Here is a 57,671-nt window from a genome sequence, read left to right as displayed (position 1 = left end):
TACAATAACATGGTGTGTTTTTCCATCAACATACTTCCCATGTGTCTCTGTTGCTTTTGTCCATAGATAGCTTGTGTATGCATCTGTAATTACTATGACCAATGAGCCTTCTCTGGTCTCATCAACTGTTTTTTGCACAAATTTTTTATTAACACATTCATGTGTCATGGTATTAAAACCAACATTGTACTTGTGAAGATACTGCTGCACGACAGAATCATACATACTCAATGAATCCAGGTTTCTTTCAGAGCATGAAGACCAGGATGTTGCAAAGATGATTTTGTAGTCAAAGACTTTCTCAAGACCCTGTGCCTCAGGGGATAATTCACTCATCCCAGCAAAGAAAACTGAAAATATCATTATAGTGGTTACAGCACTACCGAGTATCTTTTTCTTGTATGTATTTTGATTCATTTCTGATCATTCTATTATAGTATACTTTTAGTATACTTATTCATATATACATTTAGTATACTCAAAAATTATTTTGTGCGTGAAAGACGTTGAATTTGTGACCAAGGTCTCAAACATGGGTGACAAGAAGATCATAATTATTCCAAAACATTATCATGAATTACTGAAGAAACGTAATCTTGTAGACACTGAAATCAATGTTATTTTAGAAAATCTTAGTTAGCTTGCAAAAATATCATTGATAATACTGAAATTTTAGTTTGAAATCTTAATTTGTAGGGTACCCGACAAATTCCCTTTTTTTGTCCATTAGTAGTTAATGGATATCATATGCCCTATAATCTCCTTACAACCATTCCTTAGGTCATGTGATATTCATTGTTGTTCATTTCATGTGGAGGCGATATACGATCTCTAAACATTTTGAATGTAATGACTCATCTCCAAAAATATATGAAATAGAATTTGATACGGGTTCTTTGCAAAAAAATGACACTTGGCATTTATGTGAATCCTGTAGTCAAAAACCTGAATTTTTAAAATTTAGACTAAGCATAACCAAAAAAGATCCTAAAAAATAGTTTCAAACCATTAAATTTTATCATCATGAATGACACACTACAATCAAAACATAATGCAGGCACAAGCGATGAATTGTAACTGTTTCAATTTATGTAATGTGCTTTTTCTAGTAAATTCACAAATATTTTGTCACTGTTTTCACGATGCGCACATTATCTTAGGGTTTTTCGTGAAAAACGTGAAAAAGTGAAATTTGCATAGAACACCTAACAAAATTCACGCTTTTTTCACGGTTTTCACTGTTTTTTCACACAATTGACACGCCTAACAGTGAAATTACGTGTGGAAATTCACAATTACTCTTTGTTGTTGGATATTTTCATCAAATGAAAAATCTCTATGAGGGAATTATTCAAATTCCACTGGCCATCTAGGTTTAAAATCTTCTTCAAGTTCAGTTACACTTTGGATTCTATCAACTCTAAACCCCCGTATTGCCTTTTTAGCAATATCATATGCAAAAAACAATAAAGTACCACCTTTACCTCTAGCTCTAAAACTATAAGGCTCCACAACCCTTGGTTCAATTGAACCATCTTCTTCTCTTGCTTCTAACCACAAAAGTTTAGTTTTTTTGCCAGCTTCTTGAATAATTCTTATAGAATCCTCATGAAATAATAAAGCTCGAACATATGCTTTGACATTAATCGGAATTCCACCTTTTTTAATTGTTAATTTTAATCCTTCAACTAAATCTAACAACCCATCTTCATAAGAATTAGTGAAATTAGCTGATTTTAAATCTAAAATTATTGAAGGGACACTGCATTTTTCTTTTAACACAGGTAAGATAGACACAGAATGTCCATCTAGTTTTTTCATCAAACCAGACGAAAGTTCTTTTTTGACCCAATCGGAATTTATTGAGTTATTTGAAAGAATAATAATCAAATCAGTCATTTCGCTTAATGCTGAATCAATTTTTTCAACAATGGAATCACCAACTTTGATCTCCCATTGGGCAAAGAACATTGGAAAATGGTATTTTTTAAGATCAGATGCAAGTCTTGCTGCAAATTCTTTATCTGTTGATGAATAACTGAGAAACCCATATCTTTTTGGAGAATCTACAAGAATATCAGACATCAGCTTTCTTATCCTTTTTGAAAGTTGTCAACCACAAATTATTTTCTCGAGAAATCAAGCTCTCTACACGTTCTACAAATAAAGATTTTTTATCGTTTGACGAGGCATACTCACCAACGTCTCCATTATACAAATGAATTTCTTTTTTCAGAGTTTCACAAATATTTCTATAATTTATCCAATTTTCATGATATTTGAAAGTTCGAAGTACGCCTGTAAATACCGCAACAATTACAGCAGTAAATACGGATATCCATTTAAGATATCCATATTCAGTTAATCCAAAATCAATTGCAATTAAAACAGGAGTTAGCGCAGAGAGAATAATAAGAGTCCATTGCATGGAGCGATAAATTTTTTGGTTTTTTTGTGAATTTGTATCATACCATAAAATTTCTTTTTTATATCGCTCTTCCACAAATTTATTAAATTTTTCATCTTCCATTTTTTCACATCATCTTGCAGCTCTTCTGATTGCTTTAATAATATCATCATGAACCCAATTAACTATTTCCGCATTATTTTCTCGTAATACGGAAGGAATTCCATCCGAAGAGCTACTATGCAATCGAACACCTACAAGTCCTTTTCCCTTTCGAGCACTAGCTCTAAGCTCCCAATTAACCCAAGGACTTCTATACGTATTATATCCCAACAAGCAAACAGTAACTGAAACCAAATCTAATTTGTATCTAATTTGTTGTTGAATATAGGATTCATTTTCACTGTTGTAAGGATCTTTAATGGAGAAATCATAAAATTCAAGATCACTATTGCTATTCCTGGCTTGACCTCTGAATAAATTTACTAATTGAATATCTTCCTCTACAAAACTTAGAAAAACACGTCTGGCCATTAAAAGAACTCACAGTATTTTGATGAAGGTGTTAAAGACATTTCTATTAACCAGCTGCTTTTTCAATGGCGTTAATTACGTCATCAATTTTCCAATTTACTATAGTACCTCCTTGTTGGATTAAAGATGGAGGGGAAATATCATTTTGAGAACTATGCAATCGAACACCTACAAGTCCTTTTTCTTTTGCAGAACTAGCAATAATTTCCCAATCGACCCAGTCACTTTTGTGAGTAGAATGACCAATCAAACAAACAGTCACAGATACATTATCTAATTTACTGCGAATTTGTTGTTTAATATAATCTGCATTAGTACTATTGTAAGGTTCCTTAACAGAGTAATCATCAAACTCTAAATCATTATTTGCATTTTTTGCTTGTCCTCGAAATAGATTTACCAAATCAAGATCTTCCTCTACAAAACTTAAGAATACATGTCTAGCCATATTTTGGATTAATTTACCAAATAATAAATCTGATCACGTTTATGAGGTTCTTATTAAATATTAAATTATGAATTTGTTTCAGAAATATATTTCAATATATTGTGGATTCAAGAATATGTGTTAAATGAAGAAGTCACTAAGGATTTTTTTAGGAATTATCACAATTACTGTTTTTGTAGTTATTGCAATATTTTGGCTTCAATATGGTCCAAATTACATTAAAGAAAACTATGATCCCAATAATCCAATTCAACAATTTATGGGAATTTTGTTCTTAACATCTGCAGGAATTTTTTTCAGAAAACTAAAGGATATTCCAAAATATAAACAACAAGCAAATCTGTGGGAATGGTTTATGATTTTGTTAGTGCCTACGCCGTTAGCATTTTTAGCGGTAATTCATTCTGAAATTTCACTTTATTGGGGAATGTTTGCATTTCTATTAGCATCTACGTTTTGGATCTCAATTGGAGTATACAATGGAACTCATTATGAAGAAAAATGGAATAAAGATTACAAATTTGCATTAGTTACAGGAATCTACATGTTAGTTTCAATTGGGGTTATGATTCACATATTATTTTCGATAATCCCACCAGAAAAGTTATTGCCATAATTCTGATTAAACATGTATGAAAAGAGAGTTAACAGAAACACAACATACTATCAAAGAAGCAGAATATTTTCTAAACAAAATCAAAGAATTAGAAAGGTATGGAGACGATGATGAATTTGATTATAACTTTCATGCATTTCTTCATTCATGGGTAAGTATTTTTGATGTGATTTTAGAAGATTATCAAAGAGCATTTGGATTAAAAATTTCAATAATAGATAATCTTAGTATAGAAACATTTAGAGAAAAAACAAATGGTGACAATAGATCTTTAGAATTTATTAGCGAATATGATAAGCAGATGATTGAATTTTTTGGACATCAAAATCATAAGAAAATATTAGAATTATTGATGTCACCTATGCGTTTTGATGAGTATATTGTTTTTCTTTTGAATCAAAAAGATTGGAATAACCTTGAATATGGATTTCATGATTGTTATATTGCACTTTACAATGTAATTCAAGATATTTTAAGATGGGATTTAGACTATCACCAATTAATATTATCTCCAGTGATTTTACAGAGACAAAAATTTGGATTTGATTTAAAATTCATACAAAATATTCTATCAGAAAATAACTTTGAAGGAGGAAGTATGTATTTAGAAGAAATTTTTGAACAAAGTTTTCTACAACAACAAGTTATCGTAAAACAACAAAAGAGATATGTTGGAACAAAATCAATTGAAGAACTTTCAGAAGTTGTAAAAAATATTAGAATAAAAACTCCCATCTATACAATTGCAGGTTTAATGAAAAAGAAGAGAAATTCAAGAACACATAGAAAAGGTAAGGAATCAATGATGACCATACAACATTTTGAGGGAGAAGAACTTACAGATAAATCTCGAAATCTAAGCTTTCTAAGAGAAAATTATGTTAACGAAGCACAGGGAATGATTTTTGGGCACTTTAATACGCCAATTGGCACCATCGACACCTGCGAACAGATGTTAGAAAAAGCAAAAAAATTTGTTAATGACTTTTCACAGGAATTTCCTCCAGATAAGTGCTAAAGCTAAGTTTTTGAATCAATCCACACTTGATTGAAAAAATTTACCAATTTTTGAAGCACATCGGGATTAGACAGTAAAATTCCTGCATTATATTGACCAATCATGCTGTCTTGATTAAGATCAGCTGAGGAAACAAGAGCTTCTAAATTATCTCTAATAATCACTCTAGAATGAACATAATCATTTGTTCTATGATCTTTACCAAGCATTTTACGAATATAGTCAAATGCTTCTTTACCAGATTTTGAAAAACTATTTCTTTCTCTAGTGATGATTTGAATTTTTACTGTATCATTTGATCTTGCAAGAATGTCTTGTATCAAAAACATGTCAATATGAGGTGTAATTATTTTTAATTCATTTTGAGAAGCAGAGATGAAGCGTTTGACATCTTCTAACAAAGAGTTATCATTTGTAGGAATTGTAGTTACAACATCTAAAGATTGAATTTGTTCATCCCATTCTTCCCAAATAACTAATTGAATTTTTTTACCAGCAAGTTTTGAAAATCTATTATCTAAAATAGCATACAAAACATTTCCATGCTCCATTGATACTTCAAAAGTACCTTCAGATATTGCACTTCCAGAGGAATAAATGAAGTTAGGAGGGTTGCCTAAGGTTCCTGAACCATCACTAAATAATGATGGATGATTTTCTCGATAAGATTCTGCAAATTCTACTAATTGAATATCCGTAACCAAATGGCATTTTATTGTGTGTTTAGAATTATTTTCTTGTAAAACTTTGAAATTGCCTACCAATTTATGATCGATTTTACCAGCATGTAAAATTTCCAATCTCCACATTGCAACAGGATCTTTTTGGAAGAATCCAGTCAATGAAAAAGTTTTATCAACAATTTTTGTTTTCTTATGACGATACTGCAATATTGATGTCAATTATTTCTTATTGAAAAATTTAGCTGTAAGGAAATTATAGATCGATTTATCTATAATTCATATATTATGAATACATCATATGAATAAAACAGTCTACGTTCTAGGTGCAGGATTCTCAAGAGATGCAGGATGTCCCACAGTATCAGAATTTATCTCAAAAAACTCAATTTCACGCATAAAAAAGACCCTAAATTCGGACGAAAAAAGAAAGCTAGAGTCACTTCAAAGTTATTGGAATTATAGAATCCAAGAAGGATATTGTGAATCAAATATTGAAAGTATCTTTAATCATGTGTCTGCAGCAAAATACCTTTTCATGGAATCAATGACTGAGTCAGATGCGGGAAATTATGATGCAGAAAAAATCTATAATGATTTGCAGTGGTACATACTCAAAACTTTAAAAGAATCTACAAAAAAGAAAATTCCAAAAGAATATCAAAAATTTGTAAAAGAAATGTTACAACCGGAAGATGTCATCATTAGTTTCAATTATGATCTGATATTAGAAAAAGTCTTACTTGATTTAAAAATTCAAATTGACTATGGAATATCTGATCCACAAAAAAATGATAGATTAATTTTAAAGTTGCATGGTTCAGCTAACTGGGTTTATTGTAATAATTGTGGTCATTCATATCCCACAGAAGATTATAGTGGTTTGGAAGCATTATCAGAAAAAATCAAATGTCATTATTGTAAAAAATCAACTCTAAAACCAATACTAATTCCACCAACTCTTTACAAAGATTATCAAGATCAAAAATTAGGAGGAATGATTCAAGAATTGTGGGCAAGGGCAAATGAAGAATTGTATAATGCAGACAAAATCATATTCATAGGATTTTCAATGGCCCAAACTGATGCATATGCACAAGAGTTATTCAAGCTGTCATCAAATATGAATCCAGAACTTGAAACATATTTTGTTGTGAATAATTCTGTTTCTTCAAAATTAAAAAATAATTATCGTAATGCTTTGGTAAATAGACAAATAAAATTTGTAAATTTATCAACAGTTGATTTCATAAAACAATGCAAACAATTCAAATGCAGATAAAATCATTTCATGTCTTGGTTTTTCTTTCTGGATTCAATTAAGGAATCCAGATTCTCTGCATAATCTTCAATGTTTAGTTCTTCAACAGAAGCAGAGTCACTTAGGAAGGATTGAAGATCATTGTGGATTTTCTTGGAGTAAGGTTGCTCAATTAATGACAGAATCTGTCCCAAAAGCATGTAGTTCAGAGCTGTTGAATATGTAGCATCAAAACCCTGATCAATCAACATAGACCAAGTTTTACGCACATACACATCAAAAATTGGGTGTATTGCAACGGTTTTCTTTACTATTGTCATGGTATTCTAGTATGCTAAGCATACTATATAACTATTCTTACTAAGTTCAAAATTGCTTTGAAATTTTTCAGGTCACAAAAACAAGTGAGTAAAGCATTCTATTTCGATCAAGGTAAATGTCGAGATTTGAACTGAAATGAAAATTCGCCATGAGAATACAATAAAAAATTCAAAAAAATAAAAAATAAAAAATTAGTGAACATTTGAATTATGATTAAGATAAGATAAAGCACAGTAATTATTGTGGAGAAAATTAACCAATCTTTAGCCAAATTAGAAAAAAATTTTTTGCAATAATTTTTTTATAGTTTGTTGTAGTAACTACAACATGGAAAGTTTGTTAGTTGCAGGGATCATAGGTGGCTCAACAATTCTTAGTCCGATTATTTTAGACATGTATAAAGAATACAAAAAAAATAATTATTTGTGTCATTGTATGTGACACTTTTTAATTAGTTTGTGCTTAAAGTGATTAATGAAATCAAATTATAGAAAATTAACTGCACGATGCGATGGACGTGAAATATCACTTCCAAAAGAATATGTTGATTTTATTGGCATGCATGCAGAAGGCAAAGAGATGAAGAATCGTTTTGGTAAAAAGTCTGTTGTTGCGGTGTGGCTAAATGAATATAATGAGATGGTTTTGGCAAATCAAGAGATAATTCCGTTAGAACGTACTAACGGTATTGTATCACTAGATAATTCCATTACTGTGAGAAGTGGAACGTATGGCTTTGTTGTACCTTGGATAATTTCTCAACAATACCCGATGATGGGAATGCATCCAAAAGGTTTCGAAGTCAATAAATTTGAAGATAATCGATTAATTTTAACACCTGTAGAGTAACTATTTCTCAAAAATCTTAGGATCAATGTGAATCTCTGGCATTTTAAAATATCTTGAAAATTCTGTTGCTACTTTAACTCCCTTTTTGAATTGTTTTTCAATCAGTTTGTCTGAGGGATGTTCATTGATGCGAACATGTTCCGATGTAAAATGAACAATTTTGTTCCGTCCACTTTGAAATGCCAATAGGTCTTTTTTCTCAACAGTGCTAAGAAACCCCACATTCCAAAGAATCTCTGCATATGTGGGTAGTCCTAAGGATTTTCTTGGAATTTGGTGCTTTTTCTCAGAGTTTATCAGATATCTGATCCAGAACTTGTGTAATTGATATTCTAAAACCTGTGCCAAGCCGACATATGCCTCTGCTCTGATTCCTTTTTTGAAGTAATTTTCCGCTTTTTTGATTTCTTTAGGATATATCGCATTGTATTTTTTTGCATTTTCATTAAATTTTTCAAGTAATTTGATTGCCTTTTTAGTATCATTCATCAGGAAGAATATTCATCTTGAAATCTTAAGCATTACGACAAACCGTCGGATTCTAACCACAAATCGGGGGCGTTCTATTTCTATTGATTATCAATAAACTCCTTTGTACTTAGAGATTTTAACCAATCAGAAATTCTCCATTAGGGAATTAAAGTAAACATCTGCGACAATATTTTCTAAAGTATTCTTAGCCAATATACACAAAACAGAAATTCTTTCTTCAGAACTTATCTCTTCATCTCCTTTTCTGATCACAAATTTGCGCATGTGAGATTTTCATATTGTGAATCCATACTTGGATCAAAACTACATTGTAAAACAAAGAAATCATTAATCAATCTATGTGACTAAAGTCAGATATGAAAAGAATTTTTTTATCTGTTTCCTGGCTTGGATATGCTGCTCATTCCTATCGATGCTGCATAAATCATTACCAGTGTAATTGGAGTTAATTCCGTAAATAAAGATGCAGATCCAGCAGCTAATAATATGGATGTAATTGTTGCAATTAAAAGAGTTCTTGCAAATTTACCTGGATCAAATTTTACTGATGTTGGCAAAACTGATTTGACACCTTTTTGCATGTCTGATTGTGTCTTTGCATCTGGATGTACAATACTGTTGAGTATTTCTTCATTTTCTTTTGTTTTCATCAAATTTTTTGCTATGCCCAAACCGGCTGAAGTTAACCCTCCAAGTACGCCTATTCCTACAATAATCCAATCTGATGGGTTTGCATGAAATTCAAGATTTCCAGGCAGACCAGGGGTTGTTGAATTTTGAGCAAAAACTTGTGGTATTACTGAGATTATCAGAATTGAGAATATTAACACTATTTTATTATGCATATGTTCTTATCTTACTCTTTGTTAATAAGTAATCTCAGTTGAATGAGTTTGTCATTCATTGATTTTCAGTCTTAGTTGAATTTAGATGCTGTTTTTTATAGACTTGCTATCTTACCAGCTATCAATTTTTACTCAAATAATATTTGACATTTGCGTAGCTATTCTACACATTGGGTATTAACAAAAATTGCAAAACACTAACTGTTGCATAAAATTATACTTCTTAGTTTGTTTGTAATTGTTTTACTACCTGTTCCAAGCTCTGCTAATTCTTATGAGGCTAATGAGATAATAGAATTTGAGAATTGGGCTGATGAAAATAATATTGCATTAGTTGGTGTGAACAAAAATTCATATGATTTGTACTATGACGGATTTAATCCAAAAACAGACTTTGTAAACTGGAAAGAAATTCCAAATGTGCTAATTGTAGCTGATGCATTATACTTGATTCCCGAAGATGTAATGCAGGTCATGGATGGAAAGACCATCTATCTTAGTACAGAACATGGCAGAAGTTATGCTGTACTAGGATCTTTTCCGGAATATGGAATTTTAGAAGGATTAAATCGCGGAATAATTTTGGAACAAAATTTCAATTCGCACACTGTAATTCATGAACTTGGACACATTGTTGATTATCATGGAATTCAAGGAATGTATGATGATGAACATAATCTCTTTGAAAGTTCGCTAGATGACAGAAATTTTATCTTTCGCGGAATGACAAATTCATCAGAATCCCAAACTCCTAATGGATACATTAGTTTATACTCTACTGTTAATGACGCTGAAAACTTTGCTGAAAATTTTGCTTATTATGTAATTTATCCAAATGAATTTCGTGATAGACTTGAGACAGATCCACTGCTAATTGATGAATACGAGTTTATGCGTGATATGATATTTTCAAGTTTTGAATATAATTGATGTAATAATTCCAGTTTATTTTGTAATTAAATAAAATTACACTCAAATCAATTGAAAATGATCATATTTAATTATGAACTTCATTACATAATCCAAAGGGCATGGGAAGTTTCAATAAATTTATTTTATTTGTCGCAATGTTTTCTCTCTTTACATCTGCGGCAGTATCTGTAATACAACCGGCAGATGTATTTGCAGATTCAAATGATAATAATGATGATGAAAATTGGGAGAACCAAAAAACAAAGAAACGAAATGTTGTTTCTGGACAAGGTCCGCCACCTGACAAGTTAGGAAAAAAAGGAATGCTCTACATTGACAGGGCAAGTGAAGATTTAGATCTGTATGAGAAAACTGGAAAAAATGAATGGACATTACTTATTTCGTTAAATAATCCTGGTGGAGCTCAAGGGCCACCAGGACCTCCAGGTCCATCAGGACCAGGTGGTGAAACCGGCCCCGCAGGTCCACAGGGTCCACCAGGAAATGATGGATTGCCAGGAGCTACAGGTCCACAGGGTCCACCAGGAAATGATGGATTGCCAGGAGCTACAGGTCCGCAAGGTGACGTAGGTCCAATCGGATTAACAGGCCCACAAGGATTAACCGGCCCCGCAGGTCCGCAGGGTCCACCAGGAAATGATGGATTGCCAGGAGCTACAGGTCCGCAAGGTGACATAGGTCCAATCGGATTAACAGGCCCACAAGGATTAACCGGCCCCGCAGGCCCACCAGGTCCAGTCGGTCCACCAGGAAATGATGGATTGCCAGGAGCTACAGGTCCGCAAGGTGGCATAGGTCCAATCGGATTAACAGGCCCACAAGGATTAACCGGCCCCGCAGGCCCACCAGGTCCAGTCGGTCCACCAGGTCCTCTAACTGTTCGTTATGCAACTTGTGACATTAATACAGACGGTGTAGTTGATAATGTAGAAATTTTTCTTTGGTATAGGATACACAGTATAACTTCATCGTATGTTGACTTTGTAGTTCCTACTAGTTTTGCATCTGATGTGGAAGGCCTTGCTACGTCAAGTAATTTCAATGGTGTAATAGATACAAATGATGAAGTTGCCTCACTAAACTTTGTTATTGGTCTTCAAAATGTTCCAATTTGTGAAATAGTGTAGAAATGTTATATTCTTTCTCTAACTTCTATGAGAAACTATTATGAATCATCTTAATGGGTGGGACACAGTATATGCGGTATCAATTAATGAAACAAATGAAGCACTATCTAAAGCATTGACCAATACTACTTTTGACCTTCCCTCTTCGGATCTAAAACTATCTGGCACATTTGGTGCATGGAGTATTGTTACTGGTGGGGCAAGCACTCTTTTACATTTAGAAACACAAGTAACAAAAGGAACTTTTAATCTTCCTGGAGTTGCAGACAACGTAGACCTGTCAGGTGTATCTTTTGTCTTTGAGATTTCATTACAATTGCTCCCATCAAAAACTAATCCGACTCAACATGATTTGTCATTTAATGCACAAACAATTTCAAGTGTCACTTCTACTACTACAACTCCACTTGTAACACCTGTTCTTACCATTGATCCGCAAAACAAACTGAGTGAGAGTATCAAGCGTTCATTAGTACCTTTAATGGCAGTAGCAATAAACAATCAAGCAGCATCAGTTGGATATGTTTTTGCCAATATCAATTTAGTCAAACCTGGAACAGGTAGTTGGCTCACACCAGTACAGGCAGACTATGCTTATTTGGAATTACAAAGCACTCCTCAGCAAGGTTATCTTTGTATTCTAGCTGTAACTGACAATCGAGACATTAGTGCATACAAAAGAATAGTAGATCCAAGTATAATTTCTGGACAAAACAACGCAGGGTTTTTTATCTCACAAGAATTGTTTTTGAAAAATGTCATCATGCCACAGCTTCCTGCTGATTTCAAGGCTTCCTCTGCCAAGTTTCAACTAGTAGGAGATACAATCCAATTAGATAACTGTGAATTTTCTTTACCCGATGTGACTATTCCTGTTCTTTTGATACCTACAACATATCACCCAAAATGTTTAGCTGTGTCAATTACAACTAAAGCAAATACTCGTACTGATCACCTTTCTGTTTATTGTTTCATGTATGGAGAAATTTTTAATGACGGAGGGATTAAAGCAATGATTGAAATTGACTTAGAATACAAAACTGTATTTGATCCTAACGCACAAACAATATCATTTTCCATTAATTCAACTCCCAAAACTAGTAATACTGTAGAATATCCTGGTGACGCTACAGGAAAAGCTATAATGCAAGGTACAGTAGATACTGTAGTTAAATCAATTCTTAGTTGGATTAAATTATCATTGGCTGTTGATATTTGCAAGTTTAATATTGTTAATATGCATCCAATAGATGTTCATTGGTCAGGTATAGGAAATATTACAATAACTGATGCGGGATTAAATGATTATTTTTTCATGAGTGGTCAAATTAAAACTTTAATGGATCAAAATGATGTTAAATTAAAAAACAGTCTATCTCAAATTATGTCAGAAATATCTAATATTCGACCAACTTTAGGGCATTATGGTACTGGCATTGAATGTAAAACTGATCATGATTCTATTATCTTAATACAGCTACTAACCCGTGCTGATTCAATAATAAAACAAATTGATGATTTGGAAAAAAGTGCTAATTTACCATCTTCGACTATTGATGATAAAAAAACACTTGCTAAGATTCATTCTACTTTACCCTTTTCTTGATTGTTCTGTTTTATTGTGAAAGAATTAAACCTCTTATGAAAATACATATTTGTAGAATTTTAACACGTTGATAATTATTGCAAATTCATTGATCGCAAATTTCTTCTAAATGTTGTAGTGTAATTATTATACTAAAAATAATCTAAAATGCTGTTTTAGTTATATTGTGTTATTCTTTGTTATGTTTTTTTTAGTTACGATCATCGTAACATAGTCTTTATCATATGTTGTCTTGATATGAACATGAGTGAAAATGAATCTACTAACTCACCAGATTACGGAAAATTAGATTTAATTTTAGAGTATCGTGACTTGATGGACAAAGGAGATGAAAAACTTGTAACAAATCTTCTGGCTCAAACAACGACCGATACTCTGGGCTGGGATACCACATATGTAATTAAAGCAAATGATGCTAATCGTGTGCTTACAAAATATCATGTGTGGGATACCATGAATCCTTTCTCTGCAACTTTGGGCCCTGGTTTTTCTATTTCCAATGGTACCTTTGGACCTTGGCAGATTACAAGTGGCGGTGCAGGCCAAGATCTTCACATGTCAGTAGAAGTTCCGAGTGCTACTTTTAATAAACAAAATACTGTAGTTCCAATTTCAAATATGACCTGTATTATTGAAGTTAAACTAAACTTTCTTCCACAACCATCTAGTACTACAAGCAGTGGCACATTGAATAACCTAAAGGTCAAACTGACATCTGATTCTACAACTGATCCTGTTGTTTCAGTTACTGAATTACGATTTTCTGGAACCGCTCCGAGCGCCGTAGATAGAGCTTTGATTCAAGGAACTATGGCCCAATGGTTTAATGACAATTTAGATAAGTTTACTCATGTTTTTGCATCTGTTAATCTTGGTGAAAGAGCAGATAAGGCAAGTTTTCAATGGTTAAAACCCACTGATGTTGGTTATGCGTATTTTGAATCAGCTGGTATTGGATATTTTGGTGTCTTGAATCAAGTTTTAAACCATTCAGCGTCTGGCTTATCCTATGAGCTCGGCCCAGGCTCTATTCCCTCTGGTGCAAAGGCTGGATTTAATATCTCACAAACATTATTTCTTGAGCAGCTTGTTTTACCTGGGATGAAATTTGGATTTGATGGAACAACGGACAGTGATTTTACCATGGCAGCACTAAACACACAGATTACAAACGTAAATGAGATTACTATGAAACCTGTCGTATCTAACGGTTCTACATATCATCCAAAAATAAAACCTGGAGATCTAACACTTGATATTCAGGGTTCTGCCATTCATATTAGAGCTGTCGCAGAAACTTTGGTTTCACCGGGAATCTGGGCAATAACTGAATCTGAAACTTGGCAAGAAATAGTCTTGGGAACAAAGCCTGATGGCTCACAAACGCTGACATATAATTTAATCAATTCAACATCTAAACATCATGTGAAAAAGGCTGATTGGGTTAAAGCAATTGAAATTACCGCAATGGTTCTTAGCGCATGTGCCGAGATAGGAGCTGCCATTTTGAAAAAAATTGCAGGAGAAATTACAAAAATGGTAGTTGCTGCTATCATTGTCGGCATTCTTCTTGGAGTTGGTTCTGCAGTAGCATCAATGATTGCCACAATTGTTGCAGATCCACTTGGAGCAAATACTCCCGGAATTGATCTTGTAGTAAGTAATGCAACAGATCCTATAACATGGGATGCTGCAGGCTCTGATTTTACCTTGACACATGTACTTTTGAACGGTGCATTTCAGCTTGGCGGGGATCCCGGCATTAATGCATGAATTATCTTCATGGATGGGATACTGTATATGCAGTGTCAATTAACAAGACAAATCAACAACTTGCCTCTTCATTTACCAATACCACTTTTGACCTTCCCTCTTCGGATCTAAAACTATCTGGAACATTTGGTGCATGGAGTATAGTTACTGGTGGGGCAAGTACTCTCTTACATTTGGAAACACAAGTAACAAAAGGAACTTTTAATCTTCCTGGAGTTGCAGACAACGTAGACCTGTCAGGTGTATCTTTTGTCTTTGAGATTTCATTACAACTACTCCCATCAAAAACTAATCCAATCCAACATGATTTGTCATTTAATGTGAAAAAAATTTCAAGTGTCACTTCTACTACTACAACTCCCCTTGTAACGCCTGTTTCAACTATTGATCCAAAAAACAAACTAACCCAAGCTGTAAAAAGAGTATTGCCACCATTAATGGCAGTAGCAATCAACAACCAAGCTGCAACAATTGGATATGTTTTTGCCAATATCAATTTAGTCAAACCTGGAACAGGTAGTTGGCTCACACCAGTACAGGCAGACTATGCTTATCTGGAATTGCAAAGCACTCCTCCGCGAGGTTATCTTTGTATTCTAACTGTAACTGATGATAGAGACATTAGTGCATACAAACGAATAGTAGATCCCAGTATAATTTCTGGACAAAACAACGCAGGGTTTTTTATCTCACAAGAATTATTTTTAAAAAATATTGTCATGCCAAGTCTTCCTGGCGCTTTTCATACTGGTAATTCGTTTACTCTTGGAAGTGACAATGTAATTAGAATGGCTGGAGTCTTTGCCTTACCTGATGTGAATGGTGGACTTGCCACATATCATCCAAAATGTACATCAATTTCAGTATCAATTCAGCAAAATCAAATTGTTACAACAGTAAATGGTACATGTGATCTTTATTGGGGTCTTTGTATGAATTTTACCATTATTGCTAATTACCCTTCTGCATTTAATCCAACGACTCAATCAATTTCATTTACTACAAAATCATCTCCTAATGCCAAGTATACCTATCCGTGCGGGACACCCTTTATTGCTTGGAAACATCTTCTAGATCTAATTTGTTCTACTATTTTGCTTTATGTAGCAGGCAACCTAAATGAATTGAATGCTTCTTCTTCTTTAATGAATCCTAGAAATATCCATTGGAGTGGAATGCAAAAAATTACAATTACTAACGCTGGATTAAACAATCTTTTTTTTATGGAAGGAGAATTTGATAATGTAAAAAATCAAAAATTAACTAAAATGACATCAACATACAAAAAAAATCTTAATTCTGTTTTTCATATAGTATTGCCTTATGCTCTAGCAAAGAAAAAAATTCCACATAAAACAAGTGTTGGTTTAAACGAAAATATTTCGTCGATATTTTTACAACAAAAAGAAATTAACAAATTAAGAAATTTTACTGATTTACAGATCATAGATTTTACCGAAACTGTGACTGAACTAAAAAAGATGCGTAGATGGATTAAGCTACATACAAAGTAACTCTTGTCAAAACACATGACACTTTCATATTTTTAATTTTTCACTGCTCAGCGGCTTGCAACTACAGCTATAATGCCTGCCGATCATGTGTTATCTGAAATTCATATGTAGAAACCTAATTTGATGTACAAATTATGCCTAACCCCAGTTGAGTGTCAATGTGATCTGACAAATCGCCCCCAGATTTTAAATTAGTTTTTTTAAAATTGCGACAATATTTTCTTAAGTATTTAGTATCAATCTTGATTAAATTTACTTCTCTTCTTCTTGATACCAAAAAATGACCACCATTTCTTTTTTGAATTTGTATTGTTTGGATTTTCAGACATGTGATTAATGAGTTAAAATTTATTTTAATCAAATCGGTAGATCTGTGATTTGTACTGGTAGATTGTAAAAACTAAATTTACAAATCAAATCTATTATTTTAGAATAGTATTGGGTGAGAAACCAAGTTATCTTGCTTATTCATTCAAGTTTCTCACCCATGGACGTTAGACTGATTTTGATATACACATAGTGATTAAAACAAAATTGATACATTTGAAGATAGTACTAGTATAAATTAAAAACAAAAAATTATTTTTTAGAGCTAAAAAAATTAAAAAATAAACTTGTTGAAGACTATAGCTTACTTTTCATTCCAAGTTTGACCTTGTACTAAAAAATAAAATTGGTACATTTGAAAAATGAACCAGATCAATAATTAACAATTTTTTTCACTCTTTCTCATATGACATCAAAAATAATGTTGCTGACAATCATGGCAGTGGTTGTTAGTACTGGAAGCCATAGTGCATTTGCAGATCATCCAACAGCAGAAGTATCTATTGCACCTGGTTCAAATGTTCCAGGATGTGAAGATACTGATGCGTGTCTAGTATCTTCTCAAATAACAGTTAATGTTGGAGGAGAAGTTATTTGGACAAATGATGGAACATCAAATACCACCATTACTAGTGGAACTCCAAGTGATGGTCCTGATGGAGAGTTTGATTCTGGAATGCTTGCATCTGGAGCCAACTTCTCACACAAATTTGAAGAAGCAGGAGAGTTTCATTACTTTTCAATGATACATCCTTGGATTCAAGGAGTAGTGATTGTTCAAGATTCTGAAGATGATCATGGTGATGATCATGGTGATGACGAGATGGTACACATGGAAGGAGATGCATCGGGAACTGGAATGCTGTCTGATGGAACAATGGTAAAAATTTGGACATCTGTTCCTACCGTAGGTGAAATGATGGAAATTTCTGTTGTTTTTGAAGACTCAGAACATGTGAATCATGACATCATGGTAACCCAAAATGGCAAAGAAGTTTTGCATGACGAAGGAGCCCATCATCATAAAGGAGCAGGCATGCATACGACAGCACCACTTGATTCTGATGATCCTGTAGATATCACAATTACTTTCCAAGGTTATGGTATTGATGAATTATCAGGTCCAATTGGTGAAGAAGTGGTATTCACAAATGTCGTTCCAGAATTTGGTACAATTGCAATGATGATACTAGCTGTTGCAATTATCAGTATAATAGCAGTTACTGCAAAATCCAGAGTCGTTCCAAGATTTTAGGAATTCCTCTTCTCTTTTTTATTTTAATCCCAAAAATAATTCAAGCCTTAACAGATTCAATAAAAAAAGAAAAGAAGATAGGATTTAACCTATTTTCTAAATGATTTGATATTTCCTAATTCACTTCTAAGATCTTTGAGTTCTTCTCTTAGCTCAGTTACTCTTTCAGAATCACCATCTTCAATTGCTTGTCTTAATTCTTGCAATTTTTCTACAAATGTTGCTCTTGCAGCATCGACATCTGCATCTCCAGATGATTCAGAGAATCTGTCTTCAAGTCTATCAATTTTGTCAGAAATCTTGTTTGCTTTTTTCTCTGCAAAATCTACTTCTTTGGTAATTGTAGCAGTGTTTGTTGCGTCTCCTGCATCAATTACATGAATTGTTATGGTTGCAACTGTAGATTCTGAATCTTTTTCAACTGATTTTAGAATCCATGCTACAAATTTGTCATCATTTTCGTTTACTGCAACTCCAATGTGACCTCCCATAACATCTAATCCAGAAGCAGCTTCACTTAGAGAAACTGAAACTTGATCTTTGAGGGTTTGTTTGTCTGCATCTTCAGTTACTTGAATTGAGCCTGTAAATCCCTCAATTTCTACAACTTTGTGCATTTTCTTGTGTTTCTGTCCCATGCCTTTGTCGTACATTCCTTCACTGTACTCTGCCATTGCAAGTGGGGATGCAAATGAGAACATCAGTGCAAAGACTGCTGCAAATGCAGGAATCAGACATGCTGTTTTTCTGTTCATTGAACAATGAATCCCATTTTGAATAAAAGGAATTACTAACCAAAGTGACGTAACAATGTTACTTCATCCTTAAATCTAAAAATCAAAGATCTTTTGTATGGTACAGCTGTGCAAAGGAATTTGTGAGCAGATTAAAACATCCTCCATGCCTAATAATTTACGATATATACATGGCCAAAAAAGATGTGGACTTTGTAATTGCTATTTTGTCACAGAAGATTATTTCTGCCCTTGTTGTAAAACTAAACTTCGTTCAAAACCTAGGAACAAAACAATATGGAATCAAATGTGAAAATTTATCATGGAATACTTGAATAGTGATAAGGAATGGGAAGGGAATATCGTGACAGAATCTACATTAGGAAGGATGTGTTATTGAAACTTTTTGAGTTTGGGGAAATGAATCAAAGTAGACTGATGAGTATTTGTGGTCTGAACAATGTAAAACATAAGGGAATTTTAGATGATATGGTAAAAAAAGAAATGATTGAAAGAAATGAGGAACCTTGGGGCAACAAGACAATAATCAAATACAAGATTTCTCAAAAAGGAAGAGACATCTTCAAAGCTGTTTTAGAACCATATGAGGAACTATTTCCAAGGGAGGAAAAAAATGACTGATTCAAAAGACAATCATGAAAATATTTTTGAAATTCTTGATGGCATGATGTCTCAGCTCAACTCGACAAAAAAGATGTTCATGGTGATGATTCTATCTGTATTGATATTGCCTCCTTTGGCCATGCTAGTTGTAGTCCAAGTATTTGATCCTCCATATGAGGAAAGACAACTAGAGAAAGAACAGTTACGTGCTGAGATGGGGTTGCCTCCAAAAGAGCCTCTGGAAGGAGAGAATGCAGAGCTGGAAAGGGAGTTCAAAGAAAGACTCAAAGAAAAAAAGCCTATGCTCAAGCCTCCACAACTAATAATCACAGTCATCTCCCTGGTCTGGTTGGGAATTGGCATTCGTCAGTGGTTTGTGCTCTCAAAATGGGACAAGAAATACAAACAATTCAAATCAAAACAAGCCAAAATTGACAAGGAACTTGAAGACGAATCAGATGAAGATGACAAAAACTAATTTTTTCTTCTAAGAAATTCATGTCTTTGCAATAATGGTTCAAGCCTATAAGGAATTGAATATTTGGACAGAATGTTTTAAGTAAAATCTGTGTGTGAAAAGTTTGTGAAAAAACTTTACGTTGCATTTTTTGGAATAATCTTACTTTCACAGAGTCATTCAATGTCTTATGGCCAATGGAGTGATTACAACAAACATGATCCTGGCGTTTCTCAAAATGTAATGCCTGACTGGTTCAAAACTAATGCAAAATGGTGGAAAGATGGACTTATTTCAGATTCAGACATGGTTAATGCCCTTGAATCCTTGATGGTTCAGAATGTAATTCCTATGGAAAGATTTGTAAAAACTTCGCCAGGGCTAGAGCATCAAGCAGGTACCCAAAAAGGAGCAACATTTGAAATTCCTAGTTATCAAAAAGATGTTTTTGGTTTTTGGGGAGATGGAATAATTTCTGATTCTGAAATTTTAAATTCTATAGGACATTTAATGAGTGAGGGAATAATAAATTCTCAGAAAATTCAAGAAAAAAGACAATCTATCCAAGAAAAACAAAATGAATACAAACTCAGAGTATATCGTGATTCTCTATCACAATTACCTCCTCAAGAACAAACAGCATTCATAGATTACTTGGATGCCTTAGTTAAGGAACAGAATCCTGCTCTTTCTTTGAAAGAAATTTCTGATTTAGATAGAGCTATAGTGGCATTGAAAACTTTTGGCCATTTCAATGCTTTGAAAAATCATGATGGAGCCATGTTTACATCAAAAACACTCCTGCCAAATCAGCTAGCACATCTGCAAGGCGGCTGTGGAACAGCTAGTATCCAATTCGGTTCTCCGCCACCAAATCCATTCGTTGATCCTAGCTATGAACCATCTAAACGTGAGTTATCTGATTTGGAACTTAGACATCTACAAGGCGGCTGTGGAACTAATAGTATCCAGTTCGGTGAAAGGTTCTTTGATGCATTTGAACTTGTTCAGCCTGGATTAAAAAGATCAATGGACTCAACAAGTGACCAAAAATCTTTGGAACTTTATCAATTACGATTGGCATTAGATGATGCTAACTTTGAAGTCGTAAAGGCAGGACAGAAAATTGAGGACCTAGAAAAATCTAACAAAACTTCTTCTGAAGATTTGAGAAAAGCAAATGCTGATTTTTTTAAAGCGCAGGAAAAAGCTTCAAAAGCTAAATTAGCATATGACAATTTACGGGCAGAAATTGCAATAGAAAGCGAAAATGAGCATTCTCTAAACAGATCATTAAGTACCCGAGATTTGAGTCCATCAGAACTGAAAACCATGTATTCTGCAAATGCATGGTACCAAATTTCTGCTAAATGGCTACAATCTGCCTTGAACGGTGAAGTTTCCTTAATTGATGATTCTAGAAAAAAGGCATGGGATGATTACTCTAAAACTAAAGACAAAAACTTGATGAACAAAGCTACACTGTTAGAAAATTCCTATAGTGAATCTACGCAAAATGCACTAGATGTAGTAGATATTTTGAATGGAATCTCATCATTTGAGAAGGAACTATTAGAATATGGTAAAAAACAAGGAATCTCAAAATATGACTTTGAAAAAGAAACTAAAAAACAACAAGAGGAACTCAATGAGATAAAATCTTCAAAGACAACACAGCAAATTGATGATGCCGCAGATAACGCAAAGAAAGCCAAGAAAAAAGGTGACATAAAGATTGCAGAGATAGATAGTGCTGTACAGGAATCTGATTTTTCTAATCCAGTTATTTTCAAAAGTTTTGGTCTTTTAAATGATGAAATTGAAATAGAACTGCTTTACAAAAAAGGAATTTTTAGAGGAGATCCGTGTGATGAGCCATCAAAATCAATCTATCTAGAGTATAGATTTGACTTATACACTTCAAGTTTTATTACAGGCACACTAAAGGTTGATCATTATTTTGAAGGGAAAAAAATTGCAAGCTATGATCTGCTAACCGATCCTTACACAATCGAACTTCCTGGACAACGCCCATTATTTACTAAAACAATCACTGCTAATCTTGAACCTGGGCTTCATAGTTTTCATTCCAGTTATCTTGGAATGACAAGTCCTCTATTTAATTCCGAAGATATGGGAATAAAAAATCCTGTAATCATTGAGGTATTGGTACCTCCTTGTCTAGACCGTGATTCTGCAGTTGATGATTCTGATGGATATGTTCTTCCTTATGACTATAGATCATATTATCTAGAACTTGAAAGAATGTCTCAAAATTCTGAACAACTCCAATCAATCATTGACAGTAGTGAAAAAAACCTTGATGCTGTCATAGATGGTACTGTTTCAGAAAATTCAAATGAGTCCATTCCAATTGATGATGACCATCTTCCAGGGTTGGATGATGAAGAAGAAGTCTCACCTCAAAACTCACAATCATCTGTAATTCCAGACTCTACATCATATGATTATACAATTTCTGTAGACTATCCAATGTATCGATATGTTGGAGATCAATTGACCTGTAATGATACAATTGATAAACATCTGTTTGGATGGTGGATGAACATCAGGCCAGCAGGCTATGATGTTGATTCAGGTGTTTTTGTTGGGAAGATAAAAGTGGAGCATCATGATGGAACAATAGAATATCTTGAATCTCCAATTTATGATGAGCCAACAATTAATGGAAAAATTGATGCAGGACCAAATGATTCTATTGCATATGCAAGTCTGATAGGGATTACAAGTCCAGTTGGATATTCAATTAATTTTGATGCATCCAATTCAGAAAGAATTACAATGACTACTCCTTCATGTACAGAAGGTTCTTCTGAATGGGAAAGAATGATTTTTGTTCCAAGTTATCTACTTGATGAAAAGTATTTCCCAATCCATCAGTTCGTATTTTCTGAACCTGATGCCTGCACTGATTACCATTATCATTCAGCAACAGGCACTGCACTTTCAACTGAATTTGTTACAATCAATGATCCTAGTCCTAATGGGTGTGGATTTGGAACATCATCAATGATTCCACAGTATCCGATGATGTCTGAATCAAATATTTTAGAATGGGAAAGCATTACCGGAATTGATCTTCCGGACATCCCATAAATAGTTCAAGCCTTATGAAATTCTGCATTGGTTTTTCTATTATTTTGAAAGTTCTACCAATATTTTTTATTATTGACAAAACAATCTTAGATTGTGCAACAAATACATCTTGACAACAGGGGAAAATTCAAGATCCTTGCAATCATTTCAGCTACGTTAATTTCATTAAGCATCCCTCTTTTCTTACCTCATTTTGAACACGGTCACGGCATTCACACGATTATTCACATTTCAGGAATAATTCTGGGCTCGTTTCTTTCTGTAGTGGGGGCTATAACGTATCTGGAATACAAAACGCCAAGGCTTTTACTTGTATTTCTAGCATTTTGTGCAATTACCTCGGGAGAAATAATTTCGGCTGCAAACATGTTGTTTGTCTTTTGGCCCTCTTTTTCAAGTATAGATTCCATGTTAACTCATGGGCTCATTCTCATGATGCTGGTATTTTTTTCCATAGGAATCTTTAGGAGGGATTGAGATGCTGCGCGGATTAAAGAAGAAACAAGCAATTCTAAAAACAATAGAAAAAAATCCTGGGACACGATTCTCAGACATTCACAAGATGACAGGATTTGGTCATGGTGTGGTTAGCCATCATTTGAGCATGCTGGAAAAAGAAGGCTCCATCAGAATAAATCGAGACAAACGAAACATTCGGGTATTTCAATCATCATTAGATCCTAGCAATGACAACATCATAATCTCAATACGAAAAGAGACATGCAAAAAAATTCTTGCATTCCTCTTAGATGCAAATTCAGCAAATTTTGTTCAGATATACAGTGCAATCAAAAAAAGCCCAGGTACTACTTCTTCCACCCTCAAAAAACTGGTCGAACTGGAAGTGCTCATAATCATTCATGGCTTTCCAAAAAAATATGCCATAAAAGACGAAGTTAGAACTCGAGAATTATTTAATTCCCTAAGCGTATCACAAACAGACGAATTCAAGGACAGATTTGCTGATACTTTTTCTTATCTTTAGCTCTGAATTGGTATGACTGTCAAACAAAAATTAGTATAACCTTCAAACAAAAATTAGTATAACCTTCAAACAAAAATTAGTATAACCTTCAAACAACAATATCTATTCATTAATAGCAAAATCCACTTCTTTGTGGGATGAAGTCGGAAAGTTATTTTGATTATTCCAATGCAATACTATCAAACATTGAAAAACACCCAAAGTCCGTAAAAGAAATCTCGGCCGATACAGAAATCCCCCTTTCTGCAGTTTACAAAACAATCCGAATTCTTGAAACCCATCAATTAGTTATTGCCACAGGCGTTATGCACAAACATGGAAAGTACCGTCTTTTTCAGTGCAATGGAGACTTGAGATCAGCACACCTAAAATTACATAGAATTTTTCAGATCGAGCTTGCGTAACCTTACACATATTCAACAAACAAAAATTGGCTACGTTTCTGCAGTGCTAGCTGCACTCTTGTTTGGTTCCGTATCGACTATTGCAAAACCCTCGCTTGTCACAGTACATCCAATTTTGTTAGCATCTCTTGTCTATCTTCTAGCCTCAATGGTTGCAACGCCCCTAATTTCAAAAAAGGCCCCAGTTTCCTTCAAAGACAAGTGGCTGATATTGGCTATTGCTCTTTCAGGCGCAGTAGTCGGACCAGTGATGTTCTTTGTCGGACTGGATATTACAGCTGCTTCGAATTCGGCATTATTGCTAAATGGAGAAATCATCTTTTCAGTATTTCTTGCAATCTTGTTGTTTAAAGAAAAGATTTCAACCGCAAGTTGTCTTGCTGTCATAATAATTATTGCAGGAGTGATTATTGTAACCACAGACGCTAATTTTTCTTATTCCATGTTCGATATTCGGAATCAAGGGAACATTCTCATCGTTGGCTCCACACTGTTTTGGGCTTTGGATAATAATCTAAGCAGGACTCTGAGTACCCGGTTAGACATTGCAAGAATTGTTCAACTAAAATCACTAGTGGGAGGCTCGATTCTTTTACTGCTGGTATTTTTGTTAGATATACCATTCAACATTGAGTTAGGACACATCCCAAACATTTTGTTTCTGGGAATTGCAGGTTTTGGCGCATCGATCTTTCTTTTTTTGCACAGCTTGAAGAGAATTGGAACAGTGAAAACTGTGATGATTTTTTCTACCTCTTCTGTTTTCGGTCTCATCTTTGCAGGAATATTTTTGGAAGAAAGATTGAGCCATTATCAGATAACTGCAATGGGAATTATTCTGTTAGGCATCTATTTTTTGTACAAAAAACAATAATCCTTGCTGGAGACAATTTCCGTAGGGACTTTGAACTCTTCAAACAAACTCTATAAGTGAGTTAACGTACAAAGCCTAGACAATATTTTCTAAGTACTCTCCTATTAGAGATTTAACCAATCAGAAAATTCACCAAGAGTGTACAAGCATTAAAGATGTCTTGGATCAGATCGTATGAATAAGGAGAATGTTGTGTTTCTATGTTTTAGTTTTCTTATAATTCAAACAATTGCAAGATGATTCATTTAATTATTAATTTTGGCACTAGGAATGAATATGCAATTTCTTTAAATCATCTTAAAATTTTTTTTAAAAAATGGAACAACACCAATTAAGACTTTCAGACATTTGTGATTATGTCATTGAGCAGTTTGACAAAAACAGGAAAAAACCCTCAATGAACAAACTAATTGAGTTTCATACTAAAAATAAGTATTTGTTTATGGCATTCAGCCAAGTGGATCTAAATGAATTGGGAAACATTATTGCAAACAATAAAAAATTACCACTCTCAGTGGTATTGTCAAACTACGAACATTCTTTAATCGTGCTTTTATCCAAAACTCCCACTCGAAAAAGACATGCCAATGTCCTAAGACGTATGTATGGGCATTTTTCTAAAAAATTATCTAACGAGAATCGACTAATCATAGAAACTGCAATTTCAGATTATCAGAAAAACTGCGTGCCACTAAATGATGTTTTACACAAGATGAGAAACATGGCATCAGATATCGACAATCTTTATCTTGCTAGACAAACATATTTTCTATTATTTTCTGATAAAACAAGTTTTCCAAAGTATGCTAGCTAGATTTTGTTTGGGAAAATGTCTAGGTTTGAATCTTTCTTGAGATATTTTTGGATCTAAGACGGGAATTAAAAACATAGAATCGGTTAAACACTCTCAACTTTTGTTTATAAAGAAAACTTTTCTAATTGTTAAGAATCGTTCAAAGTCCTTACGAATATCATAATTTTAGTTTGAGTAATTGAATACTAAGTTCTTGATAATGGTTAGAATAGTTTTTGTCTTTTCTATTTTCTTTATTCCTGAATTTGTCTCAACCCTCATCTAGTTTTATGATGTGATTATTTTATGTGATATTTTTTTTAAGATTATTTTTTAAGAATAAGGTTTTAGAATGGGTAATAGTTTAAAATATTTTTACAAATTATACTTGTTGTGAAACAATTAACACCTTCACAAATTCGTAAATATGATGTTGATCACAAGATTTTTTGTGCATTATCAAATTTAGAATCTAGGATAATCTTGTTCTGTATCATAAAAAATTCTAATTCTGCGGCAGAAATTTCTCATATTACAAAAATTCCACTAAGTACTGTATATAAAAAAATCCAAGAAATGGAAGACTTGGCGTTAGTGTATGCTCATCATGCTGTATCTTCTGAAACTAATTCAAAACATACAAAATTCTATAAGAGTAGAATAAAAAGTGCTGATATTTCTTTTCAAAATGGAAAACTCAAACTGACATTGCTGAAAAATTAATTCATTTTCTCTTTAATTTTTTGTTAGTGATGACAATTCATCCTTTAGATATGTCAGGTCTTTTTGTAGATCTAATACCTCGCTTAATTGCTTTGACACATTGAACTGTATAGAATCCAAATTTGATCTAATTGAATTCAACTTAATTTCTGTATCCTCATATTGTGAAAGCATTATTTTAACATCTTTTCTAAATGCATGAATTCTGTCTAATTCTTTTCTAAAACTCTCTTTTTTAGATTTGATATCTTTGATAATACTGCCAATGTCCTCTAGTTCTAATTTTTGAGAATTTTGAAATTCTTCTAGATCTTCTGTTTTTTTAGAAAAATCTCTGTCAAAGTCATATAGTTGACTTCTTTCGAGTGTAGGATAATTTTTTCCTCTTTCTGAATCTGACGTACTTTTAACAAATTCCTTAAAAAATTCATTGTCTGAAATATCCTGATCTTTTTTATCGCTATTTGATTTTTCTTTCCTTTCCTCATTGTCTGATTTTCTGTTCTCTTTCTCTTCATAATCTTCAATTTTATTCTCTATCTCTTCAATTTTTTCCTCTATTTCTTCAGTATCTGAACTGATCTTCTCATCTGTCCCGCTTTTAGTTTCATTTGAATTTTTTTCTTGTTTTTTAAAAAACTTGAAGAAACTCTTCTCTTTTTTTGGTTCCAAGTTCCCTGCTTTATTTTCAGTTTCTCTCGTACTTTTTGTCTCAACTGCATGTTCATCTTCTTCTCCATTGTTTCTATTTATCTGGGCAAATTCCTTACAAATTTTTTTCAAATAGGCGATATCTTCTTGATCAATTTTTTCGTCTTCTTCCAAGTATGTCTGAATCATTTGTAATCGAGACATGTCCCCAAAATCGTTTTCTTTTAATTCAAAAATTTTTCCTAAAATCAAGTCTTTTTTGTCTATTTTTTTACTTACTTTGAATTTCATTTTTGAACTTGATTTCTAAATTGTTTGTCAACTTTATTTTAGTTTTCAATATTCTTGAAAGTCATTCTAATTGATTATTCTGAAAAATGAAAATATTACTTTTAGTCAAACAATTCATCAATATCCACATCGTCATCAAAATTTTTAATTTTTTTATTTGTTTTTTTCTTGAGTTGTTTTTTGACTGTCACTACCGAAACAATTCCTATTGCCGGAGCTACTGTGAGAAGTAATAATGTAAAGTCATACTGGTAAATTGGTCTAGTTTTGATATCTTCTTCAATTTCTATGATAAATGAAGAATCCGTGTTTGGTAGATTCTCCCAGCCCACTAGCTGTTTTTTAATTATAATAAAATCATCGATTATTGGCTCTGCACTTATTGTAATCTCTTCCCCCTCGGGAAATTGTCCAGAACCTTCTCCATTTTCTACTTCTACATCATATGTGAAAATCGTTCTTGTTGGCACAGAATTTTCTGAAGATGTAGGTGATTTTGATTTATTTTTCTCCCCTCCTTTAATCTCAATTTGTGTTGATTCTGGTACGCTATTTTCATCAAAAAAGACTACTTTGATTTCTTCAGTCCCGTTGAGCCATCCTAATCCCTCATTAATTTCCAAATACCCGTTAGATGAGAATTTTAATTCTTCTTTCTGAATTGGATTTTTTTCTAGATCTCCAATATGTGTAACAAATGGAAACAGTTCGTCTGGATAAACAGTTTCTGGAGCCATTGTGATGATTGTTTTTCGATTAGAGTTATGCACTTCTAGTTTTTCTGTGACTGTCTCAGCATTGGAAGCAACAAAGATTTCTGGCGATTCTTCAGAATCCTCTGAAAGATTTTCAATTGTTCCTCTGACAGTTATTATTGATTCATTTTCTGCAATGGATTCAAATTCAAAGTATGGTTTTGTGGTAACGCTCAGTAATGTTCCTTCATTTTGCGAAGTAGGATCTGTCGTAATGATGTCATGTGAAGATGTTATTAAGAACAATTCCTGTTCAATTCCATATAATGCTGGAAGTGGTTGGATTTCCAGCTTTGGATCATTTACAAATTTTTCTTCAACTTCAATTTCGATTCGGTCACTTTCTGCATCGTTTCTTTCTGCAAAAATTTCTGCATCGCCCAAATCAACCACTCTTGCAGTAATGATAGCATAGTTTTCATCCATTAGAATTTTTGATTTTGGAGATTCCGTAATTAATTTACTATCTGTAAATACAGTGACCTCTTCATCGTCTGGTTCAATTACTGGGCCGTTGCCTGATTCACTTGAAATAATAATATCTACAAAGTCATATGCTGGATTAGGGAAAGCAAAAACTTTTGTTTTTGTAGTGACATCAGAATTGGACGATTCAGATTCTACATTGATTACTTCTGCAATGGAGATTTTCTCTTCCACATCTGAATCAATACTCTCTGCTAATCCGCTAATTGACATGCCTGATGAATCAGCCGTAGTCCACACTTTGATTTTTCCATAATGCACTCCTTTATCTAAAAACACACTGCGTTTAGCATCTTGTTGTAACTGAACTTCTGTTCTTGTGATGACTTCCGTATCGTCGGCAGATAATATTGCATCAACGTCAGCATTTGCTGTTAAAATTGTTGTTCCTCTAACAGTTGATTCAAATGATAATTTTGTCGTGTCATCAATACTGAGTTTAATTCTAAGATCGTGTGGGGCAAGAAATGGTTTGCCATTTCTCTCCAACCAATAATATAATTCCCCAGATGAATCTGTGGGAATTGGATCTGGGGCAACTGCTAATTTTAGTTCTATCTTTTCTGTTTGGGAACTTGATACCTCTTCATCATCTGGTTTTAGATTGGCTGCAGTAGCAGTGATTTCTCCTCCCTCTCCTCTAATTTGGAAAGTGAATTTTTCATAATGTTTTCCAGGCTCAATCATGATTGAGTTTTGTGGTAGCGTAATTTCGCCATTACTTGTAAGTGAAATTAATGTTGGTTCTACTGCTAGAACTGGGTTTTCAAAATTATTCAATAAAAATACATATCCTGTTTGCTCGTCTTTGTTTGATTGAATATTGATAACTTCTGAAGGTAAAATCAAATCAAGTGCATAAGGAAGTTTTGCAGAATGAACTACTTTTATCTCTCTCTCTAAAAGTTGATCACCTTGAATTGCAAATATCGTTGCATCTCCAACTCCTTTAGTTTTAAATTCAAAAATACCATGTTGATTTTCTTTATCAATCTTTATTGCCTTTGATATGATTTCGATGACTTCCTCGTTGTTTGTAACAATGCTTGCATCTACATTGGCAGATTTTTTAGATTCTGAAATCAAAACACCATGATATATTTCGTTTGGTAACATTTCATCTGGAACCCAAATTGTAAATTCAGGCTCATCAGCAAATATGACTCCGATACCAGTTAATGAAATTGAAAGAATCATTGTAAGGAGTATTTTCATTTTTAGCATTTCCTTGATATCACCTCTAATGAATTTTCTGGAATTGGAATAATGCATTTCTTTCCAGTGTCAGTAAGAAAAATCAAATGTTTGTCTTGTTCTGTTGCATTTTTTGTGTTTGCAGCAGGATCATTCGTAAAGTTTAGTGTTTTAATTTCATTTGAGTTTATCATATTTTGTTTTTTGGGAATTGTTGAATCATCAAGATATTGTGCAAACGAAACATTATTTGTAGTGTTAATTGTAATATGAGAATTTAATACCACTTGCTTACTTCCTAAATTTTGGATTGTTATATTGTAATATGCTATTGATGGTATTGTTGCATTTTGTATTGTAAAATTCAAACTTTCGGTTATTCTATCAAATTGCTTGTCACTAATCCTAATCCCTGATTGAACTGTGTCTGATTGAACAACATTTAGGTCCAGAATTGCAACTGAAATCGTGCCAAATACTATGATTAGCGCAACTAATGAGATTATTCCTCCTACTGCCCTTCTACGTCTTAATATCAAATCAGTCCTCCTGGTATTCTTTCAGTGATTCCTTCAAAGTCAAAATCTAGTACAAGGTAATTATCCATAATCAAAATTGATCCAACTGAAATTAATCCAACTACGACAGGCCTCCATGAATTGTAAAATGTAAAATCAATAGCCTTTCCAATTACAAATGCACTCATAATGCTGCTGGTAACTACCATTACCTTGATCATTGAAAGAAATTCAGGAGTAATTGTGACTAGTGTTGTAAAATTTTCATTAAGCGAATTTCCACTTTGACCAACTCCGACTCCAGATGCACCAACATTGATTGATGCTGTATCTACTCCCGCAAGCATACTCTGAAGAACTGTTGCGGTAAATACCATGATGACTGGAGATGCATAAATTAGCAATGACAACATTGAAACTGATTGTGTTCCTTCCCTAATTGATTGCCTTGCAGTAGTAATGAACCTTGTAATTGTTTCCAAAATTTTAGGACTTCCTCCGCCATACTCGGAAACATATGCTAATAGGAAGAATGAAATTTTTGCAATCCATGGTCTAAACAAAATCTGTGATACGCTTTTTGTAGGTGAGATTCCATTCTCCATCATGATTGTAAACTCCATAAGTTTTGAGGAGAATCTTGAATGATATTGTCGTTCTTTGTGTAACTGTGATAAAGCAATTCTAACATCATACCCGATTTTTTTGAATTCTGTAACATCTCGTAAAAACTGTGGCAATTCTGATTCTTGGTATTTTATTTCTCTACTTTGCCTACCTACAATTACTGCACTAATTGTTGAAGGAATAATGAAACCTGCAGCAATTGCAATCCATAGCTCTTGTTCAAAATAATGTAAAATTCCTCCAGCCACAATTCCAATTCCGATAAGACCTCCTAGAACTTTAGGTTCCAGACCAATTGTGTTAAAACTCGGAGGCTGAATTGCATTAATTATTATGCCTATAATTATTGCAAACATTGGTAATCCGATTGTGGAGACTAGCGCAATCTGTTCGATTGAATTTCCTGGAACGACAAATGTCGTAACCATGATAAGAATTGGCAGGATAATCATTAATGTGACAAGTAATTCGACTACGGAACCTACAGTGTTTGCATATCCGAGATATTTCTCTTTTACTTTTATGAAAAATTCATCTGCACGAATTTCTAAGTAATTTGTTAAATCCCCACCACTGCGCCAAATACTTGTGTATCCTAAGACAAGGCTGGAAAACAATTCGCTTTTGTGTGTTCTGCCAAGATCTTCTAATGCCTCCATTTGTGATAATCCAAAAAAATCAACATTTCGTTTTAAAATTTCAGATTCATTGCCCAAGGCCTTGAATAGTTTAGTATCTTTGAATAACTGAAAACTTTCATACAAATTAATTCCTACTCCTTGCATTACTGATGTAAACATTACAAATGCAGGCAATTCCCTTTCAACTTTTTGTTTTCTTTCTTGACTTAGCTGTGTCTGCTGAATTTTAGGAAACGCAATCAATGTAATCCAAATTAAATTAAGCGCAATTGCATAAACTGAAATTACTTGCATCAGAATTATGCTAACCGGTAAAACAACAACAGCTAAAACAAGCATTGCTGTTCGAATTTGATTTAAGAGTTTTACTGTGTGAACTGGTTTACCTGATGATATTACATCATTGTTGATATCTAACAACATCATATTCCATCTATTTTCAAAAGTAATCGTAGAGAGAATTTTTTTAATTAGTGATTCTTGAACTAGATATGTCATCCTTAATGTATAATTGTCAATTTTTCCTTAAAAGGAAAATTCTGTCATATTGTGTTAAGAACTAATATGACAAAACAACAAAACAAATACAAAATTAGTTTTGGAGCACGTAGAGGAGTTAGTCCAATTCTTGCAACCGTTATCCTTCTTGGTGTAACAGTTGTTGGTGGCGGATTAACTTTTGGTGTTATGCAACAAGGCTCAAATACTGCTGCAGAATCTAACGCAATTCAGGTAGAAACCGCACAAGCAGTAAAGGGTACAGATCATGCTGATCTTACTGCCACTGTAAAGAATATTGGTACCAAAAACTGGGTTAAGCTAGAGATGACTGTAGCTAAAACTGGTTTAAGTGAACCATTACTTTATGAGTCGTTACATGAAAATGTAAAAGGATGTACTGAGGCAGCAGCTGATTGTGCTGATGATAATGGATCTGCTAAAGGCAGAGATAATCCATTAAGAGCACAATGGATTGCACACATCGATAAAGCATCAGGTGAAGATGACAGAGCAGATTATGATGAAGGCATTTCTGTTGGTAGAAAATTAGTCTTTGATAACAAAGATGATTACAGAACAGTGGCAATCATGAACAACACTGCCGTTGCACCATTATTTGGTGGTAGTTATGACGGAGCTGCAGCAAATCCTAATGCTCAAACATGCACAGTGGCTACAGATACTGACTGTTCTGCTGTGTTCAACTACTTAGATCCATCTAGTGGTTATGACACAATCTACTGTACCGAAGCCTCAGGTGTAGATGCCGATAACGGTGTACATGCATTCTGTGATGTGTTCACCCATCAAAGCATAAAAAACAATCCTGTTCAACCAGGTGAATCAAAATACTTCTATGCCGATGTCTTCGTTGAAGAAGTCCCAGGATTAAACAATCAGGTAGTTAAGACTGGTGATGCATTAGTAGTCAACCTCGTTGCCCAAGCTGATGATGGCTCAAACACTAGAGTTCAAACAATTGTAAAAGTCACTGGAACATAATTAGTCCAAACTTCTTCCTTTTTTTATTTCTGATAATTTGGAATCAGAGTTTATCCAAAAATTACCTTATAACTTATTTGATCTGGATGTATGTATGAATACAATTTTTTACTTTCTTTTTCTGATTTTTTCCTCCTTTGTTCTAATTTTTCCCTTCCCATCATCAATTAACGCGGAATCTTTGGGAAATAATTTTGGAACTGTTTATGATCTAGCTATTGATGGAAATCATGCATATTATTTTGAGCATGATAAAAGCAAATCCTCTGTTTTTTTACCTGACACTCGTATGATGAAATTTGATGGTGAAACTATCTCCATTTTCTCAGAAGATCTCTTTATGTTTCCCTCTGAATTACATGTTCGTGGTGATTTTTTGTATTTTGTCATTCTTTCAAATTCATGTGAAGGTTCAACTACCTGTGATTTTCAAAATATTATTAAAATGTCGAAAAATGATGGTACTTTTGAAATAATAACTTCGGATTTCAAATCTGCAGTTAGACTTTCTCTTGGCAATGATGCATTGTATGCTTCTGAATCCTCTGGAAATATCTGGAAGATAAACTATGAAAATTATTCTAAAGAACAGTTTTTGACATCTGAAAATATCATCCTAGATATTTCTACTAATGAAGAAAATGTTTTTTGGATAGAGGAAGTTGAAGATCTAAACAATCAAATCATGAAAATGCCTAAGACTGGAAGTTCTCCTAGCGTGGTAAAAGAAGATCTTCAAATTGCTTATGATTTGACAAGTATAGATGATTCTGTTTTTTGGAATAATATTCGCATACAGTCCAAAAGTGACGGTGTGGGCGACTTTAATTATGTCATGAAATATGATGGAGAACACACTCATACTTTGTTTGAATCTCTGAATACTTCCATTCTAACTCAATCTCAAGATGCTTCCCATTATAGCGCATTTTTGTTTGCTGGTGATTATATTATCATGGTGAATAACACCAAAACTAATCCTCAACCTATTATTCAAATGAAACATTTTACAAATGATGTTAGTTTTGATGTTGCTACTGTTTCAGACTCTACTCCATTGTACATGAAAGCTGAATCTACATCGCTTTATGTAATTGGTCACACCCAAGAAGGATTTTCAATCAATCACTATTTACTACCTGTTTCTGTGCCTGAATTTGGATTTAATGCATTAATGTTGGTTTCAATACCTTTGTTGATGATGCTGTTTTTAGTAAAATTCCTGCCTTCAGCTCGACTTGATATTATTAACAATTGATTCCAAATTTTTATTTTAAAAATTCTGCTGTTGATTCTAAAAGTATCTTATATCTCTCCATTGGAAGAAAGTAAAATTTCTCAAATTCTTTTGAAACATCTTCAAACTTTACAATTCCCTTCTCTCTCATGTTGTTGAGATATGCCATTCTAATTACTAACTCTGCAATGAGATCCTCTTCCTTCCAACCATTTGTTAATGCAATCTCTGCTAATCTTGCAGATTTTTTTACAACTCCTAAAACATTATTTGGAAGAAATCTTTTCTGTTCTGCATTCCATTCAAAAATTGTTTCAAGTGAAACTTTGTTATCTTTGGGAATCACTTCAGTTATTCTGATTATTCTTCTCGATGAATTTCCATGTGCGTCAACTAATCTGTTTTGTTGTAAAATTACTGAAATCAGCATTTGTCCTCCTACATGGACATTCATAGGCGGACTTTCCATTCTTACAAATGCTGATTCTGGGGATGATGCGTGAAAACTGGTTAGGCCACCGTGTCCTGTGGCCACTGCCTGAATCAGCGATGAAATTTCTTCGCCTCTTACTTCGCCTACAATAATGTAATCTGGCCTTGAACGAAGAGACAGTCTGATTAAATCATCCATGGTAATTTCGTATTTGTCTTCAAAAAGACTGGATGTTTTTCTTGTGATGAGCTTTTGCCAATGTCTGTGATTGATCTTCAACTCTGGCGTGTCTTCTATGGTTGTGATTTTCATTTGTGGGTTGATCAATGAATTTAATGCGCCTATAGTGGTGGTTTTTCCTGCAGATGTTGAGCCCGTAACTAGTACAAATGCCTTTGATTCGAGTAATAGCCAAACATATGCTGCAATTAGTAAATCCAACGTTCCAAATTGTAATAATTTAACTATTGTAATTGGTTCTTCAGTAAACTTCCTTATGGTGAAATTTGGTCCAGGTAAGGACACTTCTTTTCCAAAAGTTGCTGCAATTCTATGACCTTGCTTGGTCATTGTGTCAATATATGGAATTGCTGCTGTCATACTTTTTTCAGTTTTTTGAACTAATTTCTGAACAAAAGAATTTGCTGATTCCATAGTGTAAAATCTTATGTTGGTATCAAGTAATCCAAAATCTCCAAACTCTCTATGTGCGACTCCTACTGGATGCAAAAAGTTCTCTTCTGAAATATCTTCAATATTTGGATCATGCATCAAAACATCAATTATTCCATATCCAAATGAATCTCTAATTGCATAATATGTCAATTCCTCAATCAGTAATGCTGTTTTTCTGAACATTCCTAATTCTTTTCCAATTTCTAAAATTCTCTTACGTACAAACTCTTCCAGGTTTTTTTCTTTTTCATTAATTTCATAGGTAAGGGATACGAACAAATAATTCATTATTTGTGTATATGCTCTCTTTCCACCTTCATCAATCTCTGGTTCTTGAGCCATGTATGATAATTTTCCAGTATTGTCTTTTGCTATGTAGATGGTACATTCCCCTATTGGATATGTTTTGATAATTTCATAATTCTCTAGACTACTTACTGTCAGATTTTGTAAAATGAATTTCAAATTACTTTTTTTAGGTAATGCTGAACCTGTAAGCATTTTTTGAATTTTGCTAAAAGGTGAGTTTTTTGATTGAGATTTGAATTGTGATTTTTTAAATGATTTTTTATTTTTTATGTCTTTGGTTTTTTCTGACGTCTTAAAGGGAATTTTTTTGTTAATCTCCATCACATGTTTATCTTTTATTTTCCTTATATGGAAAATTTTTACGTTATATATGATGGGAAAGCATTCTGCAGTGTCTCCGATCTCTGCCGTGATGATTTTGATAGGAATTTCATTAGTTGGTGGAGCGTTATTTCATGGTATGTACACACAAGTCTTATTGACCCTCTTTGAAGACATAGACTATCTGATAACCGATCTTGCAATTCAAAAAGATTCTTCATCAGGATGTTTTTTTTTGGCGACCATTACTAATACTGGAACTTTGTTGATTTCTAATGCCACCATTTCAACTACTCTTGATAGCAACAACAAATGGGTGCTCTCATCTATTGATGCTCCTATTGAACCTCAATCTAGCACTACTGTGAAAGAGTTTTTTAATGATTCCACGCAAGGCTTACCTTGTCTAAATTTCACCTTAGGAAATACCTACTCTGTACAAATTAATGCTACTAGTGATGCTTCATCCACATCAAAATTAATCCCTATCACGATTGAGACGGTTGGTTCAATTTGAGGCGACGAGCAGTTAGCGAAATCGTAAGTGCAGTTCTTGTGATGATGGTAGTACTTGCTGGAATGGGTTTTTACATTGCCGCATCTGAGACGAGAATTTTGGGTGAAGCACTAAGTGTAAAAGAATCCATGCAATTAAACCAAAACCAAATTTCTGAATTATTGGAATTTATTGACATGTTCCAAGAATCATCACCTACTTACGGAGAAACCGTACGTGTGTTTGTTTACAATTATGGATTAAAAAACATTACAGTCTCAAATGTTATTGTGGATGGTTCTTTATCAGAACAAAATTCATTTCGAATTCTGGATTTAGACGGAAAGAATTTTACAAGTAATGGTGAAAATCAGACTCGTGTTCTTCCTATGTCTACAACGTCTGAATTAATTCTAAATTTTTCAGATACCTTTTTTGATACATCTCAAATTGAATCTATTGTCATTCATACTGATTCTGAAAAACTGTTTGAAATTCTAAATACCACCAAGTAACATCTTGTTTTTCAATTTCATCCTACTTTTCATGGCATTCTTTTCATTGGTTAACGTTTAGAATGTCTTGAAAATCATATTCCATTTGTTTAATTTGTTTTTCAGTTTTTGAAATTGTTTTAAGTATTTTATTATCACATTGAAAATCTGTTAATTTGATGTCTTTAACTAAAAACCCTAGTTTGGTTATCTGGTAGTGTTTTGGTCTATATCGCTTACCATTAGAATTTACATGTCGAATTGGTGAATGGTATCCTTGAATCAATTCCTGTTCTTCTAATCTTTGTACAACTGGAAAAAGATTTTCTTTAGATTCTTCAGTACACTTGATCAAAAATTGAAATGATGCACTTTTAATTTTAGATAGGATAAATAAAATCAATTTTTCTTTTTTCCCTAATCTTAAATTTTCATCTATGTTTGAATATTTATTTAGAAAGTCTTCTTTCAGTTCTAAATTTGGAATTTTAATTTCAAAATTTTTTAAAATAAATTTCCCTTCTTCGATAAGTTGTTTTTCTCTTAATGACTCTATAGTTCTCCATAACCGTAATTTTTTTCCAGTGACTAACAAAAATAGGATGTGCAGTGAGTTTTCTGAAATATCTGGATGTTTTTTAATTATGCTCAGAACAGTTTTTTCATTATTGCCTATCCTCATTTTCTATTCCTTTAGTGATGATTATCTTAATTTCATTTCCTTTTGAATTCTTTCCAATGATTTGCTTTAGTTCGCTTAGGGTATAATTTTTTGAGGAAAAAACCATGGAATCTTCTATGTTGTTAATTATTTCTTTTTTTATAGTAAGATTCCCAATATCTTCATATTCGTAAATTGTATTTGTTTTAAAATCAACTTCATATTTTAATCCGCATCTGCATTGTACGGGAATTTGTTTTTTTGCCAGAGTGGATTTTTTCTTGTATTTGTTGTGTTCTTTAACATCGTTGATTTTCTCTATTTCTTTTTTTATTTCTAGGATACTTGGAATTGAAATGTGTGATTCTATAGGAGGCCCGTACATTATATCATGAAATATCCATTTTACTAACTCTATTTGTTTTTCTGGATGAAGTTTTGAAAGATCTGAAATATGTAATGGACTAATTTGATCTAATAATGAGCGATATTTTTTACCTGCGACCGTGATAATTTTTTGAACAATTACTTTGGTGTCTTCATGTAGCTTGTTGATGTTCATCAATGTATGAACAAAATCCTCATTCACTTCATAGATTTTTGCAACTTCTTCAGAGCTCTTGTGAATTTTGACATCTTCATTAAACATGTCTGAAAGCTGCAGAGGATTTGAATATCCGTGTCTGTTCAGCCTGAATGATTCGATTCTTAATTCCTGATAGCTCTTAATCTCTGAATTTATCATGCATGATATTTCTTTAATTCCTGCTTCTTTTGCTGCCTGAATTCTACTGTGACCGTCAACAATGTAAAACCCTCCTTCAATTGAAGCTACAATTGGTAAAGGAATTGAATTCATTGATTTTTTTTGAATTTCACTGATAAGTGACTGTTGATCTTTTTTTGATAATATCCTGAAGTGCCATGGATTTGGCTCTAATTTCCAAATTTTTATAATCTTACTTCTCATTTTCTCTCTCAAAAATTATCCTTCTAATATCGCTCATCAGAACTGTCGAAATATTCTTGATTATGGCTTTTTCAGCACATATTGATGGTTCCAAATTTGATGTTTGAATTGCTTTTTCCGCTCTTACTCTAATTGTATTAAAATAATCAGCTGATGTTTCCTTTTCAACATGTTTCTGAATTTTTGCAAGATATGCTTGTAGATAATATTTTTTATCTGGAGGTTGAATTACAATGTCTTCAAAAAATGCAATTTTACTAATTTGATTTAATTTTTTTAGTAGTGTTTTTTCTGAATTTCTTTTTGGTGTGCCGCTAATTTTTTCCATCTCATAAACAATATCTGTCAAAAGCCTTGGAATGTTATGAATTCTACATGCATACACAATTCCATACAGTAATGCATTTTTCTTCGTAACTTTTTTTAAAATTAATTTTGTTGAAACCTGAGTAATCGTATTTAGTGCAAATTGTGGCAGATGTAAATTCTGTGTAATTTTTAAGGCGGTATTGAACAACTTTGGATTAACTGTAAGCTTAATGTTGTGTGTTTTCCAATCGTTCACTCCTTGAACTTCCACTCTACTCATAACTATTCCACAGTGAATGCAAATATTTTCACCGTTTATTTCTGCAATGGTGTGCTGCATACATGCAGTGTCTTGTCTTGAACCCACATTTGATCAAATTAAGTATATTACATTTAATGCAATCCAACATTTCTTAATTTTATTTTCAAAAATAATTCTAATCCCTCGTTCTTATTTTTCATTCTAAAATGTTGAGTCAACTATAGTTACTTTATTTTCAAATTCTGGATTCTATTCAAAAATTTTTAAAATTTTCAATTAATATGGTGTTTTTCTGATGTAATGTTCTCTATCCACTCCATAACTTCTTGATTTCATTGCGTTCAGGATTCTTTAGTAATATGCATTGTGTTGAGTATGTGTACAAGCTAGTCTGAATAAACTATTTTTTGTTTCATAAAATTATGCTGTCTCTTGAAGCTGTGAAGAATCTTGTAAAAAATGAGTTTTCTCCTAGAGCCTATTACTCTTATTTTCGCCAAAAATGGGATCATATTTTGTTGGGTGGTAGTCTTGATGGATTAACAACTCTGATCGCAATATCTCTTTCTTTTAATGAATTGAATCCATTGATTAACCATCTTCTTCCAGAGCATGTTTATCTTGTGCCTTTTGTCTTAGTTGAAATGGCTTTTTTGAGATATGTCGTCGTTTTTCAATTATTCAAGAGATCCAAGTATCTGAATTATGCCGTATACTTTACTTTGTATTTCCTGCCTATATGGAATACATCCGTAATTCTGCAGTTTTTCCTTTAGTTATTCAAATCGGGTTGAATTTTTTATTCCATATCTCTAGAACAACTCTTCATACTAAAAGACATCTTAATTATCTCTGATTAGCTTGAACTAATTGTCATTGGTTGCTATTATGCTATTATAATTCTGGAAGATTCTACTGGCATTTCAGTGACCAATGATTTTTTAACAATTATTCTATGTTTGTAAAATAAAGATCTTGTTTTAATTTTTCAAATTTCTTTTCTCTGTATTGACTTTGTTTGTAAAATTTTCCTCATGCTCTGACTGTGGTTCTTTTTTCACAAATCATTATCCTGGTTACAACCAATGTCCTAAATGTCGAAAGAAGTGTTCGCATTGACTTGTAGGGGAATCTGTGAGCGATACAAATCTGAAAAAAAACGATATGATGTCGGTACAAAACGATGCACATCTTGTAATATCTACATGTTTTTTGAAGGAATTACGTGCCCATGTTGTGGAACCCAACTCAGAGCTAAACGAAAAAGTAAATTTTTAAAATAATTTTATTTGATCATTGGAAAATTGATGATAACAAAACGCCAATAGCAATACTACCTGGTCGGCATGATGGAGAACTATTGCAATTTCCAATTTTTCCAATGATCTTTGACCAAGCTAACTTGTAGTGATGTCAGATCACGCACGGTCAAATCCTGTTACATTTCAAATTAATTATAGGTGACTGTTGTTACTTTTTGTTATTCTAAACTTTTGTACTACTCTTATCCAAATTTCTATCTTGTTTTATGATGGTAAAATAAGAAATTATACTGAACATTATATTTAATTAATTTTCTAGTTGATATTTGTCATGAGTCAATCTGATGTTAAACCATGGGTGATTGTAAGTAGTTTGAAGCAAGATACCAATCCTCAGGACTTGCAAAGAATATCTCCACAAGTTTCTGCATTAGTGGATGAGTGGCATGCAAATGGAAGAATCATGCTTTCTGGACCTTTTGACAATGCATTGTCTTCTATGGCTGTTTTTGAGGCTACAGAGGAGGAAGCTAGAGCATTTTACAAGAAATATGAAGATATTTGCTCTGGAATTTTGACCTATGAATTGTACCAATGGGATGTCATGCCAATTCTATCAGTCTTATCAAAATGACTGATCATTCCTATTCTTTTTATGATTAATTTGAAGAGCGAATTATGCAGGATCTGTGGTTGCGAAATTGAAGAATACTCAAAGTGCAATCAATGTAAATTGATCGTTTCTACCATCTGTAAATGTTGTAATTCTATTGAAGAAATCCAAACACATGTTCATTCTTCAACTGCATGAAAAAACCTAAACAAATTAGAGAATTGAAAACCATATTGACTAATGCCAATAGAAATACTCCCTCGTTAATAGGATGAACAACTATTTTCATTTGGTTTTCAATTTCTCTAGTCCTACATTACATTTCTAGGGCTAATGTCAGTGTAACATATGACATTAGTAATGCACTCTAAAACTTATTATAGATTTATGAAATTACAAGTCTTTATTATAAAATTATGTTTAATGAAAGTTAACGTCTTATTCTATTTTGGTAAATTAGAATTTGAAAATTATTGATATTGTTATTATCTACTTTTACCGTTTTTGTTTATGTTATGTAAACTTGTATGTTTAAATTATAAATCTAAACGTCCTTCGGATGGAAAGCGATACATTTCTGGACAAAAAAGATGCCAACACTGTGAAATCTTCCTCAACTGGTATGGTTCTCATTGTCCATGTTGTGGATACAAACTGAGAACTTCTCCTAGAGGAAGCAAATGGAAGAAAATTCATGTTGTTGAAAAATAAGTCAGTGAATGAAGAATGGTTTCAAATGATCTTAAAGGACAAATCATGTGTGAAATGTGTAAAATCAATCCATTAACCGAAAAAATCTATTGCAATTATTGTGACAAATCCCATTATCTATGTTCCAACTGCATAGATGAAAATAAAGAAAAATTACAAATGCGTCCTGTTACTGTTTCAACTATTTTTGAAAAAAATTTGTGCAAATGGAAGTAGTATGGTGAATTCTGCAGCACGGGCATTGCACGCCATTATATTCCAAGGATGCATCACACAAGGTGCATCTTTTGATACCCGTGCCCTATCTTGTCTCAGCCCTGTTTCTCTCACAAATTCCTCTGCAGGCCATTTATGGAATCAGATCTCACTTGCACTTTGGACATGATTTTTTATTTCTTGATAAATAATAGACAGTAAACACGTTTCCACAATGAATACAGATCTTAAGTTTGGCTTGTCTTCCCATGTTTCATCAGCGTGTTCTTCTTAAACGATATTTCGGGTTCAAATTTTGTTATATTGATACAAACTTCTTTGACTTTGCTCTGATACCATACTGTACGACGCCCATCGTCATTCAAATTGTATTTTTTTACAATTAATGCACTATCAAACAGTTTTGAAATTATCACATATACTGTACTTAGAGGAATTTCTGTTTTTTTGGAGATTTCCGAAACTGTTTCTTGTTTTTTGATTATTGAAAACAAAACAGTTCTGGATTCTAAATTTGCCAATTGTTTTAGCATTTTCTGAGCGATGTCGTATTTGTCAACCAAAGCAGGAGTTAGTTTTTTTACCAAGCATCTATTTGTAAAAATATATTTGATTTAAAACCATGAAATGTTCTAGATTGTTAAAACAACATTTCAAAACAGACTAGTGACTATGCTGCTGCTTGCCTGTAAATCTTAATTGTCAAACAACATCGTGTTTTTGGTTTTCAATAATGTCTGTTCAAAAAACTCACCTAATTACTATTATGTATAGCAGATAGTTTCTGAACATGAATTTAGACAAAAAGCATTCAAAGGCATTCAAAGAGGAATGCCATGTTCTGTCATCAACCATTGTCAATAACCTCCAAAACTTGGCAAAAACCCCTTCTGATGAGAGGTTAATTTCAAAAATGATTCAATCAGCAGACACGATCATGGGAAGTTCTCAATTTCTTAAAAACAGGGATTTGGAACAAATGTCTAGATTAACTATGACTGCGTTTAAGAATCTAAAAAATAATGAAGAAGCAATTGACAATATTGATCTATTCTCCAAAGTTTATTTTGAAATCATGCAATCTTTTAAAAAATGTCCCTATGGATACAATCTAGAAAATGATTCTTGCACGTCAAACAGGAATTAAGGTGCGCAATCCAATTAACTAGTTTCAATGTTTTCTTTTACATGCATTTGTATACAATCGTATGTGAGATTGTGTAATCTAAACATGCTACTGCTATTGTACGTCAAGCTCAAATGAAGAGTATTGAATTTCATTAAGATGCAATTTGTAATAATTGTCGTGATGATTTTTAGTGTCGGCGTCGTTCCACTACTTGCATCTAGTGCATATGCTGCATCGGAAATTTCTTCGGCAGTAGCTGATGATCCTGATGATGGTGATGCGGCATATTCAGTAGGCGACACCATAGTCATCACGTTTCCTGCCCAGGCAAACAGTACGTTTGCATCTGGAATCATTTTCCAAAGCCATCAAGTCTTTTGAACCTGTTCTCGTGTAGTTATCGAAGACTATGTGCCAAATTTTCATAATGTTATGATCTTTCCTCTGAACTTTTTATTACTCTCTAAGGCTCAAAATAGAATGAATTTTTGCTACCTTCTGAATCCAAAAAATACCAAGTTATGATGATAATACTCCATTTTGGAACCTCAAATGTGTTTATGGATCCGCCCTTGTTATGAGAAGTCACTTCTCATTAGCATACTAAGATGAGGTCCTTTGAAATGTTGACATTTGTGGCTATACTTGGTGCGATGCTGGCTGTTTCTGGAACAGTATCACAAGAGGCATATGCAATGAATCGTGATGATATGACTGAAAAAATGTTAGAGACAAATGAAAAATTATCTCTTTTGAAGAATACTGATAACAGTTTTCAGGACATGTCTATGGGAACAATGTCTTTTGAGATTGATCAGATTACAAAAACAATGTTGAAAATTAATGAAGCAAACAATAGGAGTAATGACAGAATAAACATAATTTATGAACACTTACAAAATAACTATTACGCTGTTTTAGACAAGTATGAAAATAATCTAAAAGAACATGAAAAAGAAAACGGATTAACTGTTCAGGAAAAGAAAATATTTTCTCAAACTATGAAAAACAAGATTATTTTTGAAAATCTAGAGAACAAACAAAATATCCAAAAAGACAGAGCTCAATCAATCGAAAAAACTATCAAAGAAACTGATACCAAAAAAGCATATCAAAAACTTGTAAACAAAATCGGAGCAAAACTTACCGATGATGCTAATGGAGGAAAAGTAAACAATGTCCATCATATGATCTCTCTAGAAGAGATAATTGCTTCTAAAAATTGGAATCTAGCAATACCTGCAATTGACAGAACAATAACTCAAACTACTGATGAAAAGACTATTCTCAAGCTGACAGAGATCAAGGAAAACATCAAAAAAATATTGGCAAATAAAGAGAAACAAGACAAAGAGAATTCCGTCACAGCCTTAAAATCTCAAGAAAATACAGATCTCCCTAGTTTGATACAATTTAATTCTGATGAGTCGTTATTAGAAGAAGTACTTGTTCATGAACAAGAGGAATTTCCTAATTTTGGTATTTCACACATAAATGAAAATGTACTTAGTACAATTAACCCTATATTTGAATCAGAACTGAAACAATCCCTTAATGATGTAATCAAAACCACAAGTGATACGGAAAAGAAAATCAAAGAGGTTAGGGACAAACAAATCAGTGAGAAAAGTGAAAAGAAGACATCACAGATTAACGAAATACCAACATCTGTAAGTGAGGAGCCCAGCAAAAAAACCAACGAAGGCATCAAGCATAAAGATAACAGTGGAATGAGTCCTAGTGATAGCTCTTCTAACCAAAATTCTCCAAATAATGCCAATAAAAATAATGACGATGATGATGACGATGATGATGACGATGATGACTAATGTCGTAAAATAGTCTTGTTTTCTTATTTCTTGGCTTGAAGAACTAGAAGTTTTTTGCATGTAGAATCATCAATAACAAAAGTAACGCCCTATTTTGTTTCTCTGCTCTTCCTTCTAGGTTTGATTCGAAGCATTGCCTTGCAACAAGGACAGCGAACAAAGATTGGATCGAAATAACAAGAACATAATCCACAAAAACGATGGTTTTCTTCATATCTCATTTTGTTTGGAATGTTTGCAGCCTTTTTCAGATGACAAATTCCTTTGCAAGAAAATCCCATTTCCTGGCTTCCTATATCAGTGGCACGTACTTTGTAAATTCGTTTAATCTGTTGCGAATGGTTACTGTACTAATCCCTGATATCTCCGATATTTTGAATTGAGATATATCTTTGTTGTTTTGAATGCATGCCATGTAAACAGATGCAGCTGCAACTGCATCAGGCTTTTTTCCTGCAATAACTTTCTCTTTTTTCAAAGACTCGAAAATTTCTACTGCATCTCGCTTTACCTTTTCTGGAAGGTTCAGGTTGTTTGAGAATTTGACTATGCTGTTTACAGGATTTGTAATTGGCACATCCAGTCTGAGCTTTTGAAACAGCATTCTGTAACTTCGTGCAATGGTGTGCCTTCTTTCATGAAGATGTTTTGAAATCTCTGCAATGCTTCTTGTGGTCCCAAGGTCCCTGCATGCTGCATAAACGCACGCACCAACCATTCCTTTGATGGTCCTGCCTCGGATCAGTTTCTGCTCTAGTGCCTTTCGATAAAAATACGATGACTTCTCTATGATGGATTCAGACAGTGCCATCTTCTCCTTTAATTTGTCCATTTCAGATAGGGCGATAATGAGGTTTCTGTTTGATGTTGTTCTTGACTTGCTTCTTGAGTCCCAAATTCTCATTCTGTTCAGTGATCCTCTGGCCTTGTAAGGCACAGGATTTCCACTGGAATCGTAGTTGGATCGTCCCATGACTGTGGATAGTCCGCCATCATGTATCCTGTTAGTGATTCTTGGACCTGTTCTCATGTTTTGGTAGTTTTCAGAAAATCCCTCATATGAAAAGTCAACAGTTTTTTGATCCAACACCTGGCCACAATTCCTGCAAATCTCTTCGCCTGTATCATTATCAAACACAGATTTTGTGTGCTTGCAGTCAAATGATTTCTGAACATGGTGTGAATTCAATTTATTTCACCTGAAAGATGATACAATCAATAACGGGGTATTGCATTGCGAATGTATTTGTTCATCAGTGATATTCAAACAGTTTTTGCATTGGAAACTAGTAGGTTCATTGCATGAATGACATTTGTTCTTGATTTCCAATTCGGTTCCGCACTTTCTGCAAGAATCAATTCTCATTGCATCTCTATGTTCTTTCATAGATTTAAGCAACATGAAAATTAGATGGGACTAATTAGATTCAGCTAATAATTTTTCAAAGATATTCTAGAAACTTGGAATTGCTATCTCAAACCAATTAGCTTGTTCTAACTTTCGTTTTGTTTTTAAATTAATTTATCATATCATATATGTTATTGGCATTTAAAATAAAATACAAATTTGATGGCGATGCAAAATATTCTGTTTGCACTGTAACGTATTCTCAGTATAAAAATTTCCAAAAACTTCCTATAGTGAAAAAATGCGAAGTGATCAGAGGCAATGTAAAAAACATTGAGAACTACAAAAAAGAAATGCAGAATGCATTGAATTTAGCATTTAAGAACGACACAAGTCACATTAAGAAATTATCTGAAGAACTGTAACTAGTATATCAAATTGATTTCATAAATCCCACTCAAGGATTAACTTGGACAATACTTGTAAAATTATTGTTGGCGTGCTAACTATACTAGTGGGGCAAAACAAAAAACAAATTGGGTGAGAAACTAGATGAATAAGCAGTTACTTGGTTTCCCACCCATGGACGTTAGACAGTTTTGATACGCACAGAGAGATTAAAACAAAATTGGTACATTTGAAGACAGTACTAGTATAAACGTAAAACGTGGCATTCACGAATTGTTTTGTATTCCTACAGTTTTTTTTGATTCATATCTGTTCAGATTAAACATACGTGAGAATATTGGAATCAGTTGCAATCCTGTATTATGACATCCGTATTGATTATTGATGATGATCAAGAAGCAATCGATAATCTCTCAAGCTATCTAAGAATGCATAAAATCCAAGTTTTTGGCACAGCAAGTGATGGAGCATATGCTTTAGAATTATATGAAAAACACAAACCAGATTTCATTATTTCAGACTATCAAATGCCAAAACGTGACGGGTTGTATGTTATTGAGTCAATCAAAAAGGCGTACCCAAAATGCAAAATTGTCCTGATTTCTGGATTTGCTACTGCCGAAATAAAATTACAATCATTTGCTTCAGGAGTTAGTGTTTTAGAAAAGCCAGTAAATAATGAAGAACTCTTGTCACTTTTAAAATAATTCAAGTCCTTTGAAAATCAAATCTTTATGAATGACTCAAATTCTGTTGAGGCATGCAACTGAAAATATTATGCTTTCAGAGATTTTTGCTAGTGATTTCTTTTATTGCCTTTACTAGATTCCCTTTGTTCTTCTTTAGAATTTTTTCTGCAGTAATTCTGGTGCATCCAGTTTGATTGCATACTACATCAATATCGTATTTGTCCACAGAATAGTTTTCATGCATATGATTTGTGGGACAAAATTATTTTTAATCTAATTGGTACATTTGTGATTTGTTGTTTTTTATAATATGATCATAAAAATTATGATATTCATACTTAAATATCATATCTTCCGAGAGTACCTAGCTAGTTACTAGTTTGGTTTTCAAGGGAAACGAAGGCCTTCGTTTCTCTTTAGATTATTTTCCTTCTTCAGTTTTTACACTTTCCTCTTTTGGAAAGATCATGGCGAATCTCTTTGGACTGGCCTTTAGTGCAATTTGGCCTCCATGTAACTCAACAATATTTTTGACACTTGACAAACCAAGGCCTGTCCCCTCCTGCTTTGTGGTAAACAATGGCTCAAAGATCTTTTCTTGTTCCTCTAACGGAATATCCTCTCCCGAATCCTGGACTGTGGCCATCACAACTTTGTTATTTTCATTTAGTTTTACGAAGATGCGTCCCTTGCTATCCCCAATTGCTTGAATTGCATTTAGTATTAAATTCTCAAACACTACCTCCATCTTTACAGAGTCACAGTTGAACACTATGTCGTTTTTGGGAGGGTAGATGGTGATGTTTGGTGGAATCTCTATCGAAGAATATGATGTCTGAATTATGTCTTTTAATGACTCTTCCTTCTTTTTCAGTGGCATCTTTTGGACATAATCAAGCACTCCCTCAATCTGGTGAGTCATTCGAAAAACTGATTTCTCCATTAGCTCAAGCCTTTTAATCACAGCATCATCCATGATTCTGCCTTCTTTCAGCTTTAGAATCCCAACCATTCCTTTGATTACAGTTAACGGACTACGCAAATCATGTGCTAGTCTTGAGGACAATTCTCCAATGGCTGCAAATCTTTCTGATTCTATTAGCTGTTCAGTTTTCACCTCAAGCTCTTCTTCTAGCTTCTTTTTTCTATCTACTAACTCTGCTTCTGCATTTGCAATTTTAGACAAGTTGGCATTTAGTTTGTTATTTAGCTCCTTTGATAGCTGCTTTTCTTCTGATAACTGGCTGTACATCCGCTTCATCTTTTCATTATTGAAATTTTCAATTAGCTCAAACGATTCTGAGAACAGAGTTCTGCTTTCTTTATCTTCTATTTCCTCATCAATTTTGGCAATGGCTTTCTTAGCAAAGGATTCTTCCTTGATGTCCTTTCCCTCCTGCTCTAAAAGTGATTTTGATCGTCTTTGTTTGTCTGAGAAATACAGTGTTCTTTTTTCAGGATCTACCTCTCCATCATCTTTTCTGACCATAAATTTACGCATGTAAAATATTCGTGCTTGTAAAATAAATGAACTAGAGTGTTTGTTTTGGACACATAGGTCCTCAGTACGGAAATTGAAGGAGATGATGAAAAACCTCTCTTAAATTTAATGAACTTGAGAAATTTCTTTCCCTTATAGTTTTCTTCTAGAAATAATTTAATCTTTGTTTGATGTACTTGTATGTTTCATTCTTGTATGTGCTGAAAAATCTCCTCTTTCTTGTTCCTTAATCGAAAGATTTTTGCTTCAAATGCCTTTTGAAAATTCAGCGACAAGCCCCCTTCTACCTGTCTCTGAACCTGATTTATCTCCATGATTATTTTTTGCAATTCGTCTGGACTGTTAGGGTATTATGATTTGTGTACTAATTGCATGTGCCGTTTCAAAAATCCTTTGCTTTTCAACCAAACATCACAATATGGACACTGATTCATGATTGCTATTCTTTCATCCTTGATGTTTTATATTCTGAATTGTCCATTCTTAGTTCAAATCTGCATGTGATTTTTCTTAACTTTGTTTTTGCTGTAATTGTTTTCTGATTGTGCATTAACAATTTTTGGCACACTTCCTTTGAATTGTATTGTCAGCTTGTACTGGACAGACAGAAGGTTTTGACAAAGATTTCTCATAAAAATTCATGAAGAAGACTATCTATTTTACCAAATCATATCCTGAAACTGTCACGTGGAAAAAAGAGATTGAAATAAAAGATGGTAAGGTAGTTGATGAGACTTTTTGGCGAATCAGCGATGATGATAATGATCCTAATCCGCATTACTGGCCAATCAGTGATTCTGATGAATTACTTTTAATAAAAAATGAAATTGATGCAATTCAGAGAAGAATTCTTGAAGGTGTGTCTAGCGAATTAGAGGACGAGCTAGAACAAAGTCTTGATGTGCTAAGAAAAAGAAGGTTTAGTCTTCTTTCAAACATGTAATGCAAATTTTTAATTGAGAAAATGTATTTTCAAAAACTTTAGAAAACCCTAATGCTGGATGTCCATCATTTTCTTCTCAAACGAATCAAGAAGGTTGGAAAGGGAATTTAATATAACTGGCTTTTTGATTGTCTCATACACTTCTAGTTCTTCTAATTCACTTGTCTGAGAAGTGCTAAGCTCACTTGCAGTTATCACCACAATTTTGCCTGAATGATGATGATTTAACAATTCATACAACACATCAAATCCTGAAAATCTAGGCATGGTAATATCTAAGAAAATTAAGTCAAAATTACCTTCAGTCACTCTTTTGACACCCTCCTTCCCGTCTGTTACAAATTCGTAATCGTGGCCTAATATTTCGATCATTTCTTGAAATAGTTCTGCAATGTCTTCGTTGTCCTCAATGTGTAGGATCTTCACAACTTTCATGATTTTTTTAATTAAATTAGGATATGTTTGGACAAATTAAACAATCTTCCTCACATTTGGACATAGCTTTTTTCAAATAGTGTTTTTTCTGAGCTGACAATTTCTTATTTATTATCTAATGAAATAACAGTTTGTTGCAATCCATTCGTTTTTGTAAAATTTTGATAGTGGATGATTCAGCAGCGTTTAGAGCAAAAATCAAAAGCATCCTCAAAGATGCCAAAGTTGGATTTTATTATTATGAGGCAACAAATGGCAAAGAGGCTGTTTCAAAATACATTGAGACAAAACCAGACATTGTAGTGATGGATATTATGATGCCTGAAGTCGGTGGAATTGAGGCAATGATTGCTGTCAAAAAACATCATCCACAAGCAAAAATCATAGTGGCCTCAACTAGGGACAACAAGGACATTATCAATGAGGCAATAAAATCAGGAGGTGCTGCAGACTACGTCATTAAGCCTTTTGTCGCAAGCGAAGTAGTCGGAGCAATATCCAAACAGCTTTTGTTAGATGACAAACCAAGAAAGAAAACATCTAAAAAAATCACAAGAGCATTTGCTTTACAGGCCAGATAAAAATCAAACAGAATTATCTGATCCCTTCTGATTTTATTTTTCCTTGTCCTATCCTGTGGACTTTTTATTATTTGCCTCAATATGCTCTTGGAAAAAATAGATGGTAAAATAGTTCAAGCCTTAACAGATTCGAATTCTTTATGAGTGTCAGTAAGGTAATTTTGTCATGATTGACGAGATTGAAGGAGTAATTGTAATGGTTTCAGACCAACAAAAGGCATTAGATTTCTATACAGAAAAACTTGGATTTACAAAAAAACTAGATACATCTGAAGCTGGTTTTAGATGGATTGTTGTTGGTCCTAAAGATTCCAAGACTGTAGTTAGCTTAGTTGATCCTCTCTCTATGAAAGACTGGGCAGAAAATGTACCTGACAATCCCGAAAAAAGAATTGGTCAGCCTACAGGGATTTGGTTTTATGCAAAAGAAATTGAACAAACATTCCAGGAACTAAAATCAAAAGGAGTTGAAGTCACTGAGCCCAAAAAACAAGTCTGGGGAGGAACAATGTGTACTGTATATGATCAGGACAAGAACAGTTTTGGCCTAGTTGGAGATTCTCACGATTAATTCTGACAATATCTTCTAACGTATATGCAGAATGAATAATTCTGAATTATTTCCTGACATCTATGGATCTAAAGGGATTAGTGGCGCGCTCTTTTGCCTAATGCAGAGGTCATTTTACTCTAAAATCAGTTGGAATCTATGATCTGTGATAGTTGCCGGATATGACTAGTGTCATTTTTTACAGCCAAATCAAGTGCCTTTTGCATTTCATTCATGTATTTTTCGATGTTTTCTTCATTTTCTCTAACTACCTGACATTGCTCAATTGTTGGAAGTTTTCTGAGATTTTTGTATTGTTCATGAGTGACTGTGCAGGAATATGTTTTTTCCTCTTTCTTGAATTTGTAGAAAATTTCAAAGGACATGTATGAAGTTCATATTATGTATTATTTATTTCTACCATTTTTTGATTTTAGATCTGATAAAATCGTAGCAACACAAAGTAACACAAAAAATTGTTTTTATTTTCTGTTCTAAAAATTCAGAAAAAATAGCTCAGTCTAATTAGCTCTTTCTAATTTTCACATTGTTTAAATCAAAAAATGCCCTACCATAATCAATGAGAATTGATTCGTGTAGAAAATGTGGAATGGAATTAGAAACTAATAAAAAATGTGAAGTGTGTAATGACGCAATACAGTTTTTATGCCATAAATGTGGAAACGTTACAGATGAACAAATTCATTCTGTCTGTTATCTTGTAAACATGAATCGTATCTTACTACAAACAAGTGTTCTATGATGTATCAAAATTCTATACCTTATCCTAATTGTAACGGAGAATGCAAACAGTTTGAGGCAAAAAAACCACATGAAGGTCCACGTTATGGCCAAGGCCAAAAGCGATGCCAGATGTGTGATACCTGGATAAATTTTGAAGGAATTAGATGTCCTTGTTGTAATTACAGACTTAGATCTAGATCAAGACTGGCAAAATGCAAGCCTGATTTTGCAAGAATTTGATTCCTTTCTGCTTTACTTTAAAATAATTTCAACTCTTTTCTCTCAAACAAATCATGAAATTGTTTTGCTGTAGTATTCTAATGTGACAGATTGTTACACTAAAAACAATTCATTGAAATGCAAGTTAGATCTAAATATGTAATCATGATTGCAACGTGCTCTTGATGCAAGAACTCATTTCAACTTCCACAAACTGCTCTCTATCTACTACAAATGGGTCTATTGCCTGTTGACCGACAGATCCTATGTGAGGATTGTAACCAGTACACTTAGTTTTTTTTTCAATTTTTAGAACAGAAAATAACTTTTGTAATTTCTAATTCTGACAAAGCGTTAAGTAGGTACAATCTGTGTACATATTGGTTTTCATTTACTTTTTTTTCATTTTCTTAATTATTATTAAAAATCTAGGTCATGATTTCTAACTATTCATGAATAAAAATGAAAAATAAGAACCGATGTTGAGAAAAAACAAGTATGTTTTTGTGATGAATCTCATGAATCAATAAATAATACTGATTTTGGTCATAAATGATGCTCTCTGTTTTGACAGTATTTTCTTTATGTATGGTTTTGATAGCAATTTTGGGACAAGTTCCAGCATTTGCTGAAGGCACAATTCTAGTTACTACTGATAAGGCATCCTACACTTATGGCGAACCAATTTTCATTAGTGGCGAAATTAAAGATATTGATTCTGTACTTCATGCAAATGTAATTGTGACTTTTTCTGATGGAAGTCTAGCTGCACTCAAACTAGTTCCAGTGGATGCTGATAAGAAATTCAATGCTCAAATTATTGCTGGTGACTCTATGACGCAAATTGGCACCTACACTGTTACAGTTCAGTATGGTGCAGAAAATTATTCATCTACAACATCGTTTGAATTTGAAGGACCCTTGGAATCTTTTGTGTTTGACAGTTCTAACGCAATTAGTTCCACTGTTTTAGTTCGTGACTATGATGATTTGATAAAGTATGAGATAACAGGTGGAAAGCTATTGGAAGTTTTTCCCGATGTTGATGCAAAGTCATTAATTGTTTCGATAGATGCAATTAATTCTGGTTATGTAACCTTGACAATTCATAGGTTGACTTTGGATGCAACAATAAATGGCCAAGACCATGATTTCTTTGTCTTAATTGATGGAGAGGAAGCTGACTTTGATGAAATCAAATCATCAACAGATAGAGTCCTCACTATAGCATTTCCAGCAGGCGCTGAAGAAATTGAAATAATTGGCACCTTTGTAGTCCCAGAGTTTGGTACAATCGCAGCCATGATTCTAGCAGTTGCAATCATATCAATAATTGCAATCTCTACAAAGTCAAGACTTTGTATTGTGTCTAGATGTTGACTAGTCATCATTTTCTGATTGGCTAAGCCATAATCACAACATCATATTTTCCCAATATTGGAACATTCTCTTTTAATTTTTAAGGTGTTTTTTCTATTTTTTGACATATTATGCAATCAATTATGTTGACATACTTGCATTATCATTTTATCAAAACAAGAGTTGAATGTGTTTGATCTTTTTTAAGTTTGATTATCTTCTGACTGCCGTTTTTTTACTAGTATTGATATTTTCTCAAGTCAACTTGGCATATGCTGCACCTCCGGTAGTGGAAAGCTCTGCAGGAATTCAAGTTACACCCACTGATGCAAGAACCGGTACCATTACAATACCCAATGTCTCTATAGGAACTCAATCAGATCGTTTACTTACTGTTACAGTAGCTTTAGACAATCATGATATTGCCTCAATTGCAACTGACACAACTGTGACATCTGTTACATTTGGTCCAACTGGAACTAGTTGTTCTGTGAATCAATCTTTTACTTTAGTACCTGGCTCTGTAATACAAATTGCAGATCATGTTAGAAATGAGATTTGGTCTCTGACTGCTCCAACGCAATCACAAACATGCAACATTATTGTAACTCTCTCAGACGACGTTGGTGATTATGGTGGCCTTTTTGACAAACGAGCTGCTGCTGCCTCCTATAGTCTTTTTAGTCGTGTAGATCAAACTACTCCAATTGTAGGTAACACTGGAGTTACAAACTCTGATGCAACTGGTACAAGCAATACTCCTTCTGTTACAATAGCTAGCACTGCTGATCAATATGCAACAGATATCATGTCATCAAGTTCCTCTTCTGGCGTAGCTCCAACCATAGGTCCTAATCAATCTCTACAATTCAGTTATTTTACTTCTGGGATTGTAAATTTTCTTACTGGTGCGTCAACACAGTCTGGGAATCTAGATACTTCTATGAGTTGGACTTTTACAAATACGGCTAACTGGGCTAGTAGTGCTATAGTGATCAATTCATGTGATACATCTGCTTCATGTACTGTAGCTAGTGGGGGTTCTGATAATTCTGATAATTATGGGGGTCATTGTGATCAAAATTGTGTATCTCCAACTCTTGGGAAATTTTATACTAACAGGATGGTAGTAGAGAATGGGTTTTCTTACAATGAAAATACTGTTGATGTGACTTCCCACAGTACTCTCTTTCCTCTTGTTACAACTTCTGTAGGTGAAAAAAACACTCTTTCTCTAATACTGTATGAAGATGAAGGCCCTCAAAATATTGCACATGTAGGAGTTGCATTTGGTTTGAAACAAGGTGATATTTTTAACGACAGTCAAATAATAATTAATTGGGATAGGAATTTTGATGGTTCTGAAATGGTTTCTGTTATAGATTCGGAAAATGTTTTAGACAATGTAGAAATAATTGCTGAAGAAAAAGATTGTACTATAATCAATAGTCAATGCCTTTACATTACATTTTATCACGCTTTTAGGACTAGTCTGGACTCTAATATTGTATCTGTTGATGTTTGGGATTTTAATCGAAATGGTAAACAGAATTACTTTGATCCAGGCATTTTAGTCCTTGATGATCCACTTGATTTGGTAGAAACACATAACGTAGTCTATAAAGGAAAAACCTATCAATTAATTGAAATTGCCGAAAATAAATCCGTTGATGCAAACGGAGACGACTGGATTCTAGAAGATAATGCTTGGAAAAAAATTACGCCAGAAACAGATTCTGCTTTGGTTAACTATGACAAACTTTATGCAATAAAGTACCTTGATTTCGATAATTCATTTAATGATGCTTCTGACGCTATATCTTATCATAGATATTCTGATCATTTCTCAGTACACCAAATCCACCAAATGTTTCTTGCTGAAAGTATAATGGAAGAATTGTGTCCAAAGTGCTTGGATGATCCATATGAGGAGATTGATGATATTTTTTCTTATGATGAACCTATACGTTATAAACAAGCACATAATCCTGACTTACAGCAAACTCTGGAACAGGAATCCTCCAGAGCTAGTCTGTTATTAGACGACATGATGGCGCTGCATTATCCTGGAATGGTGTTTGAAGAATCAGATATTGCGTATTATCCTGATGATCCTATCTCTAATGAACCGTCTGGTAAATCTGACTTACAGCAAACTCTGGAGCAGGAATCCTCCAGAGCTAGCGAGTTCCTAGAAGAAATGATGAACGAGTATTATCCTGGCCTCATATATGATTAAAAGACTTGTAATTTCATTATATTACACTATTTTTTCAAATTTCCCAAATTTGATATGTTTTGCCTAAGTTATTATACAAAAATTCCAGAATCTTTGTGTTGCAGAGTAGGAAAACATCACTAAATCTTATTTTGATCTGTTCATTGCTGGTCGTTTCTGCATCAAGCATTTCTATTTTTTCTATGGATTCTGTATTTGCAGACCATGGAACCACTCAGCTTGATGTATCTAATTCTGCTCAATTCTTTCCTGATCCTCCCGCATATGGCGGTGTTGCTGCAATGTTTGTCAACGTTGATCTCCCTGTGGATTCTGATGCTGCCGAAAACACAATACTTACTGTTGAAGGTGCTCCTGGACTAATTTTCAGCTCTGCGTTTAGTAGTGGTATTTGTAGCGAACTCACTCCTCCTCCTGCTACCGGAGCTGTTGTCACATGTGACATGGGCCAAACTTCCCATGAATCTCCAGGTTCTGCAGTAATTGTTTTTGAATTTGGTGCAACTGGTACTGATACCTCTACTTTCATTACTGTTCAAACCACTAATCTTGGTGCTGCTGTAACTTATCTGGACCCACGTACATCCACGTTTACATGTTCTGATTGTCCTAACCCAATCAGTATCACTTCGCCAATTGATGGTCTTGTTACTACAAACACGACTCCTACTATCTTTGGTACTGCTCAACCTTTGCATGATATTGAATTGAGTATTGATGGAGTTGTTGTTGGGACAACTACTTCAGATGCAACAGGTAGTTGGATTTTTGTTACACCTTCTACTCTTACTGATGGTCAACACACAATTGTAGTTACTGATATCGATGCCACTAGTGCTTCTGGAACTTCTACTCCTGTAGCTGATTCTGTTACAATTACTGTTGATACAACCACAAACGTTTCATTTGATCCTACTTTGAATGGCTCTACCACAAATGACAACACTCCTACACTTTTCGGCACTGCTGAAATTGGTTCCACAGTGGAAGTGTTCATTGATGGTATATCCGTTGGAACTACGACTGTAGATGCACTAGGCGACTGGTCACTAACTCCTGCCTCTGCACTTTCAGAAGGCCCTCGTATTGTTACTGCCACTGCAACTGACACGTTAGGAAATACAGTATCTGCATTACCTGTTACTATTACAATTGATACTTCTATTACAATTACAATCGACTCTCATACTAATGGTGATGTTACAAACGATAACACTCCTACACTCTTCGGCACTGCTGAAAATGATTCCACAGTGGAAGTGTTCATTGATGGCATATCCATTGGAACAACTCCTTCACTAGCTGGTACTTGGTCCATTGTTTCGCCTATCCTCTCAGAAGGCCC

General features: G+C 33.7%; 61 protein-coding genes (1 of these 61 running past the window's edge). 36 read left to right on the top strand and 25 right to left on the bottom strand.

The window, feature by feature from the left end; translation table 11 throughout:
* A protein-coding gene (locus Q0941_RS00300; RefSeq protein WP_299290188.1) for a hypothetical protein crosses the window boundary here: on the bottom strand, positions 1-417 show its start. Its footprint begins 660 nt before the window's first position; only the first 417 of its 1,077 coding nucleotides appear in the window; the start codon lies at positions 415-417; its stop codon lies off the left edge, out of view.
* Between the two features lie 79 nt (positions 418-496).
* Here Q0941_RS00300 and Q0941_RS00295 point away from each other — a divergent pair, with 79 nt between their 5' ends.
* Positions 497-640, top strand: a complete 144-nt coding sequence (locus tag Q0941_RS00295) for a hypothetical protein (RefSeq protein WP_299290187.1) — start codon at positions 497-499, stop codon at positions 638-640.
* Positions 641-1,347: 707 nt separating this feature from the next.
* Here the strand turns inward: Q0941_RS00295 and Q0941_RS00290 are convergent.
* The 4 genes from Q0941_RS00290 to Q0941_RS00275 are packed head-to-tail and all read right to left on the bottom strand — an operon-like array spanning position 1,348 to position 3,389.
* Positions 1,348-2,085: a TIR domain-containing protein gene (locus Q0941_RS00290; RefSeq protein ID WP_299290185.1), complete on the bottom strand. Its 738-nt coding sequence runs from the start codon at positions 2,083-2,085 to the stop codon at positions 1,348-1,350.
* Entirely contained in the window at positions 2,078-2,530 is a 453-nt protein-coding gene (locus tag Q0941_RS00285; RefSeq protein WP_299290183.1) for a DUF4231 domain-containing protein, read from the bottom strand. The genes Q0941_RS00290 and Q0941_RS00285 overlap by 8 nt, the downstream gene beginning before the upstream one ends.
* Before the next feature lie 9 nt (positions 2,531-2,539).
* Positions 2,540-2,941 carry a TIR domain-containing protein gene (locus Q0941_RS00280; protein ID WP_299290181.1) on the bottom strand — a complete coding sequence of 134 codons (402 nt, stop codon included), beginning with the start codon at positions 2,939-2,941 and terminating at the stop codon, positions 2,540-2,542.
* Between the two features lie 46 nt (positions 2,942-2,987).
* Positions 2,988-3,389 carry a TIR domain-containing protein gene (locus tag Q0941_RS00275; RefSeq protein WP_299290179.1) on the bottom strand — a complete coding sequence of 134 codons (402 nt, stop codon included), beginning with the start codon at positions 3,387-3,389 and terminating at the stop codon, positions 2,988-2,990.
* A gap of 124 nt (positions 3,390-3,513) precedes the next feature.
* On the opposite strand from Q0941_RS00275, the gene Q0941_RS00270 reads away from it, so the two are divergent.
* On the top strand, positions 3,514-4,005 hold the full coding sequence (locus Q0941_RS00270) for a hypothetical protein (RefSeq protein ID WP_299290177.1): 492 nt from the start codon (positions 3,514-3,516) through the stop codon (positions 4,003-4,005).
* Positions 4,006-4,021: 16 nt separating this feature from the next.
* Entirely contained in the window at positions 4,022-5,023 is a 1,002-nt protein-coding gene (locus tag Q0941_RS00265; RefSeq protein ID WP_299290175.1) for a hypothetical protein, read from the top strand.
* A 2-nt stretch (positions 5,024-5,025) separates the two neighbouring features.
* On the opposite strand, the gene Q0941_RS00260 is transcribed toward Q0941_RS00265, so the two are convergent.
* Positions 5,026-5,913, bottom strand: coding sequence for a phospholipase D-like domain-containing protein (locus tag Q0941_RS00260; protein ID WP_299290173.1), 888 nt, complete (start codon positions 5,911-5,913; stop codon positions 5,026-5,028).
* A gap of 91 nt (positions 5,914-6,004) precedes the next feature.
* On the opposite strand from Q0941_RS00260, the gene Q0941_RS00255 reads away from it, so the two are divergent.
* The gene (locus tag Q0941_RS00255) at positions 6,005-6,985 is read left to right on the top strand and encodes an SIR2 family protein (RefSeq protein ID WP_299290171.1); all 981 of its coding nucleotides are present in this window, start codon (positions 6,005-6,007) and stop codon (positions 6,983-6,985) included.
* Between the two features lie 2 nt (positions 6,986-6,987).
* Here the strand turns inward: Q0941_RS00255 and Q0941_RS00250 are convergent, their stop codons facing one another.
* Positions 6,988-7,284 carry a hypothetical protein gene (locus tag Q0941_RS00250; RefSeq protein ID WP_299290169.1) on the bottom strand — a complete coding sequence of 99 codons (297 nt, stop codon included), beginning with the start codon at positions 7,282-7,284 and terminating at the stop codon, positions 6,988-6,990.
* Positions 7,285-7,759: 475 nt separating this feature from the next.
* Here Q0941_RS00250 and Q0941_RS00245 point away from each other — a divergent pair, with 475 nt between their 5' ends.
* Entirely contained in the window at positions 7,760-8,134 is a 375-nt protein-coding gene (locus tag Q0941_RS00245; protein WP_299290167.1) for a hypothetical protein, read from the top strand.
* Here the strand turns inward: Q0941_RS00245 and Q0941_RS00240 are convergent, their stop codons facing one another.
* Both Q0941_RS00240 and Q0941_RS00235 read right to left on the bottom strand, forming a co-directional pair.
* Positions 8,135-8,623, bottom strand: a complete 489-nt coding sequence (locus tag Q0941_RS00240; RefSeq protein ID WP_299290165.1) for a hypothetical protein — start codon at positions 8,621-8,623, stop codon at positions 8,135-8,137. It lies immediately after the preceding gene.
* A gap of 374 nt (positions 8,624-8,997) precedes the next feature.
* Entirely contained in the window at positions 8,998-9,456 is a 459-nt protein-coding gene (locus Q0941_RS00235) for a hypothetical protein (RefSeq protein WP_299290163.1), read from the bottom strand.
* Positions 9,457-9,675: 219 nt separating this feature from the next.
* Between Q0941_RS00235 and Q0941_RS00230 the strand changes: the two genes are divergently transcribed.
* The 6 genes from Q0941_RS00230 to Q0941_RS00205 all read left to right on the top strand — a co-directional run bounded on the left by Q0941_RS00230 (position 9,676) and on the right by Q0941_RS00205 (position 18,006).
* A complete protein-coding gene (locus tag Q0941_RS00230) occupies positions 9,676-10,401 on the top strand; it encodes a hypothetical protein (RefSeq protein WP_299290161.1) in 726 nt (241 codons plus the stop codon).
* A gap of 101 nt (positions 10,402-10,502) precedes the next feature.
* Positions 10,503-11,531 (top strand): hypothetical protein, encoded by a 1,029-nt coding sequence (locus Q0941_RS00225; RefSeq protein WP_299290159.1) that lies wholly within the window; start codon positions 10,503-10,505, stop codon positions 11,529-11,531.
* 40 nt (positions 11,532-11,571) lie between these two features.
* Complete coding sequence (locus Q0941_RS00220) at positions 11,572-13,137, top strand: TULIP family P47-like protein (RefSeq protein ID WP_299290157.1); 1,566 nt, start codon at positions 11,572-11,574, stop codon at positions 13,135-13,137.
* A 243-nt stretch (positions 13,138-13,380) separates the two neighbouring features.
* Positions 13,381-14,910 carry a TULIP family P47-like protein gene (locus Q0941_RS00215; protein ID WP_299290155.1) on the top strand — a complete coding sequence of 510 codons (1,530 nt, stop codon included), beginning with the start codon at positions 13,381-13,383 and terminating at the stop codon, positions 14,908-14,910.
* Complete coding sequence (locus Q0941_RS00210) at positions 14,907-16,424, top strand: TULIP family P47-like protein (protein ID WP_299290153.1); 1,518 nt, start codon at positions 14,907-14,909, stop codon at positions 16,422-16,424. Before Q0941_RS00215 ends, Q0941_RS00210 begins: the two co-directional genes overlap by 4 nt.
* Before the next feature lie 733 nt (positions 16,425-17,157).
* On the top strand, positions 17,158-18,006 hold the full coding sequence (locus Q0941_RS00205) for a PEFG-CTERM sorting domain-containing protein (RefSeq protein WP_299290151.1): 849 nt from the start codon (positions 17,158-17,160) through the stop codon (positions 18,004-18,006).
* 89 nt (positions 18,007-18,095) lie between these two features.
* Here the strand turns inward: Q0941_RS00205 and Q0941_RS00200 are convergent, their stop codons facing one another.
* Complete coding sequence (locus Q0941_RS00200) at positions 18,096-18,761, bottom strand: hypothetical protein (protein WP_299290149.1); 666 nt, start codon at positions 18,759-18,761, stop codon at positions 18,096-18,098.
* Positions 18,762-19,088: 327 nt separating this feature from the next.
* Between Q0941_RS00200 and Q0941_RS00195 the strand changes: the two genes are divergently transcribed.
* The 3 genes from Q0941_RS00195 to Q0941_RS00185 all read left to right on the top strand — a co-directional run bounded on the left by Q0941_RS00195 (position 19,089) and on the right by Q0941_RS00185 (position 22,938).
* Positions 19,089-19,382: a hypothetical protein gene (locus tag Q0941_RS00195; RefSeq protein WP_299290147.1), complete on the top strand. Its 294-nt coding sequence runs from the start codon at positions 19,089-19,091 to the stop codon at positions 19,380-19,382.
* Positions 19,375-19,842: a hypothetical protein gene (locus Q0941_RS00190; RefSeq protein WP_299290145.1), complete on the top strand. Its 468-nt coding sequence runs from the start codon at positions 19,375-19,377 to the stop codon at positions 19,840-19,842. The genes Q0941_RS00195 and Q0941_RS00190 overlap by 8 nt, the downstream gene beginning before the upstream one ends.
* A gap of 105 nt (positions 19,843-19,947) precedes the next feature.
* On the top strand, positions 19,948-22,938 hold the full coding sequence (locus Q0941_RS00185) for a hypothetical protein (RefSeq protein WP_299290143.1): 2,991 nt from the start codon (positions 19,948-19,950) through the stop codon (positions 22,936-22,938).
* A gap of 224 nt (positions 22,939-23,162) precedes the next feature.
* Here the strand turns inward: Q0941_RS00185 and Q0941_RS00180 are convergent, their stop codons facing one another.
* A complete protein-coding gene (locus Q0941_RS00180) occupies positions 23,163-23,348 on the bottom strand; it encodes a hypothetical protein (RefSeq protein WP_299290141.1) in 186 nt (61 codons plus the stop codon).
* 68 nt (positions 23,349-23,416) lie between these two features.
* Here Q0941_RS00180 and Q0941_RS00175 point away from each other — a divergent pair, with 68 nt between their 5' ends.
* The 4 genes from Q0941_RS00175 to Q0941_RS00160 all read left to right on the top strand — a co-directional run bounded on the left by Q0941_RS00175 (position 23,417) and on the right by Q0941_RS00160 (position 26,717).
* Positions 23,417-23,923: an ArsR family transcriptional regulator gene (locus Q0941_RS00175; RefSeq protein ID WP_299290139.1), complete on the top strand. Its 507-nt coding sequence runs from the start codon at positions 23,417-23,419 to the stop codon at positions 23,921-23,923.
* Between the two features lie 396 nt (positions 23,924-24,319).
* Entirely contained in the window at positions 24,320-25,201 is an 882-nt protein-coding gene (locus Q0941_RS00170) for a DMT family transporter (RefSeq protein WP_299290137.1), read from the top strand.
* 316 nt (positions 25,202-25,517) lie between these two features.
* Positions 25,518-26,015 (top strand): YbgA family protein, encoded by a 498-nt coding sequence (locus tag Q0941_RS00165; protein WP_299290135.1) that lies wholly within the window; start codon positions 25,518-25,520, stop codon positions 26,013-26,015.
* Between the two features lie 372 nt (positions 26,016-26,387).
* On the top strand, positions 26,388-26,717 hold the full coding sequence (locus tag Q0941_RS00160; RefSeq protein ID WP_299290133.1) for a transcriptional regulator: 330 nt from the start codon (positions 26,388-26,390) through the stop codon (positions 26,715-26,717).
* Between the two features lie 12 nt (positions 26,718-26,729).
* On the opposite strand, the gene Q0941_RS00155 is transcribed toward Q0941_RS00160, so the two are convergent.
* From Q0941_RS00155 to Q0941_RS00140, 4 genes are all read right to left on the bottom strand, one after another.
* A complete protein-coding gene (locus Q0941_RS00155) occupies positions 26,730-27,659 on the bottom strand; it encodes a hypothetical protein (protein ID WP_299290131.1) in 930 nt (309 codons plus the stop codon).
* Between the two features lie 101 nt (positions 27,660-27,760).
* A complete protein-coding gene (locus Q0941_RS00150) occupies positions 27,761-30,124 on the bottom strand; it encodes a hypothetical protein (RefSeq protein ID WP_299290129.1) in 2,364 nt (787 codons plus the stop codon).
* Positions 30,118-30,633, bottom strand: coding sequence for a hypothetical protein (locus tag Q0941_RS00145; RefSeq protein ID WP_299290127.1), 516 nt, complete (start codon positions 30,631-30,633; stop codon positions 30,118-30,120). Before Q0941_RS00145 ends, Q0941_RS00150 begins: the two co-directional genes overlap by 7 nt.
* Positions 30,630-32,378 (bottom strand): type II secretion system F family protein, encoded by a 1,749-nt coding sequence (locus Q0941_RS00140; protein WP_299290125.1) that lies wholly within the window; start codon positions 32,376-32,378, stop codon positions 30,630-30,632. Before Q0941_RS00140 ends, Q0941_RS00145 begins: the two co-directional genes overlap by 4 nt.
* Before the next feature lie 66 nt (positions 32,379-32,444).
* Between Q0941_RS00140 and Q0941_RS00135 the strand changes: the two genes are divergently transcribed.
* Together Q0941_RS00135 and Q0941_RS00130 are read left to right on the top strand one after the other, a co-directional pair.
* Entirely contained in the window at positions 32,445-33,383 is a 939-nt protein-coding gene (locus Q0941_RS00135; RefSeq protein WP_299290123.1) for an archaellin/type IV pilin N-terminal domain-containing protein, read from the top strand.
* Positions 33,384-33,564: 181 nt separating this feature from the next.
* Entirely contained in the window at positions 33,565-34,641 is a 1,077-nt protein-coding gene (locus Q0941_RS00130) for a hypothetical protein (RefSeq protein ID WP_299290121.1), read from the top strand.
* Between the two features lie 10 nt (positions 34,642-34,651).
* Here the strand turns inward: Q0941_RS00130 and Q0941_RS00125 are convergent, their stop codons facing one another.
* Entirely contained in the window at positions 34,652-36,358 is a 1,707-nt protein-coding gene (locus Q0941_RS00125; RefSeq protein WP_299290119.1) for a type II/IV secretion system ATPase subunit, read from the bottom strand.
* 52 nt (positions 36,359-36,410) lie between these two features.
* Here Q0941_RS00125 and Q0941_RS00120 point away from each other — a divergent pair, with 52 nt between their 5' ends.
* The gene (locus Q0941_RS00120; RefSeq protein ID WP_299290117.1) at positions 36,411-36,875 is read left to right on the top strand and encodes a hypothetical protein; all 465 of its coding nucleotides are present in this window, start codon (positions 36,411-36,413) and stop codon (positions 36,873-36,875) included.
* Positions 36,872-37,369 carry a hypothetical protein gene (locus Q0941_RS00115; RefSeq protein WP_299290115.1) on the top strand — a complete coding sequence of 166 codons (498 nt, stop codon included), beginning with the start codon at positions 36,872-36,874 and terminating at the stop codon, positions 37,367-37,369. The genes Q0941_RS00120 and Q0941_RS00115 overlap by 4 nt, the downstream gene beginning before the upstream one ends.
* A 43-nt stretch (positions 37,370-37,412) precedes the next feature.
* Here the strand turns inward: Q0941_RS00115 and Q0941_RS00110 are convergent, their stop codons facing one another.
* From Q0941_RS00110 to Q0941_RS00100, 3 genes are read right to left on the bottom strand one after another with little or no spacing between them, the layout of a single operon-like run.
* Positions 37,413-38,030, bottom strand: coding sequence for a hypothetical protein (locus Q0941_RS00110; protein ID WP_299290113.1), 618 nt, complete (start codon positions 38,028-38,030; stop codon positions 37,413-37,415).
* Entirely contained in the window at positions 38,014-38,979 is a 966-nt protein-coding gene (locus tag Q0941_RS00105) for a ParB N-terminal domain-containing protein (RefSeq protein WP_299290111.1), read from the bottom strand. Before Q0941_RS00105 ends, Q0941_RS00110 begins: the two co-directional genes overlap by 17 nt.
* Positions 38,969-39,655 carry a hypothetical protein gene (locus tag Q0941_RS00100; protein ID WP_299290110.1) on the bottom strand — a complete coding sequence of 229 codons (687 nt, stop codon included), beginning with the start codon at positions 39,653-39,655 and terminating at the stop codon, positions 38,969-38,971. The genes Q0941_RS00105 and Q0941_RS00100 overlap by 11 nt, the downstream gene beginning before the upstream one ends.
* Positions 39,656-39,972: 317 nt before the next feature.
* Here Q0941_RS00100 and Q0941_RS10415 point away from each other — a divergent pair, with 317 nt between their 5' ends.
* Together Q0941_RS10415 and Q0941_RS00095 are read left to right on the top strand one after the other, a co-directional pair.
* Positions 39,973-40,326, top strand: a complete 354-nt coding sequence (locus Q0941_RS10415) for a DUF5658 family protein (RefSeq protein ID WP_367277448.1) — start codon at positions 39,973-39,975, stop codon at positions 40,324-40,326.
* Between the two features lie 817 nt (positions 40,327-41,143).
* A complete protein-coding gene (locus Q0941_RS00095; RefSeq protein ID WP_299290108.1) occupies positions 41,144-41,446 on the top strand; it encodes a hypothetical protein in 303 nt (100 codons plus the stop codon).
* 1,133 nt (positions 41,447-42,579) lie between these two features.
* Here Q0941_RS00095 and Q0941_RS00090 read toward each other — a convergent pair.
* A complete protein-coding gene (locus tag Q0941_RS00090; protein ID WP_299290106.1) occupies positions 42,580-42,939 on the bottom strand; it encodes a DUF742 domain-containing protein in 360 nt (119 codons plus the stop codon).
* A 203-nt stretch (positions 42,940-43,142) separates the two neighbouring features.
* Here Q0941_RS00090 and Q0941_RS00085 point away from each other — a divergent pair, with 203 nt between their 5' ends.
* The 3 genes from Q0941_RS00085 (at position 43,143) to Q0941_RS00075 (ending at position 45,310) form a co-directional block, all read left to right on the top strand.
* A complete protein-coding gene (locus tag Q0941_RS00085; RefSeq protein WP_299290104.1) occupies positions 43,143-43,499 on the top strand; it encodes a hypothetical protein in 357 nt (118 codons plus the stop codon).
* A gap of 138 nt (positions 43,500-43,637) precedes the next feature.
* Positions 43,638-43,862, top strand: coding sequence for a hypothetical protein (locus tag Q0941_RS00080; RefSeq protein WP_299290102.1), 225 nt, complete (start codon positions 43,638-43,640; stop codon positions 43,860-43,862).
* Between the two features lie 242 nt (positions 43,863-44,104).
* Entirely contained in the window at positions 44,105-45,310 is a 1,206-nt protein-coding gene (locus Q0941_RS00075; RefSeq protein ID WP_299290100.1) for a hypothetical protein, read from the top strand.
* Between the two features lie 292 nt (positions 45,311-45,602).
* On the opposite strand, the gene Q0941_RS00070 is transcribed toward Q0941_RS00075, so the two are convergent.
* A complete protein-coding gene (locus tag Q0941_RS00070; protein ID WP_299290098.1) occupies positions 45,603-46,499 on the bottom strand; it encodes a transcription initiation factor IIB in 897 nt (298 codons plus the stop codon).
* A gap of 353 nt (positions 46,500-46,852) precedes the next feature.
* Between Q0941_RS00070 and Q0941_RS00065 the strand changes: the two genes are divergently transcribed.
* Together Q0941_RS00065 and Q0941_RS00060 are read left to right on the top strand one after the other, a co-directional pair.
* Positions 46,853-47,083 carry a hypothetical protein gene (locus tag Q0941_RS00065; protein ID WP_299290096.1) on the top strand — a complete coding sequence of 77 codons (231 nt, stop codon included), beginning with the start codon at positions 46,853-46,855 and terminating at the stop codon, positions 47,081-47,083.
* Between the two features lie 330 nt (positions 47,084-47,413).
* The gene (locus Q0941_RS00060; protein ID WP_299290094.1) at positions 47,414-47,773 is read left to right on the top strand and encodes a response regulator; all 360 of its coding nucleotides are present in this window, start codon (positions 47,414-47,416) and stop codon (positions 47,771-47,773) included.
* Between the two features lie 76 nt (positions 47,774-47,849).
* On the opposite strand, the gene Q0941_RS00055 is transcribed toward Q0941_RS00060, so the two are convergent.
* A complete protein-coding gene (locus tag Q0941_RS00055; RefSeq protein WP_299290092.1) occupies positions 47,850-47,999 on the bottom strand; it encodes a UBA domain-containing protein in 150 nt (49 codons plus the stop codon).
* Between the two features lie 177 nt (positions 48,000-48,176).
* Positions 48,177-49,244, bottom strand: a complete 1,068-nt coding sequence (locus tag Q0941_RS00050; protein ID WP_299290090.1) for a sensor histidine kinase — start codon at positions 49,242-49,244, stop codon at positions 48,177-48,179.
* A gap of 652 nt (positions 49,245-49,896) precedes the next feature.
* On the opposite strand from Q0941_RS00050, the gene Q0941_RS00045 reads away from it, so the two are divergent.
* Positions 49,897-50,199 (top strand): hypothetical protein, encoded by a 303-nt coding sequence (locus Q0941_RS00045; RefSeq protein WP_299290088.1) that lies wholly within the window; start codon positions 49,897-49,899, stop codon positions 50,197-50,199.
* 48 nt (positions 50,200-50,247) lie between these two features.
* Here the strand turns inward: Q0941_RS00045 and Q0941_RS00040 are convergent, their stop codons facing one another.
* Positions 50,248-50,634 (bottom strand): response regulator, encoded by a 387-nt coding sequence (locus Q0941_RS00040; protein WP_299290086.1) that lies wholly within the window; start codon positions 50,632-50,634, stop codon positions 50,248-50,250.
* Positions 50,635-50,801: 167 nt separating this feature from the next.
* Between Q0941_RS00040 and Q0941_RS00035 the strand changes: the two genes are divergently transcribed.
* Together Q0941_RS00035 and Q0941_RS00030 are read left to right on the top strand one after the other, a co-directional pair.
* Positions 50,802-51,215, top strand: coding sequence for a response regulator (locus Q0941_RS00035; protein WP_299290084.1), 414 nt, complete (start codon positions 50,802-50,804; stop codon positions 51,213-51,215).
* Positions 51,216-51,381: 166 nt separating this feature from the next.
* Positions 51,382-51,786: a VOC family protein gene (locus Q0941_RS00030; RefSeq protein ID WP_299290082.1), complete on the top strand. Its 405-nt coding sequence runs from the start codon at positions 51,382-51,384 to the stop codon at positions 51,784-51,786.
* A gap of 125 nt (positions 51,787-51,911) precedes the next feature.
* Here the strand turns inward: Q0941_RS00030 and Q0941_RS00025 are convergent, their stop codons facing one another.
* Positions 51,912-52,151: a hypothetical protein gene (locus Q0941_RS00025; protein WP_299290080.1), complete on the bottom strand. Its 240-nt coding sequence runs from the start codon at positions 52,149-52,151 to the stop codon at positions 51,912-51,914.
* A 194-nt stretch (positions 52,152-52,345) separates the two neighbouring features.
* On the opposite strand from Q0941_RS00025, the gene Q0941_RS00020 reads away from it, so the two are divergent.
* The 4 genes from Q0941_RS00020 to Q0941_RS00005 form a co-directional block, all read left to right on the top strand.
* The gene (locus tag Q0941_RS00020; RefSeq protein ID WP_299290078.1) at positions 52,346-52,528 is read left to right on the top strand and encodes a hypothetical protein; all 183 of its coding nucleotides are present in this window, start codon (positions 52,346-52,348) and stop codon (positions 52,526-52,528) included.
* A gap of 752 nt (positions 52,529-53,280) precedes the next feature.
* A complete protein-coding gene (locus Q0941_RS00015) occupies positions 53,281-54,108 on the top strand; it encodes a PEFG-CTERM sorting domain-containing protein (RefSeq protein WP_299290076.1) in 828 nt (275 codons plus the stop codon).
* 172 nt (positions 54,109-54,280) lie between these two features.
* Complete coding sequence (locus Q0941_RS00010) at positions 54,281-56,326, top strand: hypothetical protein (RefSeq protein WP_299290074.1); 2,046 nt, start codon at positions 54,281-54,283, stop codon at positions 56,324-56,326.
* A gap of 143 nt (positions 56,327-56,469) precedes the next feature.
* Positions 56,470-57,671 (top strand): Ig-like domain-containing protein (locus tag Q0941_RS00005; RefSeq protein ID WP_299290072.1); only part of this gene is annotated, 1,202 nt, incomplete at its 3' end.

Source organism: Candidatus Nitrosopumilus sp. (assembly GCF_028278985.1).
Classification (GTDB): Archaea; Thermoproteota; Nitrososphaeria; order Nitrososphaerales; family Nitrosopumilaceae; genus Nitrosopumilus.
The sequence above is the reverse complement of the archived record's forward strand: the minus strand, read 5'-3'. Positions and strand labels throughout refer to the sequence as shown.

Coding starts and splice junctions, on each gene's coding strand:
- Q0941_RS00140 (WP_299290125.1), bottom strand. CDS start 32,378: ATGACATATCTAGTTCAAGAATCACTAATTAAAAAAATTCTCTCTACG.
- Q0941_RS00165 (WP_299290135.1), top strand. CDS start 25,518: ATGGAACAACACCAATTAAGACTTTCAGACATTTGTGATTATGTCATT.
- Q0941_RS00225 (WP_299290159.1), top strand. CDS start 10,503: ATGGGAAGTTTCAATAAATTTATTTTATTTGTCGCAATGTTTTCTCTC.
- Q0941_RS00125 (WP_299290119.1), bottom strand. CDS start 36,358: ATGGAGATTAACAAAAAAATTCCCTTTAAGACGTCAGAAAAAACCAAA.
- Q0941_RS00190 (WP_299290145.1), top strand. CDS start 19,375: ATGACTGATTCAAAAGACAATCATGAAAATATTTTTGAAATTCTTGAT.
- Q0941_RS00050 (WP_299290090.1), bottom strand. CDS start 49,244: ATGGTCAGAAAAGATGATGGAGAGGTAGATCCTGAAAAAAGAACACTG.
- Q0941_RS00205 (WP_299290151.1), top strand. CDS start 17,158: ATGACATCAAAAATAATGTTGCTGACAATCATGGCAGTGGTTGTTAGT.
- Q0941_RS00040 (WP_299290086.1), bottom strand. CDS start 50,634: ATGAAAGTTGTGAAGATCCTACACATTGAGGACAACGAAGACATTGCA.
- Q0941_RS00250 (WP_299290169.1), bottom strand. CDS start 7,284: ATGACAATAGTAAAGAAAACCGTTGCAATACACCCAATTTTTGATGTG.
- Q0941_RS00175 (WP_299290139.1), top strand. CDS start 23,417: ATGCTGCGCGGATTAAAGAAGAAACAAGCAATTCTAAAAACAATAGAA.
- Q0941_RS00015 (WP_299290076.1), top strand. CDS start 53,281: ATGATGCTCTCTGTTTTGACAGTATTTTCTTTATGTATGGTTTTGATA.
- Q0941_RS00215 (WP_299290155.1), top strand. CDS start 13,381: ATGAGTGAAAATGAATCTACTAACTCACCAGATTACGGAAAATTAGAT.
- Q0941_RS00020 (WP_299290078.1), top strand. CDS start 52,346: ATGAGAATTGATTCGTGTAGAAAATGTGGAATGGAATTAGAAACTAAT.
- Q0941_RS00095 (WP_299290108.1), top strand. CDS start 41,144: ATGAGTCAATCTGATGTTAAACCATGGGTGATTGTAAGTAGTTTGAAG.
- Q0941_RS00135 (WP_299290123.1), top strand. CDS start 32,445: ATGACAAAACAACAAAACAAATACAAAATTAGTTTTGGAGCACGTAGA.
- Q0941_RS00280 (WP_299290181.1), bottom strand. CDS start 2,941: ATGGCCAGACGTGTTTTTCTAAGTTTTGTAGAGGAAGATATTCAATTA.
- Q0941_RS00025 (WP_299290080.1), bottom strand. CDS start 52,151: ATGTCCTTTGAAATTTTCTACAAATTCAAGAAAGAGGAAAAAACATAT.
- Q0941_RS00200 (WP_299290149.1), bottom strand. CDS start 18,761: ATGAACAGAAAAACAGCATGTCTGATTCCTGCATTTGCAGCAGTCTTT.
- Q0941_RS00245 (WP_299290167.1), top strand. CDS start 7,760: ATGAAATCAAATTATAGAAAATTAACTGCACGATGCGATGGACGTGAA.
- Q0941_RS00120 (WP_299290117.1), top strand. CDS start 36,411: ATGGGAAAGCATTCTGCAGTGTCTCCGATCTCTGCCGTGATGATTTTG.
- Q0941_RS00055 (WP_299290092.1), bottom strand. CDS start 47,999: ATGCATGAAAACTATTCTGTGGACAAATACGATATTGATGTAGTATGC.
- Q0941_RS00210 (WP_299290153.1), top strand. CDS start 14,907: ATGAATTATCTTCATGGATGGGATACTGTATATGCAGTGTCAATTAAC.
- Q0941_RS00155 (WP_299290131.1), bottom strand. CDS start 27,659: ATGAAATTCAAAGTAAGTAAAAAAATAGACAAAAAAGACTTGATTTTA.
- Q0941_RS00195 (WP_299290147.1), top strand. CDS start 19,089: ATGGGAAGGGAATATCGTGACAGAATCTACATTAGGAAGGATGTGTTA.
- Q0941_RS00110 (WP_299290113.1), bottom strand. CDS start 38,030: ATGAGGATAGGCAATAATGAAAAAACTGTTCTGAGCATAATTAAAAAA.
- Q0941_RS00255 (WP_299290171.1), top strand. CDS start 6,005: ATGAATAAAACAGTCTACGTTCTAGGTGCAGGATTCTCAAGAGATGCA.
- Q0941_RS00265 (WP_299290175.1), top strand. CDS start 4,022: ATGAAAAGAGAGTTAACAGAAACACAACATACTATCAAAGAAGCAGAA.
- Q0941_RS00085 (WP_299290104.1), top strand. CDS start 43,143: ATGAATTTAGACAAAAAGCATTCAAAGGCATTCAAAGAGGAATGCCAT.
- Q0941_RS00290 (WP_299290185.1), bottom strand. CDS start 2,085: ATGTCTGATATTCTTGTAGATTCTCCAAAAAGATATGGGTTTCTCAGT.
- Q0941_RS00075 (WP_299290100.1), top strand. CDS start 44,105: ATGTTGACATTTGTGGCTATACTTGGTGCGATGCTGGCTGTTTCTGGA.
- Q0941_RS00270 (WP_299290177.1), top strand. CDS start 3,514: ATGAAGAAGTCACTAAGGATTTTTTTAGGAATTATCACAATTACTGTT.
- Q0941_RS00180 (WP_299290141.1), bottom strand. CDS start 23,348: ATGGAATCTATACTTGAAAAAGAGGGCCAAAAGACAAACAACATGTTT.
- Q0941_RS00275 (WP_299290179.1), bottom strand. CDS start 3,389: ATGGCTAGACATGTATTCTTAAGTTTTGTAGAGGAAGATCTTGATTTG.
- Q0941_RS10415 (WP_367277448.1), top strand. CDS start 39,973: ATGCTGTCTCTTGAAGCTGTGAAGAATCTTGTAAAAAATGAGTTTTCT.
- Q0941_RS00105 (WP_299290111.1), bottom strand. CDS start 38,979: ATGAGAAGTAAGATTATAAAAATTTGGAAATTAGAGCCAAATCCATGG.
- Q0941_RS00030 (WP_299290082.1), top strand. CDS start 51,382: ATGATTGACGAGATTGAAGGAGTAATTGTAATGGTTTCAGACCAACAA.
- Q0941_RS00285 (WP_299290183.1), bottom strand. CDS start 2,530: ATGGAAGATGAAAAATTTAATAAATTTGTGGAAGAGCGATATAAAAAA.
- Q0941_RS00045 (WP_299290088.1), top strand. CDS start 49,897: ATGAAGAAGACTATCTATTTTACCAAATCATATCCTGAAACTGTCACG.
- Q0941_RS00150 (WP_299290129.1), bottom strand. CDS start 30,124: ATGCTAAAAATGAAAATACTCCTTACAATGATTCTTTCAATTTCATTA.
- Q0941_RS00220 (WP_299290157.1), top strand. CDS start 11,572: ATGAATCATCTTAATGGGTGGGACACAGTATATGCGGTATCAATTAAT.
- Q0941_RS00080 (WP_299290102.1), top strand. CDS start 43,638: ATGCAATTTGTAATAATTGTCGTGATGATTTTTAGTGTCGGCGTCGTT.
- Q0941_RS00240 (WP_299290165.1), bottom strand. CDS start 8,623: ATGAATGATACTAAAAAGGCAATCAAATTACTTGAAAAATTTAATGAA.